43 protein-coding genes (2 of these 43 cut by a window edge) are annotated in these 57671 nt (G+C 59.2%); 18 read left to right on the plus strand and 25 right to left on the minus strand.

The window, feature by feature from the left end:
- The 5 genes in view from dnaQ to QTL94_RS12560 are tightly spaced (at most 30 nt apart) and all read right to left on the minus strand, a layout consistent with a single transcriptional unit that may run on beyond the window.
- A protein-coding gene (gene dnaQ, locus QTL94_RS12540; RefSeq protein ID WP_065690604.1) for a DNA polymerase III subunit epsilon crosses the window boundary here: on the minus strand, positions 1–188 show its 5' end (the start). 523 nt of this gene lie to the left of the window's left edge; the window shows 188 of its 711 coding nt (coding positions 1–188); its start codon is at positions 186–188; its stop codon lies off the left edge, out of view.
- Positions 181–792 carry a dephospho-CoA kinase gene (coaE, locus tag QTL94_RS12545; protein WP_289801813.1) on the minus strand — a complete coding sequence of 204 codons (612 nt, stop codon included), beginning with the start codon at positions 790–792 and terminating at the stop codon, positions 181–183. The genes dnaQ and coaE overlap by 8 nt, the downstream gene beginning before the upstream one ends.
- Complete coding sequence (locus QTL94_RS12550) at positions 792–1649, minus strand: shikimate dehydrogenase (RefSeq protein WP_289801814.1); 858 nt, start codon at positions 1647–1649, stop codon at positions 792–794. The genes coaE and QTL94_RS12550 overlap by 1 nt, the downstream gene beginning before the upstream one ends.
- Entirely contained in the window at positions 1642–2241 is a 600-nt protein-coding gene (locus QTL94_RS12555) for a Maf-like protein (protein ID WP_289801815.1), read from the minus strand. The genes QTL94_RS12550 and QTL94_RS12555 overlap by 8 nt, the downstream gene beginning before the upstream one ends.
- A 30-nt stretch (positions 2242–2271) precedes the next feature.
- Entirely contained in the window at positions 2272–3093 is an 822-nt protein-coding gene (locus QTL94_RS12560) for a pyruvate, water dikinase regulatory protein (protein ID WP_065690600.1), read from the minus strand.
- 403 nt (positions 3094–3496) lie between these two features.
- Between QTL94_RS12560 and hemE the strand changes: the two genes are divergently transcribed.
- The 8 genes from hemE (at position 3497) to QTL94_RS12600 (ending at position 12339) form a co-directional block, all read left to right on the plus strand.
- Positions 3497–4531, plus strand: coding sequence for a uroporphyrinogen decarboxylase (gene hemE / locus QTL94_RS12565; protein WP_289801818.1), 1035 nt, complete (start codon positions 3497–3499; stop codon positions 4529–4531).
- Positions 4532–4534: 3 nt separating this feature from the next.
- Entirely contained in the window at positions 4535–5071 is a 537-nt protein-coding gene (gene hemJ, locus QTL94_RS12570) for a protoporphyrinogen oxidase HemJ (RefSeq protein WP_289801820.1), read from the plus strand.
- A gap of 181 nt (positions 5072–5252) precedes the next feature.
- Positions 5253–6518, plus strand: a complete 1266-nt coding sequence (rho, locus tag QTL94_RS12575) for a transcription termination factor Rho (RefSeq protein ID WP_113521522.1) — start codon at positions 5253–5255, stop codon at positions 6516–6518.
- A 154-nt stretch (positions 6519–6672) separates the two neighbouring features.
- Positions 6673–7986, plus strand: coding sequence for a tRNA uridine-5-carboxymethylaminomethyl(34) synthesis GTPase MnmE (gene mnmE / locus QTL94_RS12580; RefSeq protein ID WP_289801823.1), 1314 nt, complete (start codon positions 6673–6675; stop codon positions 7984–7986).
- Positions 7987–8097: 111 nt separating this feature from the next.
- A complete protein-coding gene (gene mnmG, locus QTL94_RS12585) occupies positions 8098–9960 on the plus strand; it encodes a tRNA uridine-5-carboxymethylaminomethyl(34) synthesis enzyme MnmG (RefSeq protein WP_289801824.1) in 1863 nt (620 codons plus the stop codon).
- A 34-nt stretch (positions 9961–9994) separates the two neighbouring features.
- Positions 9995–10612: a 16S rRNA (guanine(527)-N(7))-methyltransferase RsmG gene (gene rsmG, locus QTL94_RS12590; protein ID WP_289801826.1), complete on the plus strand. Its 618-nt coding sequence runs from the start codon at positions 9995–9997 to the stop codon at positions 10610–10612.
- A 19-nt stretch (positions 10613–10631) separates the two neighbouring features.
- A complete protein-coding gene (locus QTL94_RS12595) occupies positions 10632–11426 on the plus strand; it encodes a ParA family protein (RefSeq protein ID WP_289801828.1) in 795 nt (264 codons plus the stop codon).
- 31 nt (positions 11427–11457) lie between these two features.
- A complete protein-coding gene (locus QTL94_RS12600) occupies positions 11458–12339 on the plus strand; it encodes a ParB/RepB/Spo0J family partition protein (RefSeq protein WP_065690593.1) in 882 nt (293 codons plus the stop codon).
- 5 nt (positions 12340–12344) lie between these two features.
- Here the strand turns inward: QTL94_RS12600 and holA are convergent, their stop codons facing one another.
- The 3 genes from holA to leuS are packed head-to-tail and all read right to left on the minus strand — an operon-like array spanning position 12345 to position 16532.
- On the minus strand, positions 12345–13379 hold the full coding sequence (gene holA / locus QTL94_RS12605) for a DNA polymerase III subunit delta (RefSeq protein WP_289801830.1): 1035 nt from the start codon (positions 13377–13379) through the stop codon (positions 12345–12347).
- An 11-nt stretch (positions 13380–13390) separates the two neighbouring features.
- On the minus strand, positions 13391–13912 hold the full coding sequence (lptE, locus tag QTL94_RS12610) for an LPS assembly lipoprotein LptE (protein WP_289801832.1): 522 nt from the start codon (positions 13910–13912) through the stop codon (positions 13391–13393).
- On the minus strand, positions 13902–16532 hold the full coding sequence (leuS, locus tag QTL94_RS12615) for a leucine--tRNA ligase (protein ID WP_289801834.1): 2631 nt from the start codon (positions 16530–16532) through the stop codon (positions 13902–13904). The genes lptE and leuS overlap by 11 nt, the downstream gene beginning before the upstream one ends.
- Positions 16533–16730: 198 nt before the next feature.
- Between leuS and QTL94_RS12620 the strand changes: the two genes are divergently transcribed.
- Both QTL94_RS12620 and QTL94_RS12625 read left to right on the plus strand, forming a co-directional pair.
- Positions 16731–17390 (plus strand): YggS family pyridoxal phosphate-dependent enzyme, encoded by a 660-nt coding sequence (locus QTL94_RS12620; protein ID WP_289802343.1) that lies wholly within the window; start codon positions 16731–16733, stop codon positions 17388–17390.
- 82 nt (positions 17391–17472) lie between these two features.
- A complete protein-coding gene (locus tag QTL94_RS12625) occupies positions 17473–19383 on the plus strand; it encodes an AMP-binding protein (RefSeq protein WP_289801836.1) in 1911 nt (636 codons plus the stop codon).
- Between the two features lie 47 nt (positions 19384–19430).
- Here QTL94_RS12625 and QTL94_RS12630 read toward each other — a convergent pair whose 3' ends face one another.
- Entirely contained in the window at positions 19431–20138 is a 708-nt protein-coding gene (locus QTL94_RS12630; RefSeq protein WP_289801838.1) for a DUF1013 domain-containing protein, read from the minus strand.
- A 230-nt stretch (positions 20139–20368) separates the two neighbouring features.
- On the opposite strand from QTL94_RS12630, the gene acs reads away from it, so the two are divergent.
- Positions 20369–22324, plus strand: a complete 1956-nt coding sequence (acs, locus tag QTL94_RS12635) for an acetate--CoA ligase (RefSeq protein WP_113521513.1) — start codon at positions 20369–20371, stop codon at positions 22322–22324.
- Between the two features lie 35 nt (positions 22325–22359).
- On the opposite strand, the gene QTL94_RS12640 is transcribed toward acs, so the two are convergent.
- Both QTL94_RS12640 and QTL94_RS12645 read right to left on the minus strand, forming a co-directional pair.
- Positions 22360–22809, minus strand: a complete 450-nt coding sequence (locus QTL94_RS12640) for a thermonuclease family protein (protein WP_289801840.1) — start codon at positions 22807–22809, stop codon at positions 22360–22362.
- Positions 22810–22857: 48 nt separating this feature from the next.
- Entirely contained in the window at positions 22858–23079 is a 222-nt protein-coding gene (locus tag QTL94_RS12645; RefSeq protein WP_065690585.1) for a DUF1674 domain-containing protein, read from the minus strand.
- Between the two features lie 118 nt (positions 23080–23197).
- On the opposite strand from QTL94_RS12645, the gene htpX reads away from it, so the two are divergent.
- The 4 genes from htpX to purH all read left to right on the plus strand — a co-directional run bounded on the left by htpX (position 23198) and on the right by purH (position 29037).
- Positions 23198–24160, plus strand: coding sequence for a zinc metalloprotease HtpX (gene htpX / locus QTL94_RS12650; RefSeq protein WP_289801843.1), 963 nt, complete (start codon positions 23198–23200; stop codon positions 24158–24160).
- Positions 24151–25548: an RsmB/NOP family class I SAM-dependent RNA methyltransferase gene (locus QTL94_RS12655; RefSeq protein ID WP_289801845.1), complete on the plus strand. Its 1398-nt coding sequence runs from the start codon at positions 24151–24153 to the stop codon at positions 25546–25548. The genes htpX and QTL94_RS12655 overlap by 10 nt, the downstream gene beginning before the upstream one ends.
- A 109-nt stretch (positions 25549–25657) precedes the next feature.
- Positions 25658–27328: a heparinase II/III family protein gene (locus tag QTL94_RS12660; RefSeq protein ID WP_289801847.1), complete on the plus strand. Its 1671-nt coding sequence runs from the start codon at positions 25658–25660 to the stop codon at positions 27326–27328.
- 95 nt (positions 27329–27423) lie between these two features.
- Positions 27424–29037 carry a bifunctional phosphoribosylaminoimidazolecarboxamide formyltransferase/IMP cyclohydrolase gene (purH, locus tag QTL94_RS12665; protein WP_289801848.1) on the plus strand — a complete coding sequence of 538 codons (1614 nt, stop codon included), beginning with the start codon at positions 27424–27426 and terminating at the stop codon, positions 29035–29037.
- Positions 29038–29056: 19 nt separating this feature from the next.
- Here the strand turns inward: purH and QTL94_RS12670 are convergent, their stop codons facing one another.
- Both QTL94_RS12670 and QTL94_RS12675 read right to left on the minus strand, forming a co-directional pair.
- The gene (locus QTL94_RS12670) at positions 29057–30445 is read right to left on the minus strand and encodes an MFS transporter (protein WP_289801850.1); all 1389 of its coding nucleotides are present in this window, start codon (positions 30443–30445) and stop codon (positions 29057–29059) included.
- Between the two features lie 28 nt (positions 30446–30473).
- Positions 30474–35249, minus strand: a complete 4776-nt coding sequence (locus tag QTL94_RS12675; RefSeq protein WP_289801852.1) for an NAD-glutamate dehydrogenase — start codon at positions 35247–35249, stop codon at positions 30474–30476.
- A gap of 258 nt (positions 35250–35507) precedes the next feature.
- Here QTL94_RS12675 and pdxY point away from each other — a divergent pair, with 258 nt between their 5' ends.
- Complete coding sequence (gene pdxY / locus QTL94_RS12680) at positions 35508–36383, plus strand: pyridoxal kinase PdxY (protein ID WP_065690580.1); 876 nt, start codon at positions 35508–35510, stop codon at positions 36381–36383.
- Positions 36384–36452: 69 nt separating this feature from the next.
- Complete coding sequence (locus QTL94_RS12685; protein WP_289801855.1) at positions 36453–37094, plus strand: carbonic anhydrase; 642 nt, start codon at positions 36453–36455, stop codon at positions 37092–37094.
- A gap of 58 nt (positions 37095–37152) precedes the next feature.
- Here the strand turns inward: QTL94_RS12685 and QTL94_RS12690 are convergent, their stop codons facing one another.
- The 12 genes from QTL94_RS12690 to QTL94_RS12745 form a co-directional block, all read right to left on the minus strand.
- Positions 37153–37974: a lytic murein transglycosylase gene (locus QTL94_RS12690; protein ID WP_289801858.1), complete on the minus strand. Its 822-nt coding sequence runs from the start codon at positions 37972–37974 to the stop codon at positions 37153–37155.
- Positions 37975–38149: 175 nt separating this feature from the next.
- Complete coding sequence (locus QTL94_RS12695) at positions 38150–39184, minus strand: aspartate-semialdehyde dehydrogenase (RefSeq protein ID WP_065690577.1); 1035 nt, start codon at positions 39182–39184, stop codon at positions 38150–38152.
- A 315-nt stretch (positions 39185–39499) separates the two neighbouring features.
- Positions 39500–40729 carry an OpgC family protein gene (locus QTL94_RS12700; protein ID WP_502944131.1) on the minus strand — a complete coding sequence of 410 codons (1230 nt, stop codon included), beginning with the start codon at positions 40727–40729 and terminating at the stop codon, positions 39500–39502.
- 98 nt (positions 40730–40827) lie between these two features.
- Positions 40828–49347: a glycoside hydrolase family 94 protein gene (locus tag QTL94_RS12705; RefSeq protein ID WP_289801861.1), complete on the minus strand. Its 8520-nt coding sequence runs from the start codon at positions 49345–49347 to the stop codon at positions 40828–40830.
- A 362-nt stretch (positions 49348–49709) separates the two neighbouring features.
- On the minus strand, positions 49710–49874 hold the full coding sequence (locus tag QTL94_RS12710) for a DUF1328 domain-containing protein (RefSeq protein ID WP_065690574.1): 165 nt from the start codon (positions 49872–49874) through the stop codon (positions 49710–49712).
- A gap of 403 nt (positions 49875–50277) precedes the next feature.
- Entirely contained in the window at positions 50278–50463 is a 186-nt protein-coding gene (locus tag QTL94_RS12715) for a hypothetical protein (RefSeq protein WP_065690573.1), read from the minus strand.
- A gap of 161 nt (positions 50464–50624) precedes the next feature.
- Positions 50625–51374 carry an ABC transporter ATP-binding protein gene (locus tag QTL94_RS12720; RefSeq protein WP_289801865.1) on the minus strand — a complete coding sequence of 250 codons (750 nt, stop codon included), beginning with the start codon at positions 51372–51374 and terminating at the stop codon, positions 50625–50627.
- Entirely contained in the window at positions 51371–52204 is an 834-nt protein-coding gene (locus tag QTL94_RS12725) for an ABC transporter ATP-binding protein (protein ID WP_289801867.1), read from the minus strand. The genes QTL94_RS12720 and QTL94_RS12725 overlap by 4 nt, the downstream gene beginning before the upstream one ends.
- A complete protein-coding gene (locus tag QTL94_RS12730; protein WP_065690570.1) occupies positions 52201–53133 on the minus strand; it encodes an ABC transporter permease in 933 nt (310 codons plus the stop codon). Before QTL94_RS12730 ends, QTL94_RS12725 begins: the two co-directional genes overlap by 4 nt.
- Positions 53130–54197 (minus strand): ABC transporter permease, encoded by a 1068-nt coding sequence (locus tag QTL94_RS12735; RefSeq protein WP_289801870.1) that lies wholly within the window; start codon positions 54195–54197, stop codon positions 53130–53132. Before QTL94_RS12735 ends, QTL94_RS12730 begins: the two co-directional genes overlap by 4 nt.
- 18 nt (positions 54198–54215) lie before the next feature.
- On the minus strand, positions 54216–55859 hold the full coding sequence (locus QTL94_RS12740) for an ABC transporter substrate-binding protein (protein ID WP_289801872.1): 1644 nt from the start codon (positions 55857–55859) through the stop codon (positions 54216–54218).
- Between the two features lie 45 nt (positions 55860–55904).
- Positions 55905–56963, minus strand: coding sequence for a dipeptidase (locus tag QTL94_RS12745; protein WP_289801874.1), 1059 nt, complete (start codon positions 56961–56963; stop codon positions 55905–55907).
- A 247-nt stretch (positions 56964–57210) separates the two neighbouring features.
- On the opposite strand from QTL94_RS12745, the gene QTL94_RS12750 reads away from it, so the two are divergent.
- Positions 57211–57671: the 5' portion of a DUF1993 domain-containing protein gene (locus QTL94_RS12750; RefSeq protein WP_289801876.1), read on the plus strand. Its footprint extends 49 nt past the window's final position; only the first 461 of its 510 coding nucleotides appear in the window; it begins with the start codon at positions 57211–57213; its stop codon lies beyond the right edge, outside the window.

Raw genomic sequence — 57671 nt, forward strand, 5'->3', positions numbered from 1 at the left:
AACTCATCGGTAATCCCGTGCACGGCCAATGCATCCGGATGAACCTTCTGGCTGCCGGGGTTCACGTAGATATGGATCGTTCTACCGGTTGGAAAATGATTGAGAAGTTCGATCCCGCCAATTTCGATGATGCGGTCGACACGGTTATCCAGGCCCGTGGTTTCCGTATCGAAAATGATCTCACGCATGCTCGAATTCCCCATTCGCCAATCGACGCTTTATATCGGACACAGTTTCAGCCACTCGCTCTCTCGCCGCCTCGATGCTGAAACTGGTATCGATCACGTAGTCCGCTCTCTTGCGCTTTTCCGCATCCGGCGTCTGGCGAGCAAGAATCGCATTGAATTTCTCTTCTGTCATGTTCGGCCGCGCAAGCACGCGCGACCGCTGAATCTGTGGATCGCAGGTAACCACTACAATCACATCAACTCTTTTTTCCGCTCCGGTCTCGAAAAGCAGCGGTATATCGAGCAGCACCATGACGCTGCCCTTCTCTCGCTCGCGTGCGATGAACTCTGATTCGCGCTTTCTGACGAGAGGGTGGACGATCTCTTCGAGGCGCTTGAAGCCACCCGGCGTAGCCGACAGTTGGCGTCCAAGTTCCTGGCGATCGACCACACCGTCCTTTACTGTTCCTGGAAAGGCTGCCTCCACCAACAGTGCCGCCTCCCCGGAATAGAGATCATGGACGACGGCATCGGCATCGTTCACCGGTAGGCCCAGCTCGGCGAAAAGTTTCGCCATGGTGGACTTTCCCATTCCAATCGAGCCGGTCAATCCAATCCGCAGCATCAGTGTCTTTCCATATCCGCGATGATCAGCGACCGAAGTTCCTCGGTCACGATCGGCCGTTGGCCGAACCACTTCTCGAAACCTGGAACAGCCTGGTGCAACAGCATGCCCAAGCCATCGACAATGGCGAAGCCTTGCTCTTCTGCCTGCTTGAGGAAAGGTGTCTTGAGCGGCACGTAAACGATATCTGTCACCACCGCGCCGGACAGCAATGGAGAGAAATCAATCTGCGGTGCGCTTTCACCGTCCATGCCGAGAGATGTCGTGTTGATGAACAGGCCGGCGCCTTTCATGACCTCGCCGAGGGCGGCGATCGGGTGAGCATAGACCTTCGGCCCAAAGCGATCGGCGAGTTCGGCCGCGCGGTCAACCGTGCGGTTGACGACATGGATCTCTGAAAAGCCCCTGTCTCTCACAGCCTGGATGACAGCGCGGCTTGCCCCGCCGGCGCCCAGGATGACGGCCGACGTCGCCTTGTCCCAGCCCGAATGGCGCTCATCGAGATTGGCTGTAAATCCTCGGCCGTCGGTGTTGGTCGCTTTGAGACGGCCATCTTCGATCCAAAGAGTATTCGAGGCCCCGAGCTCTTCCGAAAGCTCATCGGGCTCATCGGCCAGCTTGAACACCATTTCCTTGTGCGGGATTGTGACGTTACCGCCGGCAAAGCCAGACTCGCCATTTTTCAGAGCGCGCATAAAGGCGGGAAAATCTTCCGGCTTTACCTCGTGAGCCTGATAGCTGCCCTGAAGGCCAAGCGTTTTCAGCCAATGGCCATGGATCAGCGGCGACCGGGAATGTTTGGCGGGGTAGCCGGTGACAAACGCTCTCGGACCCAATGTTTCACGTGAATCATCCATCGATCGCACCCAGTTCACGCAGCTTCTCCAACAGGGGCATCATGGGAAGGCCCAATATCGTGAAATAGTCGCCTTCTATCTTCGTGAACAACTGCAGTCCCTCCCCCTCAAGCTGATAGGCCCCGACGCTTGCAAGCGCCCTGTCTCCGACGCGACAGAGATGACGTTGTATGAAGTCATCGCTGAACATGCGCATCGTCAATTCGGCGTGTGAGATGTGCTCCCATATGATATCGCCACCCAGGGCAAGTGCGATCGCGCTATTCAGCCGGTGCGTTGCTCCGCGCAGCGCCTTCAAGTGATCGGCCGCATCGTTCATGTTCCTGGGCTTGTGAAACGTCCGCTTTCCGAGCGACATCGTCTGATCCGACCCGAGGACCAATGCATCAGGGAAGCGACCGCTCACTTCTCGCGCTTTGGCTTTTGCAAGAACAAGGGCGACTGCATCAGGCGTCGCGCCGTCAGCCTCGAGCGGCGCTTCGACAGCGCGCTCATCGATTTCGGCCGGATGAACATCAAACGACACGCCGGCATTTTGCATGAGCATTCGCCGGAACGGACTGGAGGATGCAAGGATGAGTCTGACTGTCATAAAACCTCCGCGGCGATAGACGTTCAGCGCTTAACGCAGCTTTGGCCGAAGAGCAACGATCGCAGCCGCGGTCTCTTCGATCGAGCGTCGCGTCACGTCGATCAACGGCCAGTTATGTCGCGCGCACAGTGATCGCGCATATTTGAGTTCCTCGGATATGGCCGCGCGATCCGTGTAGTCGCCACGATCGAAGCCCGACGTAGTTCCGAGAACGCGATTTTCACGGACCTGCGAAATGCGGTCCGTGGTCGCGATCAGACAGACGATCAGCGGCTTGGTCGCCGAGAACAAGCTCTCAGGAAGAGGCACGCCGTAGACGATCGGAATGTTGGCCGTCTTAATGCCGCGGTTGGCGAGATAGATGCTGGTCGGCGTTTTCGACGTACGGCTGATGCCTATAATGACGACGTCGGCGTCATTATAGTCATCGGGCATCTGGCCGTCATCATGATCCATGGTGAAGTTAAGCGCTTCGATGCGCGCAAAATATCCCGCGTTCATGACATGCTGCGCGCCGACCCGGCGGCGCGAAGGCGCGCCGAGATAGATCTGGAATGCGTTGAGGACTGGTTCCAGCACATTGACGGAAGCCACACCCATTTCCGCGCATCGCTCATCAATCAGCGCAGCGAGCTCCCGATCGACGATCGTGTAGAGGACGATGCCCGGCTCACCGTCGATTGTCTGCAATACGGCCAGGAGCTGCTTTCGATTTCGGATCAGCGGATAGACATGTTCGACCGGCTGGGCGGACTTGAATTGCGCGGAAGCAGCGCGACCGGCGGAGATCAGAGTCTCTCCCGTTGAGTCAGAAATCAGGTGCAGATGGAAGAAGTTCGGCCGATTCTCCACGATATTTTCCGATGCCTGTTGAAAAGACTGGATAAGGGAGAGCTACGAGACCGGCCCGGGTCAAGGCAAGGGAAAACATGCCTAGTTTTCCACATTTCGGATTCTTGTGACGTGGCCCCGGCGGCACTTGTGGGTTTTGTGGAAAGTTTGCACACGGCACACAGATATGCAGTAGTTGTCCACAACCAGGTGCGTATTGCGGTAGCCTTCATCGCATTGAAATCTAAGACCGTTTCAGTGTTATCCCCAAAGTCGCGACAGAGCTTTCTTTCTTCGTGCGCGCAACTTCGGCGTGGCGCGACAAATCGTATCGTCCGTGGATGGATTTTAATCCTTGATAGTCACCGACTCTAAGAAATAGAAACCTCTTTAAATATCTTTAGATTTTATAGGGAAGAAGCGCTTGAGCGGAACGCGGCGGAAAATCTTACGAGTGCTTGAGGGTGAAACACTGAGCCCTCCCCCGATCTGGCTGATGCGGCAAGCAGGACGCTACCTCCCCGAATACAGGCAAGTGCGCGCAAAAGCCGGGAGCTTTCTCGATCTCTGTTATTCGCCGGAGCACGCAGTCGAAGTGACGCTTCAGCCGATACGGCGATACGGATTCGATGCAGCAATCCTTTTCTCCGATATTCTGGTGATCCCTGATGCCATGAGACGGAATGTTCGCTTCACCGAAGGACACGGACCGGAGATGGATCCGATTGATGTCGGCGGTATCGAGCGGCTGGATTTGACACCTGTGATGGAGCACCTTGCGCCCGTCATGGAGACGGTTCGGCGGCTGCGGCTCAAACTTCCTGACGAGACGACGTTGCTGGGCTTCTGTGGGGCGCCCTGGACGGTCGCGACCTATATGATCGCCGGGCACGGAACGCCGGATCAGGCGCCGGCGCGATTGTTTGCCTACAAGCACCCGAAAGCCTTCGAGCATCTTCTGGCGGTGCTGGCGGATATTTCTGCGGACTACTTGGTTGCGCAGATCGACGCTGGTGCAGACGCTGTGCAGATTTTCGATTCCTGGGCGGGTGTGCTGGGCGAGCGGGAATTTGCTGCCTACGCAGTCGCACCGGTTGCGCGGATGATCGCGTCGGTCAAGGCACGGCGACCGAAGGCACGCGTGATCGCCTTCGCGAAGGGCGCTGGCTATCTCCTGAACGATTACCGGCAGAAGACTGGGGCGGACGCGATCGGGCTCGACTGGTCGGTGCCGCTGGATTTCGCGGTCGAGCTGCAGAAGGATGGACCCGTGCAGGGTAACCTAGATCCAATGCGGGTCGTTGCCGGCGGGGCGGCTTTGTCGGAGGGTATCGACGACATTCTGCAGCGGCTCGGCAGCGGCCCGCTGATCTTCAATCTTGGCCACGGTATTACGCCTCAGGCGGATCCTGAAAACGTTCGCCTGCTCGTCGAGCGCGTTCGCGGCGGAGGACGCTGACAGATGGCGCGCCAGATCGATGAGCGGCCGGGCGCCTATGCCCGACGTCGCGCCTATTTCGCGATCGTTTTCTTCGTCTTAATCGCGGTCGGTCTATTCGCTTGGAATCCTGATGACCTCTACCTCTGGATCAAGGCGCTGCATGTGATTGCGGTGATCTCGTGGATGGCCGGGCTCTTCTACATGCCGCGCCTGTTCATCTACCATACCGATGCAGAGCCAGGCTCCATTCAGTCGGAGACGTTCAAGGTCATGGAGCGGAGATTGCTCAAGGTGATCATGAACCCAGCAATGATGTTGACCTGGATCTTCGGCCTATACCTTGCCTGGTCCGTTTATGGTTTTCAGGGTGGCTGGCTGCATGCCAAGCTTAGCTTGGTTGTGCTGTTGACTGGCGTGCATGTCTTCTTCAGCCGCGCAGCCAAGGCTTTTGAGCGTGACGAAAATCGACGTTCGGCGCGCTATTGGCGTTTCATGAACGAGGCGCCGACGCTGCTGATGATCGCGATCGTCATTCTCGTCGTGGTCAAGCCGTTCTGATCGGTTAAATTTCTTTCATTTTAAGCAGCCCCCTTGCGGCATTGCGCATGAGCCGCTATTTTCGCTTCACCTCATCCTTGTGGCATGTATGTAAAGTTCGATCGTCTGCGGACTCTTCGCAGGACCGGTTACTGTCCTCGCATCGCCTCTCCCCTCAGAAATATAGAGTATTGGTCACTTCATGGCTGAAATGAAGCTTCAGGAACTTAAGAGTAAATCCCCGACGGATCTGCTGGCTTTTGCCGAATCGCTCGAGGTCGAGAATGCCAGCACGATGCGCAAACAGGAGCTCATGTTTGCCATTCTGAAGGTTTTGGCCAGCCAGGATGTCGAGATCATCGGCGAGGGTGTCGTTGAGGTTCTTCAGGACGGATTTGGCTTCCTGCGTTCCGCGAATGCGAACTATCTGCCGGGTCCTGACGACATCTATATTTCTCCGTCGCAGATCCGCCGGTTCTCGCTGAAGACAGGGGATACGGTCGAAGGACCGATCCGCGGTCCGAAGGAAGGTGAGCGGTACTTCGCGCTGCTGAAGGTCAACACGATCAATTTCGACGATCCTGAGAAGATCCGACACAAGGTTCATTTCGACAATCTGACGCCGCTCTACCCGAACGAACGTTTCAAGATGGAACTCGACGTTCCCACGTCCAAGGATCTGTCACCGCGTGTGATTGATCTCGTCGCTCCGCTCGGTAAAGGCCAGCGTGGTCTGATCGTGGCGCCGCCACGCACCGGTAAGACCGTCCTGCTGCAGAACATTGCGCATTCGATCACGGCAAATCATCCAGAGTGCTACCTGATCGTGCTCTTGATCGACGAACGTCCTGAAGAAGTGACCGACATGCAGCGATCGGTTCGCGGCGAAGTCATTTCGTCTACCTTTGACGAGCCGGCAGTGCGCCACGTTCAGGTCGCCGAAATGGTGATCGAAAAGGCGAAGCGTCTTGTCGAGCATGGTCGCGACGTTGTCATCCTGCTCGATTCGATCACGCGTCTCGGTCGCGCCTACAACACAGTCGTTCCTTCCTCCGGCAAGGTGTTGACCGGTGGTGTTGACGCCAATGCGCTGCAGCGCCCCAAGCGCTTCTTCGGTGCGGCACGTAACATCGAAGAAGGTGGATCGCTGACGATTATCGCGACGGCGCTGATCGATACCGGCAGCCGAATGGACGAAGTTATTTTTGAAGAGTTCAAGGGTACCGGTAACTCGGAAATCGTCCTGGATCGTAAGGTTGCAGACAAGCGCATCTTCCCGGCGATGGATATTCTGAAGTCTGGCACTCGTAAGGAAGACCTGCTTGTTCCACGCCAGGATCTGCAGAAGATCTTCGTGCTGCGCCGCATCCTTGCACCGATGGGTACGACAGATGCGATCGAGTTCCTTATCGACAAGCTAAAGCAGACGAAGAACAATCCAGATTTCTTCGACTCGATGAACACTTAATCTTTAGCCGGATTCACCCACAAAGGCCGACCACGCGAGTGGTCGGCTTTATCGTTTCTAGGAGGGTCGTTGCCGCAACTAGCCAAGTCGGCCAGGGGCTGGCTGAGTGAAGTTCCGGTATTCGATTCGGCTTCGAACCGGATGGACAAAGACGATGATCAGATCCACTGAAACCATTTATGCACTCTCCAGCGGTTCGGTGCCGGCCGGGGTCGCCGTTATGCGCGTGAGCGGTCGCGAGGTCGCTACGGTGCTGACCAGCTTGGCGGGACATGTCCCCACACCGCGACAGGCAACATTGCGAACGATTCGGACTCGTAACGGAATCAAACTCGACAATGCGCTGATCCTCTTCTTTCCCGGTCCCAAATCATTCACAGGCGAAGACGTCGCAGAAATTCATCTGCACGGTGGCCGCGCTGTCGTCGAGGCATTGCATCGGGAGCTCGATACATTCGAGGCTGTTCGCCAGGCCGAGGCCGGTGAGTTCTCCCGACGGGCGTTTGAGAACGGCAAGTTGGACCTAGTCGAGATCGAAGGCCTGGCCGATCTTATAGCGGCAGAGACCGAGATGCAGCGCCGCTTGGCGATGGAGCATAGTTCCGGCGGGCTCTCAGCGCTCTACAATTCGTGGGCGGACCGACTGACGCGGGCGCGCGCTCTTATCGAGGCGGAACTTGATTTTCCCGACGAAGATGACGTTCCTGGCTCCGTCTCAGACAGCGTCTGGTTAGATATGGAGCGATTGTCGCGCGAGATCGCGGTTCATCTCCAGGAAGCGGCAACTGGCGAGATTATTCGGGATGGCTTCAGAGTTGTCATTGCAGGCGAACCTAACGCGGGGAAGTCGAGCTTGATGAATGCGCTGGTGCGCAGAGATGTCGCCATCGTTACCGATATTGCGGGCACGACCCGCGATGTGCTGCAAACTGATCTCAATATCGACGGGTATCTGGTGAAACTATACGATACCGCCGGCTTGCGCGAGACGGTTGAAATTGTCGAGCGGGAAGGTATCAGGCGCGCCGAGGCAGTCATAAGCCAGGCCGATCTCGTACTCTATCTCGAGGACCAATCCCTCCCCTCCTCTGTCCAGACGCCGCCTGCAGATGCACTCGTTATTGGGACGAAGTCAGACCTCCCGGCGAGCAGCGACCGACAGTATGACCTGTCGGTCTCGGTCAAGCAGGGTCTAGGGTTGGATGAGCTCAGACTTGCGATCGGCCGACGGCTGAACGAGAAAGTTCATCCGAACTCGATGGCAATCCCCAGCCGCACGCGACATGTCGATTCGCTTTCGCAATGCTTGAACGCCGTTGACGCAGCGCTGCAGTCACCGTCGCGCGGGCTCGACCTGAGAGCAGAGGATCTGCGTATCGCAAGCGAGGCGCTCGGGCGCGTTACAGGCCGCGTGGATGTGGAGAATCTTCTCGATGTGATTTTCGGCGAATTCTGCATCGGCAAATGATTCACGTGAAACATCAAGGTGCCTACATCGGCAATGCGGTTTCACGTGAAACACCCTTGACTCACGCACCAACTTCGCCCATCACCGGGACACCTCAGGAGCCTTAAAAAAATGGATACCTCTCGGTTTGATGTCATCGTTATCGGTGGCGGACACGCGGGATGCGAAGCTGCAGCCGCGGCGGCGCGTCTGGGCGCCAGAACTGCGCTGGTCACACACAGAAGAGACACCATCGGTGTTATGTCTTGCAACCCGGCGATCGGTGGTCTCGGCAAGGGTCATCTTGTGCGTGAGATTGATGCACTGGATGGTCTGATGGGCCGCGTCGCAGACGCTGCAGGTATCCAGTTCCGAATGCTGAACCGCAAGAAGGGACCGGCGGTGCGTGGTCCACGGACGCAAGCAGACCGGAAGCTCTATCGGCAGGCGATGCTGGCAGAGATTGAGGCAATAGAGAATCTCACCGTTATCGAGGGCGACGCCTTTGATCTGTCGATCAAGGACGGGCGTGTAGAAGCGGTTATTATGAAAGATAGCCGGATTCTCTACTGCGGATCGGTTGTCCTCACGACAGGAACGTTCCTGCGTGGTCTTATTCATATTGGGGATAAGAAGATACCGGCGGGTCGCGTTGGCGAGGAACCGTCGGTTGGGCTCTCGCAAACACTTCTGCGGTTTGATCTCCGGCTCGGCAGACTGAAGACGGGCACGCCTGCTCGCCTGAATGGCAAGACAATCGATTGGGCCAGTGTCGGTCGGCAGGGTCCGGATGAGGATCCGGTTCCTTTCTCTTTCATGACGACACACATTGCGAATGCGCAGATCGATTGTGGCGTGACGCGGACCACCGACGCGACGCACCGCATCATTGTCGAGAATTTGAAGCGTTCTGCAATGTATTCCGGTCAGATAGAGGGTGTCGGACCTCGCTATTGTCCCTCGATTGAGGACAAGCTGGTCAAATTCGGTGAACGTGATGGCCATCAGGTATTCCTGGAGCCAGAAGGCCTGGATGACGATACGGTTTATCCAAACGGTATTTCGACTTCACTGCCAGCAGAGATCCAGGATGCGTTTATCCATACAATCCCCGGCTTGGAACACGTTGAGATTCTTCAGCCAGGCTATGCGATCGAATACGATCACGTTGATCCGCGCGAGTTGAAGCCATCGCTTGAGGTCAAGAAGGTGTCCGGCCTGTTCCTGGCGGGTCAGATCAACGGGACAACTGGCTATGAGGAGGCCGCGGCACAGGGGCTGGTCGCGGGCCTTAATGCAGCGCGGCTGTCCGGTGGACAGGACGCGGTGCGGTTCAGTCGAACGGATTCCTACATTGGTGTCATGGTCGACGACCTAACCTCCAGGGGGGTCGCGGAACCTTATCGGATGTTTACCTCGCGGGCAGAATATAGGCTCTCTCTGCGGGCTGATAATGCAGACGTGAGATTGACGCCATTTGCCATCGGTCTCGGGGGTATCTCCGCTGAGCGCAAGCGCATGTTTGAAGCTTATAAGACGGACCTCGACGCTGGACGTGCACTTTTGTCCTCCTTGAACGTGACCCCAAATGAAGCGCGGGGCGCTGGTCTGAAGTTGAACATGGATGGGCAGCGACGGACCGGTTATGAGCTGTTGTCCTATCCTGATTTCTCCCTTGATGTGTTGAAACGGCTATGGCCGCAGCTGTCAGCGATTGATGGTCGAGTTGGCGAAGCGCTCGAGATCGAGGCGAATTATGCGGTCTATATGGCGCGCCAGTCGTCGGATATTGAGCATGTCAAGCGCGATGAAGACCGCGTGATTCCCGACGATTTTGACTTCGGTTGCCTGTCAGGGCTTTCGAACGAGTTAAAGCAAAAGTTACGATTGTCGAAGCCCTACAACATTGCGCAAGCGATGAAAGTGGATGGTATGACGCCGGCAGCCATTTCGCTTCTTCTCGTGCAGCTGCGACGGCTTACCGCCGCAGCTTAAGCGTTCGGATAATACACTATATGAGAGTCCACCGATGGAGTTAAACGGCCGGCGTGTTTCACGTGAAACAGAACAACGCCTGAAGGATTTCGTATCCCTATTTCAAAAGTGGGCCAAGTCGATCAACTTGACGGCACCATCGACGCTTGAGGACGCATGGCGACGTCATGTCGCGGACAGTGCTCAGATCTTCCAGCTCCAGGATCAGCCCAAGACATGGATTGATCTCGGCAGCGGCGGCGGTTTTCCGGGGGTGATCACCGCTATCTTCCTGGCAGAAATTGGTGATGGTTGGGTGCATCTCATCGAGAGCAATCACAAGAAGGCGGCGTTTCTGCGTACGGCGTTGAGGGAGATGGGCGCGCGCGGGTCAGTTCATCCGATCCGCATTGAAGACGCACCAGCGGCCGTTCCGGATTGCGATTTCATTTCAGCACGCGCTCTGGCTGACCTGGATCAGTTATTTGCCTACGTCAATCCCTGGGCGGCCAAGAATGAAGAACTGCGAGCGTATCTCCATAAAGGCCGGGATTACCGGGCAGAGATTGCGAAAGCACATGGTCGCTGGACATTCGATCTGGTAGAACATGGAAGCGCCGTCGAGCAAGACTCGGTGATATTGGAAATATCCAACCTTCGGCGTTTGGTTTAACGGGATCGGGCAATACAGCATGGTTGGCGCACGGAATCGGATTATTACCATCGCAAATCAGAAGGGCGGCGTCGGCAAGACGACGACGGCCATTAATTTGGCGACGGCACTGGCGGCCATTGGTGAACGCGTCCTGATCGTTGATCTTGATCCGCAAGGTAATGCAAGCACCGGCCTCGGTATCGACCGAAAGAACCGCAAGTTGTCATCCTACGATCTCCTTCTGGGTGATCATGGCGTGCTTGACGTCGTTCAGGAGACGGCGGTTCCCAATCTGTATATCGTGCCGTCGACCATGGACCTGCTGGGCATCGAGATGGAGATCGCTCAGCAAAGTGATCGCGTTTTCAAGCTGAAGAAAGCGTTGGCGATGGAGGAGGCTTATAGCTTCTCCTATATCCTCGTGGATTGCCCCCCTTCCTTCAATCTGTTGACAATGAACGCTATGGCGGCCGCCCATTCCGTTTTGGTTCCGCTGCAGTGCGAGTTTTTCGCGCTTGAAGGCTTGAGCCAGCTTCTGGAGACGGTCGATCAGGTGCGGCGGACGGTGAATCCGCAACTGGATATCCAGGGTATCGTGCTGACGATGTTTGATTCCCGAAACAATCTTGCTCAGCAGGTTGTGAGCGATGTGCGGACGCATCTTGGCGAGAAAGTCTACCATACGTTGATTCCACGCAATGTTCGCGTGTCCGAGGCGCCCTCCTACGGTAAGCCGGCGATCCTCTACGATCTGAAGTGCGCGGGAAGTCAAGCATATCTCCAATTGGCGTCCGAAGTGATTCAGCGCGAGCGTCAGCGGCTTGCGGCTTAACACCTAACTGAAATTAGTGGCGAGTTAGACGATGAACGATGATGTCTCGAAGAGAAGACTTGGACGCGGTCTTGCCGCATTGATCGGCGAGATGGATCAACCAGTCGCGGTAGACTCAGAGAAGTCCCCTGTCAGCGCGGACAGATTGATTCCGATCGAGTTCATCAGCCGCAATCCCAGAAACCCGCGGCGCTTCTTCGATGACAGCGAATTACACGATCTGGCGAGTTCCATTCGACAGCACGGCATAGTTCAGCCGGTCGTGGTGCGAACGCTCTCGCCCAACCAGTATGAAATCATAGCCGGCGAACGACGTTGGCGCGCGGCTCAGTTGGCCGGGCTCGTTGAAGTTCCCGTCGTCGTCCGCGATGTGGACGACAAGACGGCGCTCGAGATCGCTATCGTGGAAAACGTTCAGCGCTCCGACCTTAATCCGCTTGAAGAAGCGCTGGGTTACGAACAGCTGATCGCCGAATACGGCTATACGCAGAACGATCTTGGCGAGATTATCGGCAAGAGCCGTAGTCACGTCGCGAACTCCCTGCGACTGTTGAAACTGCCCGAACCAGTTCGCGACCTCCTCGCGGCTGGAAGCCTTTCCGCCGGTCATGCGCGTGCGCTCGTGCCGACGTCGGACCCCTCCACCCTTGCTAGGGCCATCGTTGCCAAGGGGATGTCCGTGCGCGACGCGGAGCGGCTGGCACAGAATGATATCAAAGCTCAGTCCGAGCCGCGCACTGCCGCACAGCGCGACCAAAAGGATTCCGATACGCTCGCCCTCGAGCGGACGCTCTCCGATACGCTTGGGCTTGATGTTACCATCAACCACAAGGCAAGCGGTGGACAGATCCGGATCTCTTACAAGTCTCTGGAGCAACTCGAAGAGATTTGCCGCCTGCTGGAACGCCGCTGACGCTGCTACCGGCGCGCGGACTGCAGCGTCGTTGACAGCAGCGTATGGAGGGCAATGGTGTCCTCCAGCGAGGCGCGTTTACGCGTTTGAAGGACCGCCGATTGTAGTCGGTTGGTTTCGCGTGCCATGGCCTCCGGCGACCATGTCCGGAGGGCCTGTTCTACGATTGGCTTGCGCCGAAAGTGCAGATGCCTGCCGAGCGTCTGCAGCGCCTGGGTCGACGAGATCCGTTTTTCATCCATCTCCGCCCTGATCGCGTCCATCAGCTGGAACTGCTTCAGGCATGATTGGATGACCAGGAAGATCGCCGTTTTCGATGAGATGATCTTCTGCATGGCATGAAGGAAGTTGGCTGCGTTGCCGCTCAACACCGCGTCGACGGCATCATCGACCGAGATGGCGCTCGCATCGCCAATGATCTCTGTGACGTGGTGCTCTTCGATGCTCCCCTGCCCTCGGCAGTAGAGCGCCAGCTTCTTAAGCTCGTTGCGGGAGGCAATGCGGTCACCACCGATCAATTCCAGCAGCGCCTGGCGGGCGTCGGGGGTGATGCGAAGGTCCGCAGCGGAAAGCTCTGAATCGATCAAGGCGTTCAGTGCGCGGGTGTCGTCCGCGTAGCAAGGAATCGCGATAACGTTGCGGGATGATTCCGCCGCCTTTCGCAGAAGCGAGCCCTTCTTCAGGTCGCCAGCTTCGATGATGACAAACGTCCCTGCCGGTAGGGATTCCGCGAGAAACTGTAGCGCGTCGACGAGATATTTCTCGTTTGCAGCGCCCCGGACCCAGAGAAGCTTGTCGCCACCAAACAGGCCGATCGCGCCGGCCTCATCGACTAGGCGTCCGTGATCGCGCTGCAAATCAGTGATATCGAGCTTGATAAGGGAAAAGGGATCTTTCAGCGCGACGCCGGTTCTCTCGGCAAGGATCGAAGCCCGCTCCGAAACAAGCCCCCGATCCGGACCGTAGACTACAAAGAGCTTGTAGCTACGGGCGGATTTCTCCGCAAATCCCTCGAACTCATGCGATTTGATCTCGGCCAATCGCCCGCTCCTCAGCGGCCAAGGGCCGCCGCAAGATCAGCCGCGACGAACTCGGCAGCCTCACGAGCTGCCCTGTCCTCGGCATCGCGGATTGCGCGGGCCTTGGCGAATTCCTGGCGTGGGAAGTCCACGAGCGCCGTGGCGTAGCGATTTCCGGCCTTGATCACATGGCCATCCTTCGTCGCCTTCAGCGTATAGTCTACGCTAACCGTCGCGCGACCGGCGCGCGATGTATCGGACGACTCGACAAGAAGCGTATTGATGACGTCCGAGTGAACATTGATCTCAACCTCGTATTGCGGGTTATCTGGCTCTCCGGCGCCTCTGGACGCCAGGAAAATCAGACGGTTCCGCACTTCCTGCTCGACGCGGCTGGTTGCTTCGGAGAAGCCGACGGACGATAGCTTTTCCGTCACGCCAGAGCTTTCGGAATACAGCGGACGTACCTGGCAGGATGCAACGAGGATCGTGGACGCAAGCACCGTGGCAATACTGGCGCAGCGCACCAGCTTCTGAGCGAGATTAAACGACAATGTTCACAATCCTTTGCGGAACCACGATGATTTTCTTCGGCGCCTGCCCGTTCAGCGCCCTCTTCACATCATCCAAAGCAAGCGCGCTTTCGCTGACTGTATTCTGATCTGCGTCGCGGGAAATTGTCAATTCGGCGCGCTTCTTCCCGTTGATCTGCACGGGCAGAACCACTTCATTTTCGGCCACAAGCGCATCGTCATAGCTCGGCCAAGATGTCTGTGCGAGCAAGCTGCTGTTGCCAAGCGTGGCCCAGCATTCTTCCGCCAAGTGTGGAGTCATAGGCGCCACGAGTTGAATCAGAATCTCCGCAGCTTCTCGCACAGCGGCCCGATAAGTTTCGTTGCCTTCGCCACCAGCGACCCTCGTCAATGGCGCTGCGAGAGCGTTGACGAGTTCGTAGATGCGCGCGACTGCCTTGTTGAACCACAGCTTGTCGTAATCATTCTGAACGGCCTTCAAGGTCCGGTGAGCCAGTTGCGAAATAGCAACCGCATCACCATCCTTAGCCGGAGTCGCAGCGACGTCTCGAAGGTTCGCAGCCGCTTCCGAAATCAGGCGCCAAAGCCGCTGCGTAAAGCGATGCGCACCCTCGACACCGGCCTCCGACCAGATCACGTCGCGCTCGGGCGGCGAGTCCGACAAGACGAAGAATCGCGCCGTATCCGCACCGTAGGACGCGATGATATCGTCGGGATCAACCACGTTCTTCTTCGACTTCGACATCTTCTCGATGGAGCCGATCGCGATCTCGTCGCCATTGGACAGGAGATACGCGCGCCGCGCGCCGTCCAGTTCCTCGATACGGATATCGGCCGGGGAAACCCATTCACGGCTCATGCCCGAGCCACGGCTGTAGGTTTCGTGGACGACCATTCCTTGCGTAAAGAGGCCCTTGAAGGGCTCCTTGACGTCGACGTGACCGGTCTCCCGCATCGCGCGGGTGAAGAAGCGCGAATAGAGCAAGTGCAGGATGGCGTGTTCAATGCCGCCGATATACTGGTCGACCGGCAGCCAGTGGTTGGCTGCAGATGGATCCGTCGGCTTGGTCTCCCACGGCGCGGTGAAACGCGTGAAATACCAGCTCGAATCAACGAAGGTATCCATCGTGTCCGTTTCCCGTCGCGCATCCTTGCCGCAGTGCGGGCAAGCGACGTGGCGCCATGTCGGGTGCCTATCGAGCGGATTGCCCGGCTGGTCAAAGGTCACGTCATCGGGAAGCTTGACCGGCAGGTCCTTCTTCGGAACCGGTACCACGCCGCAATCGTCGCAATGGATCACCGGAATCGGGCAACCCCAGTAGCGCTGACGGGAAATACCCCAGTCGCGCAGGCGGAAATTGACCTTGCGTTCGCCTTGCGGCGCGTTCCCGAGCGATGCCGCGGCGAGACGTTCAGCAACGGCATTGAATGCGTCGTCGGTGCTCATGCCATCGAGGAAACGCGAGTTGATCATTACGCCGTCGCCATCATAGGCAACATCGCCTACGCTGAAGCTGGCCGCATCGCCATCCCGCGGCATGACGACTGGAACAACCGGAAGATCGTACTTGCGCGCGAAATCCAGGTCGCGCTGGTCCCCGGAAGGGCAGCCGAAAATGGCGCCGGTTCCGTAGTCCATGAGAACGAAATTGGCGACGTAAACGGGCAGTTCCCATGATGGGTCGAGCGGGTGGCGGACGCGTATGCCCGTGTCCATACCCTTCTTCTCCGCTGTTTCGAGCGCGGCAAGCGATGTGCCGGCGCGGCGGCATTCTTCGCAGAAGGCATCGATAGCCGGATTCTTTACCGTCGCTTCCTTTGCGAGCGGATGATCTGCAGAGATCGCCAGGAAGGATGCGCCGAACAGCGTATCGGGTCGGGTCGTATAGACCGTAACCTCGGTTTGACCAGCGGGTGCCGTTTCGCCGACGATCTCCCAACGGATCGTCATGCCTTCCGACCGGCCGATCCAGTTCTTCTGCATCAACCGAACTTTCTCGGGCCATTGGTCCAACGTGTCCAATGCGTCCAAGAGGTCCTGGCTGAAATCGGTGATCTTGAAGAACCACTGGGTAAGTTCGCGTTGCTCGACTAGGGCGCCCGAGCGCCAGCCGCGACCGTCGATCACCTGCTCGTTTGCAAGAACGGTATTGTCGACAGGATCCCAGTTCACCTTCGATTGCTTGCGATAGACCAGCCCCTTCTCGAGGAAGTCGACGAAGAGGTGCTGCTGGTGCTGGTAATAGGCGACATCGCAGGTCGCGAATTCGCGGCTCCAGTCGAGGGAAAGGCCCATGGCCTTCAGCTGTGCCTTCATCGATGCGATATTCTGGTATGTCCAGGACGCGGGATGAACCCCGCGCTCCATGGCGGCATTTTCAGCCGGCATGCCAAATGCGTCCCACCCCATCGGATGCAGCACGTTGTATCCGCGCGCCCGTTTGTAGCGCGCAACGACATCGCCCATGGCATAGTTGCGGACGTGCCCCATGTGAATGCGACCGGATGGATACGGGAACATCTCCAGCACGTAGTATTTCTCGCGCGGATCGCTGTTGTCGGTCTCGAAAACCTTCTTCTCGTTCCACTTTTGCTGCCAGCGGGGCTCGGCATCGCGCGGGTTGTAACGTTCGGTAGCCATCGTATTCGTATTTCCGGAAAATCAAGGGAAGATGGTCCTGACCTTCACCATGAAACCACGGTAGCGTCAAGTTTTGCGGCCGCTTTAAGCGCGCGATCACGGCCGCCGAGCGATATTTCGAGAGGTCGGCCCTTGGCAACCACGGGCGGGGCGTTTAGTGCATAACCATTCTTCCCGATGATCTGCCGAGGCGCAATGATGGAACTTCACGAGCGATTGGACGATGTACGCGCGCGGATCGCCAAGGCTGAGCGGGACGCTGGCAGAGCAGCAGGCTCCGTTGGACTCGTAGCTGTTTCCAAGACATTTGATGCAGACGCGATTCGACCCGCAATCCTTGCCGGACAGCGCGTCTTCGGTGAAAACCGGGTTCAGGAAAGCCAGGGAAAATGGGCCGAACTGAAGGCTGAAACGCCGGGCATCGAGCTGCATCTCATCGGACCGCTGCAGTCGAACAAGGCGGCAGAAGCCGTCGCGCTGTTCGATGTCATCGAAACGGTCGATCGCGAAAAGATCGCTCGCGCGCTTGCTGAAGAAATAAAGCGCCAGGGGAAGACCCCTCGCCTCTATATTCAGGTGAACACCGGTCTAGAGCCTCAGAAGGCTGGCGTTGCACCTGACGATACCCCCTCCTTCGTCGGCGTGTGCCGCAACGAGCTTGGCCTGGAGATCGAGGGGTTGATGTGCATCCCTCCCGCTGATGAAAATCCAGGCCCGCATTTCGCTCTCCTTGCCAAGCTTGCGAAGCAATGCGGTGTCGAAAAGCTATCGATGGGAATGTCCAGCGACTATGAGATCGCGGTGGCTTTCGGTGCGACCAGCGTCCGCGTCGGCTCCGCTATTTTCGGCGCGCGCTGACCCGCTGCTTTCGTCGGGCTTTCTCTCTCCCGGTCTCTTCCCTAGATTGACGGCTTAAGGCGCATATCCTGGGGAGGAGAAAATGCGGCGTAGCTATCGGCAAACCTATTCGGAGTGGAGGCAGGACCCAGTAAGCTTTTGGGGCAAGGCCTCGGACGGTATCGACTGGTTCAAGCAACCTGAACGGATCTTCGACGCTGGCAGCGGGCCTTACGGGACCTGGTTCGCCGGCGGCGAAACCAATACCTGCTACAATTGCCTGGATCGTCATGTCTTGGCAGGACGGGGCAGTGAAACGGCGCTCATCTATGACAGCCCTGTCTCCGGTGCAAAACAGGCCTTCAGCTATGACGATGTGCTCGCCCATGTGAAATCCATAGCCGCTACACTGAGCCAGTTTGGGGTTACGAAGGGCGATCGTGTTGTCCTCTACATGCCGATGGTGCCGGAGGCGGTGTTCTCGATGCTTGCCTGCGCGCGTATCGGGGCAATTCACTCCGTCGTGTCCGGTGGTTTCGCGGCCAGCGAGCTCGCGGCACGGCTGGATGATTCGGAGGCGAAACTAATCATCACCGCAAGCTGTGGCCTGGAGCCTGGCAGGGTCGTTGCCTATAAGCCACTTGTCGACAGCGCCATTACAATTGCCAGATCCAAGCCAGATCATTGCCTCGTTCTTCAGCGTCCGCAGCTTCTCGCTGATCTTGTTCCGGGTCGCGACCATGACTTTGAAGTGGTCGTTGCTGGCAATCGCGGAGCGGATATCGCGTGTGTCTCCGTCAAAGCGACGGATCCACTTTATATCCTTTACACGTCAGGGACGACTGGCCACCCCAAGGGCGTGGTGCGCGACAATGGCGGTCATATGGTCGCTCTCAACTGGTCGATGATGAACATCTACGGAATGAAGCCGGGCGAAGTGTTCTGGACGGCGTCAGACATCGGTTGGGTCGTGGGGCACTCCTACATCGTGTATGCCCCATTGCTCGTCGGCGTTACGACGATTCTCTTCGAAGGGAAACCTGTGGGGACGCCCGATGCCGGTACGTTCTGGCGTATCGTGTCGGAATATAATGTTCGGGTGCTTTTCACGGCGCCAACTGCGTTTCGAGCGATCCGGCGCGAAGATGGCGACGGTGCTTATATAGGGGCGCACCCGATGCCCGGTTTTCGCGCACTTTTCCTTGCCGGCGAACGCGCCGATCCGGAGACGTTGAAATGGGCCGAACAGATGCTCTCCGTGCCCGTCATTGATCATTGGTGGCAGACGGAGACAGGCTGGCCGATCGCCGCCAATCCGCTGGGGCTTGAGGCATTGCCGGTCAAACACGGGTCTCCATCCGTGCCGATGCCCGGATATGACGTACAGGTTCTCGATGATGGCGGGCACGGTGTTGCGCCGGGGATCCTGGGCAACGTCGTGGTGAAGCTTCCGCTTCCGCCCGGCTGTCTGCCGACGCTTTGGAAAGCCGACGAGCGGTTCCGGAGCGCGTATCTCGACGAGTTCCCCGGCTACTACAAAACGGCAGACGCAGGCTATGTCGACGAAGATGGCTATCTCTTCATCATGTCGCGCACGGACGACATCATCAACTGTGCCGGCCATCGGCTTTCAACCGGCGCCATGGAGGAAGTCTGCGCGCGGCACCCGGATGTTGCCGAATGCGCTGTCGTCGGCGTCGCCGACCCGGTCAAAGGGCAGATCCCATGCGGCTTCCTGGTCCTGAAGCGGCATGTTTCACGGGAAACATCTGTCGTCGAAACGGAAGTGGTGAAACTAATCCGCGATGAAATCGGACCCGTCGCTTGCTTCAAAACTGCCATTGCCGTCGACCGTCTTCCCAAGACCCGGTCGGGCAAAATATTGCGCGGGACGATCCAGAAGATCGCTGACGGCGTTCCGTGGAAAATGCCGGCGACGATCGACGATCCCGTCGTGCTTGAGGAAATCGCTGCGGCATTGCGCAAAAAAGGCCTCGGCGGTCTGCCTATGTGACAATAAAAAGCCCCGCAGAAGCGGGGCTTGGTGTGACTATCGGTCGATCAGTACTGATCGTCTTTATCTTCGTCTTTGGGCGAGGACTTCAGAGACTTGAGCTTTGCGAAGACGGCGTCGGCATCGATTTCCTTTTCCTTCTCCTCCTCGCGATCGTAGCTCGGGGTCAGGCGTTCGGTCTCATGCGCCGACTGCAGGGTTGCGCCAAGCTCTGCGGCTGTCGGGAGCGGACGGCCCTTTGCGGCCTTCTCGACTTCCATGTCAAGGTCGATCTGGCTGCAGAGGCCGAGCGTAACCGGGTCCATCGGCGCAAGGTTAGCCGAATTCCAGTGCGTGCGCTCACGGATCTGCTCGATGGTCGACTTGGTGGTTCCGACAAGCCTGGAGATCTGGGCGTCCTTGAGTTCCGGATGATTGCGAACCAGCCAGAGGATGGCGTTCGGGCGGTCCTGACGCTTCGAAACCGGCGTGTAACGCGGGCCGCGACGCTTCGATTCCGGGACGCGAACCTTCGGCTCGGAGAGCTTGAGCTTGTGGGCAGGGTTCTTTTCGCCGCGGGCGATTTCGTCGCGCGACAGCTGGCCGGTCGAGATCGGATCGAGGCCCTTGATGCCCTGCGCCGCTTCACCGTCGGCAATCGCCTTCACTTCAAGCGGATGCAGTTTGCAGAGCTGAGCGATCTGGTCGAAAGACAGAGCAGTGTTGTCGACGAGCCAGATTGCCGTCGCCTTCGGCATGAGCAGTTGTTGAGCCATGGATATAGTCCTTCTGTCGTCCGCGCCGGTGTCGCGGTCCGTGGATTGTCACCACTATGTCCGGGAAATATGGCGCTATATAACCGTAGTGGCGCATAATTGCAATTGACCGTGAATGAAATGACCTTTGTCTAATTGCGAGGCCATAGCGAACTGCTATGAATGCCGTCAATTGAAATGCGGCTGCGTCGTTTTTTCAGTCCGCTGACGTCCGGGTGAGGAGGAGTTTCATGTCGGAGAAGATCTACCCAGTTCAAAAACTGGTAAAGAACCATGCGCTTATCGACAAGGCGAAGTACGAGAAGTGGTACGAGGAAAGTGTCGAGAACCCGGACAAGTTCTGGGGCAAGCATGGCAAACGGATCGACTGGTTCAAACCCTACACAAAGGTCAAGAATACCTCCTTTACCGGCAAGGTCTCGATCAAATGGTTCGAGGACGGGCAGACCAACGTCTCATACAACTGCATCGATCGTCATCTGAAGACCAACGGGAATCAGGTTGCGATCATCTTCGAGGGCGACAACCCCTACGTCGACAAGAAGATCACATACAACGAGCTCTACGAGCACGTCTGCCGAATGGCGAATGTTCTGAAGAAGCACGGCGTCAAGAAGGGTGATCGCGTAACCATCTATATGCCGATGATCCCCGAGGCGGCCTATGCGATGCTCGCTTGCGCCCGCATCGGTGCGGTTCATTCGGTCGTGTTCGGCGGGTTTTCACCTGAGGCGCTCGCCGGCCGCATCGTTGACTGCGAATCCACCTTCGTCATCACCTGCGACGAAGGCGTGCGCGGTGGCAAGCCCGTGCCGCTCAAGGACAACACGGATACCGCGATCCATATCGCCGCACGGCAGCATGTTATCGTGGAGAAGGTCCTGGTGGTGCGCCGCACCGGCGGCAAGACCGGCTGGGCACCGGGCCGCGACCTCTGGTATCACCAGGAAATCGCCACGGTGAAGCCGGAATGCCCACCGGTGAAGATGAAAGCCGAAGATCCGCTGTTCATCCTCTACACCTCGGGTTCGACGGGAAAGCCGAAGGGGGTTCTCCATACGACAGCGGGCTATCTCGTCTATGCGGCGATGACCCATGAGTATGTCTTCGATTACCATCCCGGCGACATCTACTGGTGCACGGCCGATGTGGGCTGGGTTACCGGACACTCCTATATCGTCTACGGGCCTCTTGCGAACTGCGCGACGACGCTGATGTTCGAAGGCGTGCCGAACTTCCCGGATCAGGGTCGATTCTGGGAGGTCATCGACAAGCACAAGGTCAACATCTTCTACACCGCACCCACCGCGATTCGCTCGCTGATGGGCGCCGGCGATGATTTCGTCACGCGTTCATCGCGGTCGAGCCTACGTCTTTTGGGAACGGTCGGCGAGCCGATCAATCCGGAGGCATGGGAGTGGTATTACAATGTCGTTGGCGACAAGCGTTGCCCTGTCATCGATACCTGGTGGCAGACGGAGACCGGTGGCCACATGATCACGCCATTGCCTGGCGCAACCGATCTGAAACCAGGATCGGCCACCATGCCGTTCTTCGGCGTCAAGCCGCAGCTGGTCGACAATGAAGGCAAGGTGCTCGAAGGGGCTGCCGACGGCAATCTCTGCATTACCGACAGCTGGCCGGGCCAGATGCGGACGGTCTACGGCGATCATGAGCGCTTCATCCAGACCTACTTCTCCACCTACAAGGGGAAGTATTTTACCGGCGACGGCTGCCGGCGGGACGAAGACGGCTATTACTGGATCACCGGTCGAGTCGATGACGTGCTTAACGTGTCCGGCCATCGGTTGGGTACCGCCGAAGTCGAATCGGCGCTTGTTTCGCACCAATTGGTGTCCGAGGCAGCTGTTGTCGGATATCCGCATGCGATCAAAGGTCAGGGCATCTACTGCTACGTGACCTTGATGGCTGGGAACGAAGGTTCCGACGAGCTGCGCCAGCAACTTGTGAAGCACGTTCGTTCGGAAATCGGCCCGATTGCCGCGCCGGACAAGATTCAGTTCGCTCCAGGGCTGCCGAAAACGCGGTCCGGAAAAATCATGCGCCGCATCCTGCGCAAGATTGCGGAAGACGATTTCGGCTCGCTCGGCGACATCTCAACGCTCGCTGATCCTGCTGTCGTCGATGATCTCATCGCGAACAGGCAGAACAAGGCAACAGCCTGAGTCAAAAAAGAGCTGATCCGATCTTCGGGGCGGCTTTACTCCGCGTCACGGCAAGGCGTTTCCGCCTTCCGCCCACCGTCGTAGGCCCTGACGATGCCTTCATCGAGCAAGTCTCGAGCCGGATTGCTGCCGTCCTCTAGGGTGACGTCCGCCAGGATACGTCCGAAATACTTGTCACCGGAGATCTGCGTCAGGCTTATCCGAGGGGACGCGCCCGCTAGTTCCTCAAGGGCGTGACGCGCATCGACGCCTGCGCGCCTGACACTTGCGCACTTGGAATGCATCTCAGGTGCGTCGATTCCGCGTATGCGCACATAGACTTCGATCTTCTGTTGCGGCCATGGCCGCGCTTCCACCAGCAACGTATCGCCGTCGATAACACGGAGAATTTCAGCCGCAACGGGCCCGTCGATCTCGTCGCGTGCAATGGCGGCGGCCGGCATGACGATCAGCACTGCGAGAAAAAACGAAAATGACTTTGCCATATCAGGAATAAATTCCGTTATTGTGGCAAAGTCAATAGGAATATTTACTTAGAAATCGATGGCTCGGCCGTTGATTTCCCAATCCCCGAAGCGAGCAGGGTCAGCGCCGCCTCGCCCACCGATTTCCGTCGGCAGATCCGCGGGTTTCTCATTCCTGCGGCGTTCCTCTGCCTCGGCGAGCGCGCGCTTGGCGGCGGGCGACAGCATCTTGCGTGGTGGTTCCGAGCCTTCGGCCGGAATTTCCCTGTTGTCGTTGTCCGCTGCTTGCATCCCGCGCTTCCGCCTGAAAATATTGAAAATGGCTACCGAGTAACCAAATCATAGTGCGCCGACCGCGCGATTGAAACCCTTTCGTGTTTCTGGAACTCGGCTGGAGATGGAGAATCCGATGAATCTTGTCCGCACCGCCATGTTGCTGGCCTTCATGACCGCGCTGTTCATGGTCGTCGGCTTTATGATCGGCGGTCGCAGCGGGATGATGATCGCGTTCGTTATGGCGGCCGGAATGAATTTCTTTTCCTACTGGAATTCCGACCGGATGGTGCTCTCGGCTTATCACGCCAAGGAGATCGACGAGCGCAATGCGCCGGAATTTTTTGCGATCATTCGAGACCTATCGCGGAATGCCGGCCTTCCGATGCCGAAGGTCTATCTCTACGACAGCCCGCAGCCCAATGCCTTCGCGACAGGTCGAAATCCCGAGAATGCGGCGGTCGCGGCCTCAACCGGCCTGCTAAGCGTCCTTTCACCCGAGGAAGTCGCGGCTGTGATGGCGCACGAACTCGCCCACGTGCAGAACCGCGATACCTTGACCATGACGATCACGGCAACGCTTGCCGGCGCGATCTCGATGCTGGGCAATTTCGCCTTCTTCTTCGGCGGGAACAGAGAGAACAACAACAATCCTCTGGGCTTTATCGGCGTGCTGTTGGCAATGATCGTGGCGCCGCTCGCGGCCATGATGGTGCAGATGGCGATCAGCCGGACGCGTGAATATGCTGCCGACAGGCGCGGCGCGGAGATTTGCGGCAATCCGCTGTGGCTTGCATCGGCGCTCGGCAAGATTGCGCGCGGCGCTGCCCAGGTGCCCAACTACGACGCGGAGCGCAATCCGGCGACGGCACACATGTTCATCATCAATCCCCTGACTGGCGCGGGGATGGACAATCTGTTCTCGACGCATCCAAACACTGAGAACCGTATCGCCGCGCTTCAGGAAATGGCGCGCAGCCCCACGAACGGCTCGACGTCGGGACTTCAGGCTGGTAGTTCCATGCGCAAATCGCGCTCGGTTCCCAATACGGGCGCCAGCCGCGGTGGTTCCCAACCGCCAAAAGGTCCGTGGTCTTGAATCCAGACGACAAGAAGAAGCCTATCCGGAAACACAAGAAGCCAGTCGCTTCGAGACCTGCCAGTGGTCCAGCGAAACCCGGGCTGCAGGTTCGCGCCGCGGCTGCAAAGATCCTGGGTGCAGTGGTTGACCGGAAGCTTCCTCTGGATGGCGCGCTCGACAATGAGCACGGAAACCCAGCCTACAAGGCGCTGAACGACGCCGATCGCGCACTCGTTCGCGCCATTCTGAATACGACGCTTCGGCATCTGCCGCGCATCGAAGCGGCGCTTTCGTCTCTTCTCGACACGCCCTTGCCCGAAGGCGCTCGCGCCCTGCAGCACATCCTTTGGGTGGCCGCGGCGCAGATTTTGTACCTTGACGTGCCCGATCATGCGGCCGTCGATCTTGCCGTTGAGCAGGCGAGCAACGATCCGAGAAGCAAGCGTTTTGCCAAGCTTGTGAACGCCATTCTTCGCCGCCTTGGCCGTGAAAAACAGGAAATACTGGCACGCGTCAGAGATGTGTCGCCAATGCCGGATTGGTTCCTGAAGAGGCTGGAAGCGGCCTATGGCCGGGACGTGGCAGTGGCCATTGCGGAGTCCCAGCTCGAGCCGGCGGCGATTGATCTCAGCGTGAAGTCCGATGCAGCCGGTTGGGCGGAAAAGCTCAACGGTCACGTTCTGCCGACAGGCGGCGTGCGTCTCGCGGCTTTTGAAGGCAATATACCAACGCTGGAAGGCTTTGCTGAGGGGCAATGGTGGGTGCAGGACGCCGCCGCCAGCATCCCCGCGCAGCTTTTCGGTGATCTGACCGGCAAGCGGGTGGCCGACCTTTGTGCCGCCCCGGGCGGCAAGACGGCTCAGCTGATCGTTGCCGGCGGGACTGTTGTTGCCATCGAGCAATCCGAAAATCGGATCAAACGGCTTCGCTCCAACCTGGATCGGCTGAAGCTCGAAGCGGAAACGATTGCCTGCGATCTGACGCAGTACGAGCCGGACCAGCTGTTCGATGCCATCCTTCTCGACGCGCCGTGCTCCTCGACCGGGACCACACGTCGTCATCCTGATGTCCTATGGACCAAGGGTCCGGAGGATATTGCCAAGCTCGCTGCCTTGCAGGAACGACTTCTGCGACACGCTGTGACGCTTCTGAAGGTCGGTGGCACGATCGTCTTTTCGAATTGCTCGCTCGATCCAAGCGAAGGCGAAGAGGTCGTTGCACGTATACTCGCCGACACACCGTCGATCGAACGAGTCGCCATCGAAGCAAGCCGCTGGCCGGGGCTGGACGCAGCTATCAGCGCCATAGGCGAATTCCGCACTACACCCGACATGTTGCGTGTTCCCACAGGCTTTGCATCCGGTCTTGACGGCTTCTATGCCGCTGTGCTTCGCCGTGTTGCTTGATCGAAAAGCAACTGGCATAGTTGAACCTCAATCACAATTTCATAGACGGCCTGCGCCGTTTCCGGACTTGTTCATCCATTCTTAACGACGCGGGTCAATTACGATAGGCATGTTGTCTGGACGGTTTTCGAGTCTTTACGTTGGAGAGGCTTGGCGGCGCATGCGTTGCCGCGCCGCGCTTTTGCGCTTGCGCCTGTTTCGGCACGGATCCTATGCGCCAGATCGCCTGATCGTGGCGCCCACTGACCTGCGTGCGATTGATCCGCATGTTGCCGAAGAGATCCTGAGTGGCCGCTTTCCGCTTGCCGGGCGCCTGCTTGAGACCGGCGGCAAGTCGCCCTTCACTTTCAGCCTGCCGTCGCGCTCGTTTGCATTGCGCCTTCACAGCTTTGGTTGGCTCCGGCACATGCGGACCAAGAAGAGCGACCTTCATTCGAATGTGGCACGCGCCATCGTCGGCAGTTGGCTTTCCATTCACGGCGGGCGTATTGAAGGCATTGCCTGGGAAATTGATGTTACGGCGCAGCGCGTCATAGCGTGGCTCTCGCATTCGCCGGTCGTCCTGTACAATGCGGACCGAGGCTTCTATCGGCGCTTCATGCGGTCGCTTGCGTTCCAGATCCGGTTCTTGCGACGCATGGCGCAATATGCCCCTCCCGGGGAGGTCCGGTTCCGATTGCGCATCGCGCTTGCCATGGCGTCGATCGCCATGCCGGCGCGAGCGAGTGTGCTGCGAAAGGCGGCGGACGCCCTAGACCTGGAGTTCGATAGCCAGATTCTTCCCGATGGGGGTCATATCTCGCGCAATCCGCGAGCGGGGCTGGAGCTCCTTCTCGATCTTCTCCCGCTTCGCCAAACCTATGTGAATCTTGGACACGACCTGCCGCAGAAGCTGATATCGGGTATAGACCGAATGTATCCGGCCCTTCGCTTCTTCCGACATCAGGACGGCGACCTTGCCCTCTTCAACGGTGCAACGTCCACACAGGCGAACGAGCTCGTTTCGTTGCTGCGCTACGATGAGACAGCCGGCGAGCCATTCAAGGCGATGCCCCACTCGCGCTATCAGCGCCTATCGGCGGGGCGTACTGCGGTAATTGCGGATACCGGCGCGCCGCCGCCGGGCAGGCAATCTCAAACCGCGCATGCCGGCAGTCTTTCGTTCGAAATGTCGTCGGGCCGCCATCGCTTCATCGTCAATTCAGGTTCGCCGAAGTTTGCCGCGCGGCGATACATCCAGATCGCGCGGACAACCGCCGCCCACACCACAGTGACACTCAACGACACGTCATCCAGTCGCTTTGCTCCATCGGAGTTCGTTGCGAATGTGATTGTCGATGGTGTGCAGAACGTCAACGTCGACCGTGCGGTTGCCGACGACGGCCGCGATGTCATCAAGGCCAGCCACGACGGTTACCTGAAGATGTTCGGCGTGCTGCATGAGCGCGAGCTCACGCTCAACGCAACAGGCTCGATCCTGACGGGGTGCGATCGGCTTATCATGCCGGAGGAGCGCAAGCGCGATGAGCCGTTGCGCGCGACCGCACGCTTCCACGTTCATCCTTCGATCAACCTGAACAGGATGGATCGGGAGTCGGTGTTGATGACGGCGCCCGACGGAGAAGCTTGGCTGTTCTCCACGCCAGGCAATGAAGCCCTGATTTCGGACGATGTGTTCTTTGCCGACGCCTCCGGCGTCTGTGGTTCCGATCAGATCGAAATCAGCTTTTCCTACCCGGAAAAGCCGGAAATACGCTGGTTTTTATCCCGCAGAAGCTAGTGGCTGTTTGCGTGGAAGCAAAGCTGTGGTAACGCGGCGCCATAATCCGTGCACCCTTGCCGGATGTCTCCTGAAGACCCGAACGGAGAAGCCTCATGGCCGTTGTTTCCAAAAAAATCCCCGCCCCTGACAAAGTCAAAGTCAACACCGCCTTGCTGTCCGTGTCGGACAAGACCGGCATCATCGAGCTTGCACGCGCGCTTGCCACACAGGGTGTCCGGCTGCTTTCGACTGGCGGCACGCACAAGGCTATTGCCGCTGCTGGCCTCGACGTGACAGATGTTTCCGAGATCACGGAGTTTCCGGAGATCATGGACGGACGTGTGAAGACGTTGCATCCGCGCGTTCATGGCGGCCTTCTTGCCATTCGCGACGATGCCGAACACCAGGAAGCGATGAAGACCCACGGTATCGAGGGAATCGATCTCATCGTGGTCAATCTCTATCCCTTCGAGGATGTTCGGGCCGCGGGAGGCGACTACCCGACGGCGGTCGAGAACATTGACATCGGCGGCCCCGCCATGATCCGTGCCTCGGCAAAGAACCATGCCTATGTTGCGATCCTGACCGATCCCGCTGACTATGCTGAACTGCTGGAACAGCTGTCGTCCGATGGACAGACCGCTTATGCCTTTCGCCAGCGCATGGCAGCAAAGGCGTTTGCTCGCACCGCGGCTTATGATGCGATGATCTCCAACTGGTTTGCCGACGCATTGTCGATCGAAACGCCGCGCCACCGCGTGATTGGCGGCGTACTGAAGGAAGAGATGCGCTACGGGGAAAACCCGCATCAGAAGGCAGCCTTCTACGTCACCGGCGAGCGTCGCCCCGGTGTTTCGACGGCTACGCTCATTCAGGGCAAGCAGCTCTCCTACAACAACATCAACGATACCGATGCGGCGTACGAGCTGGTCGCGGAATTTCTGCCGGAGAAATCTGCCGCGTGCGCGATCATCAAGCATGCCAATCCTTGCGGCGTCGCAACCGGAGGCAGCCTGCTCGAGGCCTATCAGCGCGCTCTTGCCTGTGACTCGGTCTCCGCCTTCGGTGGGATCATCGCCCTTAACCGGACGCTGGATGCAGCGACGGCAGAAGAAATCATCAAGCTCTTCACCGAAGTCATCATTGCGCCCGATGCGACTGACGAAGCCAAGGCAATCGTCGCCCGCAAGGCGAACCTCCGCCTGCTCGCGGCCGGCGGTCTTCCTGATCCCCGCGCGGCCGGGCTGACGGCGAAAACCGTTTCGGGTGGCCTTTTGGTACAAAGCCGGGACAACGGCATGGTCGAGGATCTGGATCTGAAGGTCGTGACAAATCGCGCGCCGTCTGCCCAGGAGCTCGAAGACATGAAGTTTGCCTTCAAGGTCGCCAAGCACGTCAAGTCGAACGCGGTGGTCTACGCGAAGAATGGTCAGACCGCGGGCATTGGCGCCGGCCAGATGAGCCGTGTGGATTCGGCCCGCATCGCCGGACTCAAGGCAGAGGAAGCCGCCAAGGCACTCGGCCTGGCTGTGCCGCTGACGCATGGTTCGGCCGTTGCTTCCGAAGCGTTCCTGCCATTCGCTGACGGCCTGTTGTCGATGATCGCGGCGGGCGCAACGTCGGTGATTCAGCCTGGTGGCTCCATGCGCGATCAGGAAGTCATCGACGCGGCCAACGAGCACAATGTCGCAATGGTCTTCACCGGCATGCGCCATTTCCGCCACTGAGCGGACGTAAGAGTTTCTGCTACGCCCTGTCCGCTGGATAGGGCGTACGGATCAGGATGATCAGGCCGCCGGCAAGAAACAGCACGAGTGTTGCCATGCCGAAGCGGGACGAGTCGGTCATATAAGTGACGATCGAGAAGATCAGGGTTGCCATGAAGCTCGTCGCGCGACCCGACAGCGCGTAAATTCCAAAATAACGCCCGGCCTCATCGAGGCTGACGCTTCGCGCGAGATAGGATCGCGACGAGGCCTGGACCGGCCCAAACGCTAGGCCGATCAGAAGTCCGTAGCCGATATAGGCCTTTTCCGCGGCGGTCCCGAAAAGACTACCGGTATCGGCGGTCGGCAGCGCAACCAAGCCGAAGAGGGTAAAGCCAGGTCCGGTCGAAACAATCCCGGCGGTCGCAATCAGCAGCATGGTCAAGCTGACGATCACCGTCGTCTTCGAGCCCATGCGCGCATCCAGGCGACCAGCGATCAGGCAGCCGAAAATTGCGACCACGTTGAGAATGATGCCGTAAATGCCGATCTCGATCGTTGCCCAGCCAAACATGCCGGCTGCGAATGCTCCCCCCAGGATCAGAAGTCCGTTGACGCCGTCCTGGTAGATCATGCGGGCGATGAGGAAACGGAAGATCCCGCGTCGCTGCTTGAGTTCGCCAAGAGTATTCCTCACCTCCCCCAGGCCGGAACGCACGGCCGCCACGAAGGGAAGACCGCGCTTTGCATCAGGGGTGAAGAAGAACATTGGCAGGATGAAGATGAGGTACCAGACCCCTGAGATCGGTCCGGTAATGCGGGCGTCCTCGCCGGTGTGCGGATCGAGGCCGAAGAGCGGATCGATCCCGAGGATTGTCTTGCCGCTTTCGGGGCTGCCGGCAAGCAAGGCTACCACGGCGATCAGCACGATCATTCCGCCCAGATAGCCCAAGCCCCAAGCCGTGTTTGATAGCTTTCCAACGTCAGTCCTGTCGACAAGTCGCGGCATCATCGAATCGTTGAAGACGATCGAAAACTCTGCGGCAATCGACGCCAGGATCATGAAGATCATGGGGTAAATGACAGGCGACCCCGGCGCGGCACACCAGAGGCCGAAGAGGCTTGCAATCTTGACGACGGCAAAGGCGCCAATCCAGGGCTTTCGCGCTCCTGATTGGTCTGCGATCGAGCCTAGAATGGGAGACAGGACAGCGATGATGATCGACGAAATCGTCGCTGTGTTACTCCACAACGTCTGGGCGGAAACGGGGTCCTCGGTCAGCCGCGACACAAAATAGGGGCCGAAGATGAAAGTCGTAACAACTGTGAAGAACGGCTGCGCCGCCCAGTCGAAGAGCATCCAACCCCAGATGCCCCTTTTCGACGCCTTGGCAGGCCGCGTCCCGGTCCAGTCGATGCGATTCACCAATCAGCTCCCATTTTGGAAGCGGACTTTCTCACCTCGTCCCGTCTCGCGCAAGATCGGTCAGCAAACCGGCTGCGACGGTGATGCGTGCGAGATTGGGATCTCCGCCTTCGCTCAAGCTCGACAGCTCTTCGGCAATGCGGTTGATCCTGATCCGGTCGCCCGCATGCCAAGCCTGGACCGGAAGCTTTTCCTTGCCATGGTTGGAAAGCACCGCGGTGACGATGTCGCGTCTCGCGCTGGCGATCTGATCTAGGCTCCGTGCAAGCGCCAGGCTCTCATAGTGATCTGAGGTCACGATGCGGGCACCGGCGGCAAGCAACCGTCCGATCCGGAAGGTTCTCGTTACCGCGAAGTAGCTCTCGGCGGCGCGAACCAGCGTTTCGCCGGTGCGTTCGGCGATCTGCATGATCTCTGGCACCAGGGCAAAACCAAGCAGATGCGCGATCTCGGACGCCAAGCCTTCCGGCAGTCCTGCCTCGCGATACTCGCTTTGACGCGCATCGAGCTCCGGCACGACCTGACCGGCAAAAACGGGCTTGAGCTTCTTGAAGGCAGCCTGCAGTCGCTCAACGGTTTCGCCAATATTGCCCCGTGCCATCTGGGTCTTCAGCAGTAGCCGGGTAAGGACAGTGAAGATGTGGCTGATCTCTTCATGGATGCGATTTTGCATCTGCCCTGAGATCTTGCCGTCCAGAGCGTCCGTCTCGGCCCACAGTCGCCCGAGATCGAAACCGTCGCGAGCAATGATGGCCGCGCGTACCACCTCAGCTGCGGAGGTTGCCGTCGCATCCATCATGCTGACGGCAAAGCCCGGACCGCCGCGGTTGATCGCTTCGTTGGCCAGTACCGTTGCGATGATCTCACGCTTCAGGCGATGTTCCGTGATATCGGTCGCATTGGTTTTTTGCATCTTCGCCGGGAAGTAGCGAGACAGCGTTGCCGCGAAATAGGGATCGTCAGGCAGGTCGCTGGCCGCAAGGGCGTCGAAAAGCACGATCTTGGCATAGGAGAGGAGGACTCCGATCTCCGGCCGCGTCAGCGGCTTGCCGCCGGCGTAGCGCTCGGCCAGGGTCGTGTCGTCAGGAAGTGTCTCGACCTTGCGGTTGAGCTGTTTTGCGGCCTCCAGCACGGTCATAAAGCGGGCAAGTTCCAACCCGTTGGCAACACCCTTGCGTTCAGTCAGCGAGATCGCCAGCGACTGAAGATAATTGTTGCGCAGCACGAGTGCCGCTACTTCCTCAGTCATCGACGACAGAAGCTGGTCGCGCTTTGCGCGCGTCAGGCGTCCGTCATGCATGGCGGCGGCCAACGCGATCTTGATGTTTACCTCGACGTCGGAGGTGTTCACGCCGGCCGAGTTGTCGATTGCATCCGAATTGCAGCGGCCGCCCTTGAGGCTGTAGGCGATGCGACCCTTCTGCGTGACCCCGAGATTGGCCCCTTCCCCGATGACCCTGGCACGAACCTCGTCGGCACTGACACGGATCGGATCGTTCGCGCGATCGCCGACATCAGCGTCCGTCTCGGAAGCTGCCTTCACATACGTACCGATGCCGCCGAACCACAACAGGTCGACCTGGCTCTTAAGGATCGCCGTAATGATCTCGAACGGCGTGGCGACCGTCTTGTCGATGCCGGTCGCCGCTGCGGCCTCTGGCGTCAGCGTCACCGATTTCACCGAACGGGAGATGATCATTGCGCCTGGGGAGAGGATGCTCTTGTCGAAATCCTGCCAGCTTGAGCGAGCGAGATTGAACAGGCGACGACGCTCTTCCAGCGTCTTTGCCATGTCCGGATCCGGATCGATGAAGATGTCGCGATGGTCGAAAGCAGCCACAAGCCGGATCTTCGGCGACAGCAGCATGCCGTTGCCGAATACATCGCCCGACATATCGCCGACACCGGCAACGCTGAACGGCGTCGTCTGGATATCGATATCCATTTCCCGGAAATGACGCTTGACGGTTTCCCAGGCGCCGCGAGCGGTAATGCCCATCTTCTTGTGGTCGTACCCGGCCGAACCGCCAGAGGCGAAGGCATCGTCGAGCCAGAAGCTGGCTTCCTGGGCGAGTGCATTGGCCGTGTCCGAGAATGTCGCCGTGCCTTTATCCGCCGCAACGACGAAATAGGGGTCGTCGCCATCGAGCCGCACGGTATCCTTTGGTGCTAGGATCTCCATGCCGGAAATATTGTCGGTGATCGACAAGAGCGTGCGAATGTAGGTTTTGTAGGCCTCACGTCCGGAATTGAAAATCTCGTCGCGGTTGCCGCCAACGGGAAGCTTCTTGGGGTAGAAACCACCCTTGGCACCGACCGGTACGATGACCGCGTTCTTGACCTGCTGGGCCTTGACCAGACCGAGCACTTCCGTCCGATAGTCTTCGGCGCGGTCCGACCAGCGAAGGCCCCCACGGGCGATCTTGCCGAACCGCAGATGAACGCCTTCCACCTCGACGCCGTAGACGAATATCTCACGGAACGGTCGCGGCTCGGGAAGGCTATCCACGGCAAAGGGATCGAGTTTGAAGGCGAGCATCGCCTTCGCGGTGCCGTCCTCGTTGCGCTGGAAGTAGTTCGTCCGCAGCGTGGCGTCGACGACGTTGACGTAACGGCGCAAAATACGGTCGTCATCGAGGCTCGGGACCTCCGCCAGCGCCGTCTCGATTTTTCCGTGCAGTTCGGCTGCCTTCTTAATCCTGGCCTTTTCAGCAATTCGCGGGTCCAGCGTATCGTGGAACAACCGGAAGATCAGCGTGGCGATAGCTGGATACTTATCGAGCGTTGTCGCGATGTAGTCCTGCGAATAGGCAATGCCCGCCTGGCGCAGATATCGTGCATAGGCGCGAAGGACGCTGGTCTCCCGGGCCGACAGGCCGGCGGAGACGATAAGCCGGTTGAAGTTGTCGTTGTCGATAATGCCGCTGAAAGCCGACAGAAAGGCTTCTTCAAGCGCCGGACCCTGGCGCGCGAGATCCACATCAAGGCCGCCGCGGGCTTCAAGCTCCATATCGTGCAGGACGACTAGGTGTTCGGAGCCATCGTTCAGCGTCACGTCGATGTCGAAGGTTCCTTCGCTGATCACGTTGAAACCGAGATTTTCGAGCAAGGGTACGCGCCGGGACAGCGCAAGCTGGCCGCCGGCGTGGAAGATCTTCAAGCACAGCAGATCCACATCGTCCTTGCGTCGCGTGTAGAATCCGATCCGGATCTGTTCGCCTGTGGCGCAACCGGCGATGTCTTCCAGGTCGCTGAAGGTTTCCTCCGGCGGAAAGAGATCCTGGAAAGCGTGGCTGACCTGGATCCTTGGCGCCTTGGGGCCGGCCAAGGCTTCGAAGCGGTCGTCCCAGCGTGCGGTGATGACGCGGATCGCTTCTTCGAGGCGCGCTTGCGGCACGCGTGGCGTCTTGCCGCCGGAGCGTCCGATGATGAAGTGTACGCGGGCGACACCGCCCTCCGGGAAGGCGGGGTAGTAGGCGGACACGCGACCATCGTAGATCGTCTTCAGATACGTTCCGATCTTCTCGCGCACGATGGAGTCATATTCTTCGCGCGGGACGTAGACGATCACGGAAACGAAGCGATCGAAGTGGTCGATACGTGGCAGGGCGCGGACACGGGGCCGGTCGGCCAGATCGTTGATCTGTTCTGCGAAGGTTGCCAGCAGCGTCGTGTCGATCTGGAAAAGATCGTCGCGCGGGTAGGATTCCAGCGTATTGTCGAGCATGCGACCCGAATGGCTCATCGGATCGAAGCCGAAATGTTCTTTCACCTTTTCGATTTTCGACCGTAGCAGCGGAATATCGCTGGCCAATGAGGTGTAGGCCGTCGACGTAAACAGGCCGACGATGCGCAGCTCGCCGGTGACGTTGCCATCCGCGTCGAAGCGTTTGACGCCGACATAGTCCATATAGGCTCGCCGGTGGACGATTGATTTCACGTTCGCCTTGGTGACGATGAGGAAGTCCGGGCCATCCAGGAATGCCAGAATTTCGGGCGTCGTGGTCACGGCATCCTTGCCGGTACGCAGCACCAGCACGTCGGGATTGGAAAGAATGCCCAGACCCGTTCCCTTGTCGCGCTCGACTTTGGCGCTCGACCCCTTACCCGAGTAAAGATATTCGCGCATGCCGAGGAACGTAAAATTCGCATCACGCAACCAGGTCAGAAAGGCGATCGCCTCGTCTCGTTCGGCCTTCCTGCGTCCGGCTGGATAAGAGGACAGCTCGTCGATCACGGTGCCAAGCCGCGCAATCATCGGTTTCCAATCGGACACCGTCAGCCTCACCTGCTCGACAACAGCTCCGATGCGCTTGATCAGATCGCTCGCCTGCGCAGCCGTGAGCGGAGAGATATGCAGCTGGATATGGCTGACGCGATTGGCCGGTTCGCTTGGCGCGTCGGCCACATAGAGCTCTGGAGCTCCTCCGTCCTTCATGACCAGAATCGGGTGCACGGCCATGAAGAGATCGCGATAGCTACTCGTGACCTCGCCCATCACCGATTCATAGAGGAAGGGCATGTTGTGGTCGGTGACCGAGAGGATCGATACCGGGGTTCCGTTTGGCGCTACGTCAGCGACGGTCTCAATGCTGATGCGAGGAGTCTTGCGGCTCCATGCAGCAAGTTCACGAGCGCAATGAACCGCCGAAAGTGCCAGCATCTCCGGCGTATAGGCCTCGAGGTCGTCGTTGCTCGCCCGACCGAAGAGAATTTCTGGATCGATGTGACTCTCGCCTATGGCAGCGGCGATCTTGCTCGCGCTTTCGAGCTGTTTTTCCCGCTTAGGATTGTTTCGAGCAGCCATTCCAGATGTTCCCTCATGTGTTGGATTTTCGGCAGGTTAGCAGAAGATTGGACGGAAAAATCTCTAAAAGAAGGCGGAAACGGACAGCTTTCGTGCGTTTTTTCCCTCGAAGACGCCTGATTCTTAAAAAAATGCGGAACTTTTTCATTTTGCGATTGCGCCGGTTCGGAGACATCGCATGTCCGGATGAAGGACGGTTGACAGTTGCTCGTCAAAAAGGAGATCTACGGAAACGAATAGAATTCGGATCGGAAGAAGATGTCCCAGAATACAGCGGGAACTGTGATCGTGATCTCGAGCCATGTGGTACGCGGCTCAGTCGGAAACCGTGCGGCCGTATTCGCGCTGGAAACGCTCGGCCATCAGGTTTGGGCGCTGCCGACCATCGTTCTGCCATGGCATCCCGGCCACGGGCGATCTACGCGGCTAACCTTCGCCGAGGCCGATTTCGATGCCGCGATCGACGATCTCATCCGCGCACCCTGGATTGGCGAGGTCCGAGCGGTTCTTACGGGGTATTTTGGCAACGCTGCGCAGGCGCGTTCGGTCGCACGGCTCGTCGCCGCGCTGCGGGAACGAGATCCGGATCTCTTCTATGTTTGCGATCCCGTGATGGGAGACCTGGGCGGCCTCTATGTACCGGAGGCGACCGCCGAGGCCATCCGGGACCATCTTATTCCGCTGGCCTCGCTTGCGACACCCAACAGGTATGAGCTGGCCTGGCTCGCTGGCGCTCCGCTTGAGGACAATACCGCGATCATCGATGCCGCGCTGTCGCTTGGACCTTCGCGTATGCTCGTTACTTCCGCGGTACCGATGATGGCCGGCGGTACCGGAAATCTCTATCTTTCGGGACGGCATGCCCTGCTTGCCGAGCATCGCCTTGTCGAAAAGCCGCCGAACGGTCTCGGCGACCTGCTTGCCGCCCTGTTCCTCTCCCGGCTCCTGTCGGGAATGGAGGATGAGAAGGCGCTCCAGCTAGCAACGGCAAGCGTCTACGAGGTTCTCGCGCGCGCCGTTAAACGTGGTAGCGATGAACTGACGCTTGCAAGCGACGCGTCCAGCCTGGCAACGCCGATGGCCATGGTGCAGATGCGGCGGCTGCTGCATCCGGCGCAGAGACGAAAGAGCTAGCTTTCTTCGTGGCGGTGATTTTGCACTGCTATGGTTGATCTTGTCCGGTTCCCGCTGTAATCGAATGACATGCAGCGTTTTCCAAACACCCTTCTGGACGGCTATCGCAACTTCATGAGCGGGCGTTATGCCGATGCTCGTGACCGCTATAAGACGCTCGCCGAGAACGGCCAGAGCCCAAGCACCCTCGTCGTAGCCTGTTCAGACTCGCGCGCTGCGCCGGAGCTGATATTCGATGCGGGCCCCGGCGAGCTGTTCGTTGTTCGCAATGTCGCCAACATGGTGCCGCCCTACGAACCGGACGGCCATTTCCATGCCACCTCGGCCGCATTGGAATTCGCCGTTCAGGTGCTGAAGGTTTCCGACATCGTCGTGATGGGACACGGCCGTTGCGGTGGTATTCGCGCAGCGCTCGATCCCAACGCCGAACCGCTGTCACCCGGCGACTTTATCGGTCGTTGGATGTCGCTTGTACGGCCGGCCGCCGAGCAGATCCAGAGTAACGACATCATGACGCCAGGCGAGCGACAGACAGCGCTTGAGAGAATTTCGATCCGAAACTCGATCGATAATTTGAGAACGTTTCCGAACATCAAGGCGCTGGAAGAAGCCGGCCAGATCCAACTTCATGGTTCCTGGTTCGATATTTCGACCGGTGAGCTCTGGGTGATGGATGCGGAGACGCGCGACTTCGTTCGCCCCGAAATCTAAGCACAAATAAAAAGCACCGAAGTTGCCTCCGGCGCTTTGCTGAACAGGTGTGTCCTGCTTAATTGGCGTCGATCTGCTGGCCGATGTAGGCAATTGCCTGCTGGTAGACCGTGGCGGCGTTCCAGCCGGCAATGGCGGCAAAGTTCGGCTCTCCCGGCTGATAACCGGCACCGGCCTGCCAGCCGTGGCCCTTCAGGAAGTTTGCCGTGGAAGCGAGCGCATCCGCGCGCGAGCCGACCATGTCAACGCGACCATCACCATCCCCATCGACACCAAAATTGACGACGTTGCGAGGCAGGAACTGAGTCTGGCCGATTTCGCCGTGAGCGGCGCCGCGTGCCTGCGGATTGAGATAGCCTTCCGAGACCAGCTGAAGCGCTGCGTAGAGCTGATCGGTGAAATAATCGGAGCGGCGGCAGTCGTAAGCGAGGGTCGAAACAGCAGACATCGTGTGCTGGTTGCCCATGTAGCTGCCGAAGCCTGTCTCCATGCCCCAGATCGCGATCAGCGGGCCTGCCGGCACGCCGTACTTCCGCTCGATGGATGCAAACAGGGCAGCGTTGGCACGCTTCATGCCCTTGCCGCGGGAAATGATGGCTGCGCCGCCGCGCTTCTGCATGAAGGCATCAAACGACAGCTTGAAGCTCTTTTGGCCACGGTCGGCCGCGATCGTCGGGCGATTGTAAGCGACATTCGCGAAGGCTCGGTCGAGTACGGCGCGGTTTACGCCGCTGGCAGCCGCTTCCTGCTTGAAGGCGCTGACCCAGGCGTCGAAGCCAGCACCGGTGTTACCGCACTGTGCTCCTTGAGCTGCCGCTGGAACTGCGTGAAGAATGGCGGCAGCCGCGGCTGCAGCCAGCAAGAACTTTGTCATGCGCATGGAGATTTACCCCGATCCCGATCAACTTAACCTGCAACCGGGCTAAAACCCTGTTCTCGGCGATATTGTGACGCTTACGCTTTTGACAAGCGCGGGAGGCCAAAATTGGCATCCCGCACCTAGAATAAGCTGTCGCTTTAAAAGCGGGCTTAGCGCATCGTGGTTAAAAAATGGTTCAGGCAGCCTGCTTGCGAGGCTTCAAGAGACCACGATTGACGAGCAGTTCCGCGATCTGGATCGCGTTCAGTGCAGCACCCTTGCGAAGGTTGTCGGAAACAACCCAGATGTTGAGGCCGTTCTCGACCGTTGCATCTTCGCGGATGCGCGAGATGTAGGTCGCATCTTCGCCGGCAGACTCGTACGGCGTGATGTAACCACCGTTCTCGTGCTTGTCGATGACCTGGCAACCCGGTGCTTCGCGCAAGATGTCGCGCGCCTGATCGGCAGTGATCTCGCTCTCGAACTCGATGTTGACCGATTCTGAATGACCAATGAAAACAGGCACGCGCACAGCCGTGCAGGTCACCTTGATCTTCGGATCAAGCATCTTCTTGGTTTCTGCGAGAACCTTCCATTCCTCCTTCGTGTAGCCGTCTTCCATGAAGACGTCGATGTGAGGGATGACGTTGAAGGCGATGCGCTTGGTGAACTTCTTGTTTTCGATCGGGTCGGCGACGAAAACGGCGCGCGTCTGGTTGAAAAGCTCGTCCATGCCGTCCTTGCCGGCGCCGGAAACGGACTGGTAGGTCGATACGACGACGCGCTTGATCTTGGCGAAGTCATGCAGCGGCTTCAGCGCCACGACGAGCTGGGCGGTCGAGCAATTCGGGTTGGCAATGATATTGCGCTTTGTGAACTGTTCGATGGCGTCCGGGTTCACTTCCGGAACGATCAGCGGCACATCGGCGTCGTAACGCCATGCGGAAGAGTTGTCGATGACAACGCAACCCTGCGCACCGATCTTCGGAGACCACTTCTTCGAAACCTCGCCACCGGCCGACATCAGGCAGATATCGGTGTCGGAAAAGTCGTAGTTTTCGAGGTTCGCGACCTTGAGCGTCTTGTCGCCGAAGGAGACTTCGGTGCCCTGTGAACGCGAGGAGGCGAGCGCTACGACTTCATCGGCGGGAAAACCACGTTCGGAAAGGATGTTGAGCATTTCCCGGCCCACATTTCCGGTCGCTCCCGCAACTGCAACTTTAAAACCCATTTCTCAAGCTCTCTTTCTCTTCTCTCCTCTTGTCCGGTGAGGGGAAAGGCGCGAAACAATCGCGGCTTTCTGTCCCCAGCCGGGCCGGGGAGAGAGCGGCAGGCCAGAGACGTCAGACGGTTTTCGTCGTCGTTTTGGCCTTGGTTTTGGAAGAAACCGGAACGGCAATATCCACCCCGGCACTCCGTGCCCGGTCATTGCGTGCAGCAATGGCTTGTTCTTGGCGAACCATGGATATTCCCTTTTCCATCGCTGCTCATAAAAGGTTTTCCACAGGAGTCAAGGTTTTTGCTCCGTCGCGTCGGCTTGGCGAGGCTACCGTTTGTGCTCCATGCCGCGCATCCGGTCCGCGCGAACGGGGATCGGTTGCATAGGGCCATGGGCCAGTCGTGGCGGACCGTCGCGGCCGAGCTTGCGCTTACGCTCGAGATGATAGGCATAGGCAAACTGAACGACGACGCCGAGAACGACGAAGATCGGGCCGACAACCTGATCGCGGTTGTTGATGTAGAGCAGCACCTGGCCAGCCATCGCCAGTATCGTCCCAGCAACGAAGATGTTGAGGGAGTGGCGACCGAGGACGACCAGCGCGTTATCCTCGGAGCGGCGCAGTATCCGCGACATCACGGGGATGTTCAGCACCAGATAGGTGAGCGCCAGCACATGCAGAAGCCGCGGCAGCGATAGGAAGGTCTTGTCGAAGCCAGTCAGGACAGGCGGCAATCCGAGGGCCGCGAGCGCATTGCCGAAGCTCCAAAGCTGCCCGACAACCCAGACGAACGACAGAAGCACGTAACCGGCCGCGAGCGTCATGAGGAGCGGGTGGCTCGGTAGCGTGCCGCCCCGGCGCACATGCATCATCCCGACGATGCCGATCGTGAACAGGAACTGCCAGGAGAGCGGATTGAGGAACCAGTAGCCCTCGATCAACAGATTGTGAGGGGCAATCTGGTAGATGCCGGCAAGCAGCCACACGGAGCCCGACACGGCCAAGGCAAGAAGCGGGCTCTTCGCGTTCAGCAGCAGGATGATCGGCACCATCAGCATCAGGGAGCCGTACATGGGCAATATGTTGTTGTAGCCAATCTGGTGTCCGAGCAGCAGCAGCGAGGGGATGCCGGCTTTCAGATTGGTGAGAATTGCGAGGATATTGATCTCGCAGAGAAGCCCCGGCCTATGAAAGACCCAAGCGCCAACAATGAACATGGCAAGAGTCATGAACGTCGTGATCATATGGGCGAGGTAAAGGGTAAAGGCGCGTTTCGTTGCCTTCTTTGCGGTTTCTAGCCAGGCGCCAGGCTGAAAACGCGAACCATAGGCCAAACCGACCGCGATTCCCGAAATGAGGACGAATGCCTCGGCAGCGTCCGAGAAGCCGAAGTTCTTCGTGGTGAGATTCTCGAAAATCTGGCCGGGAACGTGATTGATGAAAATCGTGATCAGAGCCAACCCGCGCAAAACATCCAGGCGGGTATCGCGTTTGGACCGCATGGCAGTCGCAAAACTGCGACCTGCGCCGAAGGTTCTCTCGGGCGTTGTTACCATTGACCTCTCCTGCTTCCGTATTGCAAACGCGGTTGCGGCCAAAAGGTTTCCCCTTTGGCCGCAACGAATCGCCGGATCATAAGCGTCAGCTGGTGCTGTTATCCGACCGGATATCCCTCATCGGGATCAGGGACTTCGCGTCCGTTGATGGCGACATCGTAGCCCCTCTGATGGGACGATTTTGAGACCGAAATGAGGTATTTGCTACCGGCATGTTCAATCTCTGCAGAGAAGCCGTCCCAGGCGCCTGGAAGTGCCGGGCGAACATGAAGCCGCCCATTCTTCAGCCGGATACCGAGAAGGCCTTCCACCGCTGCGCGGTAGAGCCAGCCGGCCGACCCGGTGTACCAGGTCCAGCCGCCACGGCCGGTCAGGGCACCTTCGCCGTACACGTCCGCGGCGATGATGTAGGGCTCGACGCGGTAGCGTTCGGCTGCCTCCAGGTCGCGTGCGTGGCTGATCGGGTTCAGCAGTTCGAAGCAGCGTAGCGCGTCGTCGCCGCGGTTGAGTTCGGCAAGCGCCATCACCACCCAGGTTGCCGCGTGGGTATACTGGCCGCCGTTCTCGCGAACGCCCGGAGGATAGGCCTTGATGTAGCCGGGATCCTTTGCCGAATTGGCGAAGGGCGGCGTAAACAGGCGAATGATCCGCGCCTCGTTGTCGACCAGCTTGTCGAGCACCGATTCCATCGCCTTGGCTGAATGAGCGGGGTCACCCTCGCCCGATAGCACACTCCAGGACTGCGCGATCGAATCGATCTGGCACTCGAGGCTTTCCTTCGAACCGAGCAGGCTGCCGTCGTCAAAGGTTCCGCGACGATAGTAGGAGCCGTCCCAGGCGGCGGTTTCGAGCGCTGTCTTGAGCTCCCCGAGGTGCTGGGTCCAGCGGTCCAGGCGGGCGGTGTCGCCGCGTTCTTCAGCATAGGCGCTGAAGGAGCGCAGTGCACCGGCGAGGAACCAGCCGAGCCAGACGCTCGTGCCCTTGCCGCCAATGCCGACGCGGTTCATTCCGTCATTCCAGTCACCGCCCAGGAAGAGTGGCAGACCGTTGCTTCCTTCGCGGGCGATCGCCAGGTCGAGTGCGATGGCGGCATGTTCGTAGACGCTGACCGTGTCTTCCGAGACTTCCGGCTTGTAGAACGAGTCGTGCTGGCCCTCGAGCAAGGCAGGACCTTCGATGAAGGCGAGCTGCTCGTCGAGGACGCTCTTGTCGCCCGTCACCGTGCAGTAGTGATGCACGGCGTAGGCAAGCCAGACGACGTCGTCCGAAATCAGCGTGCGCACGCCGGCGCCCGTTCCCGGCAGCCACCAATGCTGCACGTCGCCCTCGCGGAACTGGCGGGACGCGGCGTTCAGGATCTGCTTGCGGGCAATCGACGGCTCGTGCAGCACGAAAGCCAGCGTATCCTGGAGCTGGTCACGGAAGCCGAAGGCGCCGCTTGCCTGGTAGAACGCCGTGCGTGCCATGATGCGGCAGCCAAGGCTCTGGTACGGCAGCCAAGTGTTGATCAGGTTGTTCATGCTCTGATCCGGCGTCGAAATCTGAAGCTTGCCGGTAAAGTCTTGCCAGAAGGCGCGGTTTGCTTCGACCACGTCGTCGAACTGGGTTGCACGAATATCCGTGATCAGCGCTCTCGCTTCTTCGCGTGTCTTCGTGTCGCCCAGGAACAGCACGACATCGCGTTCTTCGCCGGCCGCGATCTCGATATCGATCGCCAGTGCCGCTGCGGGATCGCCATCGAGCTCGGTCGCGCCCGAAAGTGCCGCAGCAGCCTGCAGGGCCTTCGGCGAGTGGATCGTACCGGTCTTGCCGATGAACTCGCGGCGGCTCGCCGTGAAGCTCGACAGTTTTTCGCTTGCGGCGAAGAACGCGACGCGGCCTGAATAATCGATGCTGTAGTTGTTGCCGGCAAACAGAGCGCCCGTTTCCGCATCATGCTCGGAGAGAATGAACGGCGCGGTTTTCTGCGTATTGTTGCCGAGAACCCATTCGACGTAGCCGTAGAGCCGCAGCTTGCGGGCGGTCGAACCGGTGTTGCGCAGACGCAGGCGCTGGAGTTTCACCGGTCGTTCGCGATCGACCGTCTGCGTGAGTTCCAGGCTAATGTCGTTCTGGTGGCTGGAGAACACCGAATAGCCAAGCCCGTGGCGCGCTTCGAACCGGATGTCCGGGCGGCGCGATAGCGACGCGTACGGCGTCATCACGGCACCACTGTCGCGATCGACAACGTAGATGGCCTCGCCGGGACGGTTGATCACGGCGTCGTTCGACCAAGGCGTCAGCTGATAGTCACGCGAGTTGGTGCTCCACGTGAAACCAGCACCTTCCGCGGACACGTGGAAACCGAACTTCTCGTTCGAGATCACGTTGATCCAGGGCTGAGGCGTGAAATGACCGCCCGGAAGACGCACGACGTACTCGCGGCCATCGTTGGAGAACCCGCCGAAGCCGTTCCAGAAGCTGAGATCGCCCTCGTCCTCAATCACCACCATGGGTATGGCGGGCGGTACGGCCGGCGTGGCTCGCTTGCTGTGGGCCTTTGCGCGGTCGGCACGCTCCAGCTCCTGCTGCTCTTCCTTGGACGGTGCAAGCAGCGCCGCAGCACGGTTGATCTGATCGATGATCTTGCCGTTCTTTGCATGGAAGGTCACCCGCGACGCCGAAATCAGCGCGTGGTAGGTCGCCTCCTCCATCAGGTCCTTGCGGACCGTGAAGATATGCTGGCGCAGCCCGTCGGCTTGGCCGAGACGGCGAACATTCTCTGCCAGCTGATCGACGGCGTGCTGCATGTCCTGGGCGTACGAGGACGCGCGCTCGTTCATGATGACGAGATCAGCCGTCACGCCGCGTGAACGCAGATATTCCTGGGCCAGCAGCGCCTCGCGGGCGATGTCGAGGTCCATGTCGTCGTTGATGCGCAGCGTGAAGATCGGGAAGTCACCCGAAATGGCCAACGGCCAGAGGGATGACTGGGACTGCATGCCGGCTTCGACCGCTGCTGCATCCGCGCGCAGATGCATGTCGGGGTAAACCAGATGGCGGCCGAGATGCTGGAAGGCGGCGGCCTGCTGCGAGGTCACGCCGACGTGGCGCATCTGCACCTGGGTGCGGGTCCATGCCTGGACGAGTTCGTGGTTGAACGCATCGGCATGGCGATACCGGCTGACGGCCTGATCGACCTCGTGTCGGCTGGGTGCAGCAATCGTCCAGAAGATGACGCTGACCTTCTTGCCGGCCGGGACACGCACCGTGCGGCGAAGCGAAAGAACCGGATCGAGGGTAAAGCCGTCTGTGCCCGAGAGCGTCGCGCCCGGGTCAAAGGCTGCGGCGTTTGCAAGACTTCGGCCGCGACCGAGGAACTTGCGACGGTCGGTTTCGAACTCCGTGTGACGGGTTGCGCCGGCGTTGTCCACGATGAGATGGGCGACAGCCATGTTCGGCTCGTTCGGATCACGCTTGTTGCGTTCGGCGCGAATGACGTCGCCGCGCTTGCCGATTTCCGTCTTGACGAACATCCGGGCAAAAGCGGGATGCGCGTTGTCGGCGTCGTCGGTGGCGAGCACCGGCTCCAGGTACGAGGTCACTTCGATGAAGCGATCTTCGAGGCCAGTGTTAAGCAGCGTCAGACGACGTCCTTCGGCGTCGTGCTCCGTCGCAACAATGCACTCAACTTCGCTGGTCAACTCACCGACCGTTTTGGTGAACTCGGCCTTTTCGTCCGCGAACTCCACCTTGACCTGCTCGCCTTCGATGCTCTTCGGCTCGCTGGTTGCCGACCACCATTCGTTGGTCGCGGTGTCGCGCAGGAAGATGAAGGTTCCCCACCGGTCTTCGGTCGGGTCTGCCTTCCAGCGCGAAACGGACTGGCCGTTCCAGCGAGAATAGCCGGCGCCGGTCGCGGTGAGCATGAGCGAATAATGACCGTTCGAGAGGAACACGAGTTCGCGTTCGCGCGCCGCCGGATCGTAGATCTTGCGCAGCTCCGGCCGCAGCAGATCGTCCTGAATGCTTGCCGGCGTATCGGACTCGTGTTTGCCGCTCATGACCGGGATATCGCGCGGCGCCTTTTCCTGCAGCAGCAGTTCGGCCGCTTCGATGACAGGATCGGAGTGGAAGAGCTCGCGCAGGTGACCGTTGAAGGCGACGTTGGCGACAGCCGCGATCGACATGCCGTGGTGGTGGGCATAGTAGTTGTACACCACCGCGCAGGTCTTTCCTTCCGGTACGCGCGTCGGCGTGAAGTCGACGGCGTCATGGAAGCCGTACTTGCCGAGAGCACCGAGCTTGCGCAGACGCTCGAGGTTTTCGATCGCTGCCGGCGGATTGTATTGGCTGGCGAGGATCGATGCGTAAGGCGCGATGACAGCGTTGTGGCCAAGGCCGCGCTTCAGGCCGAGCGAAGGTACGCCGAAGTTGGTGTACTGGTAGTTCAGGTTGTGGTCGCGGGCGTTGAAGGCCGCTTCGGAGATGCCCCACGGGATGCCCAGCTTGCGGGCGTAGTTCATCTGCTCGACGACCACGAGATTGTTGGTCTGGTTCAGAATGCCACCGCCGCGCTCCTGCATGACCAGAGGAGGCATGAGGTATTCGAACATGGAGCCCGACCAGGACACCAGCGCGCCGCGCGAGCCAACCGGAACCACCTGGCGGCCGAGGCGATACCAATGCTCCGTCGGCAGATCGCCCTTGGCGATGCCAAAGAGGCTGGTCAGGCGGCATTCGGATGCCAGAAGGTCGTAGCAGGCCTGATCGAGCTCACCGCTTTCCACGCGGTAGCCGATCGACAGCAACCGGCGCTCCGGGCGGAAGAGGAAGCCGAAGTCCATCGAGAAGGCGAGGTCGCGTGCCTTGTCGCGAAGTGCGATGAGGCGCGGACGCAGCGCGTCGATATTCGCGAGATCGAAGGTGCTGTCGGAGATATGAGCTTCGCAGACCTTGACCAGCGATTCAGCCCAACGGGTAACCTCGGCGCTCAATGCCGATTTTACTTCGTGGTCGAGATTCGCCGCAAGCTTCTGGATGTCGCGTGCCAGAACCGAAAGGTTGATGATGCGGATGGAGGCGAACTCGTGCTCGCGCTTGACGGCGGCCAGTGCGTTCTGGAAGCCGATAATGCGTTCTTCCAGGCGGCGGCGAAGCGGGCGGACCGTCTTGCGATCGTCCGGCAGCTCGGCGAGCACCTCTGCGAGGATGCCGGCCGTATCGCCAACACCGTCGAGATTGCCTTGCATGTGTGCCGAGGGCGCTTCCGCCCAGTTTCGGCAGGCGGACGAGATCGCAATCAGATGACCAGCGAGGTTGCCGCTGTCGACCGCCGAAACGTAGCGCGGGCCGAGTGTCTGCAGCGTGTCCGTGTGGTACCAGTTGAACAGGTGGCCGCGGAACTTCTCCATCCTGTCGATCGTCGCAATCGTCTGCTCGAGACGCTCGATCGTTTCTTCGAAGGAGAACCATCCGAAATGGCGACCGGATACGACAGAGAGGAGATAGACGCCAATATTGGTTGGCGACGTACGGGTCGCGACGATGACGTGAGGCGTTTCCTGCACGTTATCCGGCGGCAGGAAGTTCTGTTCGGCCGTGGTGAAGGTTTCGAAGTAGCGCCACGTGCGGCGCGCGATCTTGCGAAGCTCGTTCGAAACCGAGTCGGCAACTTCCAGACGGTCTTCCGTTTCGGCGGACTGGCTCACGTAATAGGCCACCACGGGTGACAGGATCCAGAGGACGGCAAAGGGAATGCCGACCAGGAAGGCCTTGTCGCCGGAGAGATAGGCAAAGGCGAGCGCCAGCACGGCCAGAACGGGCGCGTGCCACATTGCCTTGTAGTAGGAGAGGATCGTTCCCTGTCTGCCGGCCTGAACGCTGGCTGCGGTGCGCCACTGCAGCATCAGCTTATGGCTGAAGAACAGGCGATAAAGGGAGCGACCGATCGCATCGGCCATCATGCAGGCGGAGTCGGCGATGAAGACGATCCGCAGAGCGACCTGGGCGTTGGCGGCGCGAATGTCCGACCAGACCGTGTAGAGATGGGCGCGCGCAACGATATCGCTTGTGCGCGGGATGATGCCATTGATGAGCGAAAGGGTCGGAGCGACAAACAGGCAGAAGATCAGAAGAATCTGCCAGATCAGGGCGCCGAGCGGGTCCATGAAGTACCAGCCGAGCACGGATGCGAAGAACCAGGCGATCGGCGTCAGCGAGCGACGCAGATTGTCGAACATCTTCCAGCGGCCGAGGGCCGTGACGCCATATTTCGGATTGAACATATACGGCAGCAGCTGCCAGTCACCGCGCGCCCAGCGATGCTGACGCGAGGTTTCGACTTCGTATCGGGTCGGGAAGTCCTCGACCAGTTCGAGATCCGTCACCAGCGCGCAGCGCGCCATGGAACCTTCGAGAAGGTCATGGCTGAGGACAGAGTTCTCTTCGATGCGGCCTTTCAGCGATGCTTCGAAGGCATCGACATGATAGAGGCCCTTGCCGGTAAAGGTCCCCTCGCCCGCAAGGTCCTGATAGACGTCGGACACCGTGAAGACGTAAGGGTCGAGGCCGCGGTTGATGGAGAATACGCGCTGGAATACCGAGGCATCCTTGCCCGTTGTCAGCGATGGCGTGACGCGCGGCTGCAGGACGCCGTAGCCGCTTTCGACGCGTCCGGTCTCGGGATTGATCACCGGGCGATTGATCGGATGGTAGAGCTTGCCGACGAGCTTGGTGACGGCATCGCGCATCAGGCGTGTGTCCGCATCGAGCGTCATGACGTACTGGACGTTCTCGGGCACGATGTTTGCGCCCGGAAGGTAGGTCGTGTCGCGGTCGCCACGCAGCAGCAGGTTCAGTTCGTGAAGCTTGCCGCGCTTGCGTTCCCAGCCCATCCATGCACCTTCCGACGGATTGTACAGGCGGCGGCGGTGCAGCAGATAGAAGCGGGTCTTGCCGTCATAGGCGTAGCGTGCCGACAGATTGGCAACTTCGCGCCGCGCATAGTCCAACACTTCCAGGTCGGCTGCGGTTTCCTCAACCTGGCTGTCGGGCCAGTCGCTGAGGAGCGCGAAATAGATCTCGCCCCGCGGGTTGGCGAGGTAGTGGACTTCGAGGTTGCGGACGAGTTCATCCACGCTATCGCGGTTGGAGATGAGGCACGGTACGACCAGCAGCGTGCGAGCGTCTTCCGGAATGCCTTCCTTGAATTCATAGCCAACGAGGCGAGCGGGCGTCACGAAGAATGACAGCACCGTATTGAAGAGGCCTGTTGCGCCTTCAGATGCCGGCAACGAGAACATGATCAGCAGAAGAACGATTTCCGCCGGTCCCATACCCGCATTCGCCATGAAGCGGCCAACGATCACCATCGCGAGAATGGTGAGCAGCAGGACCGGAACGGCGATCGACAGCCAGTTGAACTTGCGTACGGTTCGGACGAAGTGCTGCGTGATCGTCGGACGGTAGTTCGACCGCGCCTCCAGTTTCGGTCGGTGCATACCGGTCAGGAAGCCGCCGACATTGGGCTCGTGTGGTTGCTCTTCACCGGAGGTCTTGGCTTCTTCCGTCATGTCGAGCGCGAGCTGTGCGATCTCCATTTCCGTCATCGTCGAGCGCTTGGCCAGCTTCTCGATCTGCTTGCGGTACTTGTTGCGCGAGCCGGAATCGAGATCGCCGTAGTCGGAGTGATCCCACAACAACTTGTCGACATGGCTGACTTGCTCGACCCATACCGACCATTCGGTGTCGTCGATCTCGCGCAGGCTGCGGATGATGTTGCCCATGGTAACGTTGCCGGAGGACAGACGGCTGTGTTCAGCCATCGTGGTCTCTTCTGTGTCACGTCCAAGGCTTCCAAGCCGTTCGTCCAGCCACGCGATTGCGACGCTTGACGCCTGCGAACCATCACGCATGCGATAGAGGAACTGCGTCGAGAAGGTGTTGTCCTCGGCAAGCGGCTCCAGCGTCTTGAGATATTCGGCGGCCTTGGTAGGGTCGGTCAGCCGCACAAGTTCATCCGCAGCCTCGTTGGCGCGGCGGCGCATCCGCCGACTGCGCTCGACGCGAATTGAAATCCGACGAAGATTTTCGACCAGAACGTAGCGTACCAGCGACGGGAGAGCCCAGAGCTCGCCAATCCGCAGTGTCTCCGTTGCCTGGAAACCGTCTACCAGTGCGGTCAGGCTCTCCTGGGAGATGGTGCTGTGGGTGTGGGCGACATAGAGCCAGGCCAGTGCGAGCGTGCGCGGGATCTGGGTGCCGTTCAGGCTGATTGTCGGCAATTCGCGATAGAAGCGCTTCGGAAAGTCGCGGCGAACTTCCTGGATTGCTTCCTCGACGATGTAGTGGTTGTCCAGCAGCCATTCGGCGGCAGGCGTGATCGTCTCACCGGATTCCACATCGGCCGCGGTTGTGCGGTAGACGCGCAGAATCTCTTTTTCGTTTTCCTTGTGCCGCGCGAAAAAGTCGAATGGCGCAAAGGCTGGCAGCGAACTCACGCCGTCCGTCGCTATGGACGCGCCCATCGCCTTAATGTCTTCGATGGAAAGATAGGTCGATCGGATCGAGTCGTTGTGATCGATCTGCTTCGATTCAGACTCGCGGGACGGAGTCGCAGGCGTGGCGGATATGGACATGGTTCGGTTCTGGATCCAAACGAAGTTGTGGTAATTGTTTCGCCTTTTGCACTGCCAAGTATGACTGCCGCATGAACGACGCTGAGCTATGTCAGCGGGGGACAGCAACAAAGCCAACGGCAATCAACAGACGATGCGAATCGATTTAGACGCGGACTGTCGAGCAGATGGGGAGAGAATCTGGTTAATGGCGTGTTCTCCCCCACAGAGCCAATCCGGAAAGTTGGACACTATTGCAATAATTCAAGTCAAGAGCTTTCGCTGAGGCTGTCTCTCGAGCATCAAATTGATGAAGTGGGGGTCTGCTGGACATGAAAAATCCGGCGCCTTTCGGACGCCGGATCTGTCTGATTTTGTTGTGATCAGGCTCTGCGCATCAAGCGAGCGATCAGCGAAACGACAAACAGAATCAGGAACAGGAAGAAAAGTACCTGGGCTATCGAGGCTGATGCGCCTGCAATACCGCCGAATCCGAGGACACCAGCGATAAGCGCTACAACAAGAAACACCAGTGCGTAGTAAAGCATTGCGTTCTCCTTGGTCATTGATGACAGGATAACGGCGACCGGTGTTTTTGGTTCCACCTTGGGAAAGAGGATGTTTTTAAAGTAGAAAAGCGGGTTCCAACGGCGCGCAGCCGGCTTAGCCGATCAATCCGCAAACGACAGCCGCCACGAAAACGAATGCCGCTGCAATGAGCGTCGTGTGTAAGACGCGTTGAATTCGGCCGCCAGCTGTCGCCGGCTTCTTCGACCGCACGGAACCATATTGGTTCACATGAGTATGCGAAATACCCAAGTCTGCCATGTGTCGCCTCCGTGTTCTCCAAGCTTCTACGTGGAGCTTATTTTCTTATATTGTCTATCTAGTTGGTAGAGATAAAATTCCACCACCCGCATTGCGATGAGAAAATCGTTTCGTGCCAGCGTTCTAGCAGAGCGTTCTCCAGGCCCAGATCAGCGAGCGTTCAACGACGTTGTCTTGATGGGCGATGTTCGATGTGTCGAGCAGGCGCCGATCGCGTTCGGCGGGGATCGATGCCGCGCTTTTCGCGTCCTTGTCGGCCTTGGCCGGAGGCGCGAGGTATCCCATGGTCATACCACCGAGAAAGAACATGCCGCATCTCCATGATCACGAAAATTAACGCTCGTTAACGGGATCATGACAGAAGTAAGGCAGCTGTCAATAGTCTAGTCGAATGGTCGTGTTTTAACGGGGCGTTATCCCTAACGCCCCGCGGTCGTCCAAGAAATTCAATGACTTGAAAATACTGGCTTTCAGGCCTTCACGAAGCCCTTGCTCGCGAGCATCAAATTTTTCGTGTAATCTTCGTGAACCGCGGCCTGCGCCAACTCCGTTGCCGTCAGTCGCTCAACGACCGCGCCATTGCGCATGACGGCAAGCCGCTCGCACATGTGCGTGATGACGCCGAGGTCGTGGCTGACCATGACGAACGTCAGCTTCCGGTCGCGACGGACCTGTTCCAAGAGGTTCAGAACCTCTGCCTGCACGGAGGCATCGAGCGCCGATGTCGGTTCGTCCAGCAACAGAATGGACGGCTCGACAATGAGCGCACGGGCAATGGCGACACGCTGCCGCTGACCACCGGAGAGTTGATGCGGATAGCGAAAACGAAAGCCGTTGCCGAGCCCGACTTCGTCCAAGGCACGCGCGATGCGGGTTTCGCTGTCGCCGATACTATGGATCGCCAAAGGTTCGAGGAGGAGCCGATCGATGGTCTGCCGCGGGTGCAGCGAGCCATAGGGATCCTGAAAGACCATCTGCACTTGCCGATAGAAGGCCTTGCTGCGTTGCGCGCCGACCAATTGTTCGCCGTGTATCCTGATCGCCCCGCTTCTCACTGGTGCCAGGCCGGCCACCGCACGCAGCAGAGTCGACTTTCCTGATCCGGATTCTCCCACGAGCCCGAAGGATTCACCGGGCTTAATATCGACGCTGACATTCTTCAGCGCGTGGAAGTGGTCGTAAACGACGCTCAATGCCTCGACGGAGAGTGCTTCGCTCATGCGGCCCACTCCGGTTTACGGTCCAGCACCGGCAGCGGATGCCTGTTCTCACCAATCTGCGGCATGCAATTCAAGAGACCTTGGGTATAGGGGTGCTGGGCGTTGCGCAATTCGGACGCCTTGAGTTCCTCAACGACCTTGCCGGCATACATCACGATGACGCGGTCGCAGAAGGAAGAGACGAGGCGCAGATCGTGAGACACGAAAATCAGGCCCATGCCGCGTTCCGCCACCAGCCGGTCCATGATCCTGAGCACGTCGAGCTGGACGGTGACATCGAGCGCTGATGTCGGTTCGTCGGCAATCAGCAGTTCCGGATCGGCGATCAGCATCATGGCGATCATCGCGCGCTGCCCCATGCCACCCGAGACCTCGTGCGGATAGAGATCGAAAACGCGTTGCGGATCGCGGATCTGCACCGCTTCCAGCATCGCCAGCGCGCGATCACGCGCCTCGCCCTTGCCGACCTTCTCGTGCGTCCGGAGCGTTTCACAGATCTGCCTGCCGATGCTCATGACCGGATCCAACGAATACTTTGGATCCTGCAGGACCATGGCAATGCGTTTGCCGCGGAGAAGGCGACGCTGCTTCGCCGGTGCGGACAAGAGGTCGATGCCATTGAAATCCAGCGTATCGGCGGTCACGATGCCATGCGGCGGCGTGAGGCCCATGATCGCGCGCCCGGTCTGGGATTTTCCTGAGCCGGATTCGCCGACGATGCCGAGCCGCTCCTTGCCGAGCGTGAAGGATACCCCGCGCACGGCTTCGATGACGCCGGTACGGGTGGGATAGCTGACCTTGAGGTTCTTGACTGTAAGAAGCGTGGTCATCGTCCGCTCTCCTTCGGGTCAAGCGCATCACGCAATCCGTCACCCAGCAGGTTGAAGCCAAGGCTGACGATCAGGATCGCTATACCGGGCATAGCCGCCACCCACCACTGGTCGAGGATGAAACGGCGTCCTGACGCAATCATCGCGCCCCATTCGGGGAGCGGAGGCTGGGCGCCGAGGCCAAGAAAGCCGAGGCCGGCGGCCGTGAGGATGATACCCGCCATGTCGAGCGTTACGCGAACGATCAACGAGGAAATGCAAAGCGGCATGACGTGGCGAACCACGATCCGAAGAGGAGAGGCCCCCATCAACTTGACCGCCGAGATATAGTCGGAGCGGCGCACGGTCAGGGTTTCGGCGCGTGCGATACGCGCGTAAGGCGGCCAAGAGGTGATTGCGATCGCGATGATGGCGTTCTGGATGCCGGGTCCCAGCGCAGCCACGAAAGCAAGCGCAAGCACCAGCTTCGGGAACGCCAGAAAGATGTCGGTGATGCGCATCAGCACGGCGTCGACCCAGCCGCCGGCGTAGCCGGATACCGTGCCGACGATCAGTCCGATGGGTGCTGATATGATGGCTACAAGAACCACGACCAGCAGGGTCAAGCGCGAGCCGTAAATCAGTCGCGAGAAGATGTCGCGTCCCTGGTCGTCTGTTCCAAGCAGATAGCCGGCAGTGCCAGGCGGGAGCAGGCGGGCGTTCTTCAGGTCTCCGACGACGGGCGAATGGGTGGCGATCAGATCGGCGAAAGCCGCGACGAGGAGCAGGGCGACGATAATCAGCAGCCCGACAACGGCCAGTCGATTGGCGGTGAACTGCCGCCACGTGACATAGGCGCGTCCAAGGCGTGCCTGCGTGCGCGATTGCGGGCGGTCGGAAAGCAACCACTCGCGGCGGCTCAATGGCGCTGTTTGGTTTGGAACCGTCATCGGTTTCGCGTCCTTGGGTCAAGCGTCCGATAGAGAAGGTCAGACAATAGATTGATGCCGATGAAAACCGTGCCGATGACAATCGTGCCACCGAGGACTGCGTTCATGTCCGCGTTCTGGAGCGAATTGGTGATGTAGAGACCAATGCCCGGCCAGGAGAAGACCGTTTCCGTCAGGACCGATCCTTCGAGCAGACCGGCATAGGAAAGGGCAATGACGGTGACCAGCGGCACGGCGGCGTTGCGGAGCGCATGGCCCCAGATAACCCGGGTCTCGGACAGCCCCTTGGCGCGCGCGGCAACCACGTATTCCTGGCTCAGTTCGTTGAGCATGAAGCTGCGGGTCATGCGGCTGATGTATGCGAGCGAGAAGTAGCCGAGCAGCGATGCCGGCAGGATGATGTGGCGGAAGACGTCGTAGAAGACATCCCACTGGCCCTGCATGGCGCTGTCGATCAGATAGAAGCCGGTAATCGGTGTAAATGTGTATTCGAACACGATATCGATACGGCCCGGGAAAGCGACCCAGCGCAGCTGCGCGTAGAAGATGACGAGCGAGATCAATGCGAGCCAGAAAATCGGCACCGAATAGCCGACCAGACCGATCACGCGCACGATCTGGTCGATGAAACTACCGCGCTTCACAGCCGCCAGCACGCCAAGAGGCACGCCGATGACGGAGCCGATGATCGTGCCGAGCGTCGCGAGCTCGACCGTGGCCGGAAAGGCGCGGCGAATGTCGACCATCACGGGGTTGGTCGTGAGCACCGAGGTGCCGAAATCTCCCGAAAGGATGCTCTTCAGGTAGATGTAGAACTGCTGATAGAGCGGCAGGTCGAATCCGAGCTCGTGGCGCACACGCTCGACAACATGCGACGGTGCGCGATCGCCCAGGATCGCCAGAACCGGATCGATCGGGACAACCCGGCCGATGAAGAACGTTACGGCCAAGAGGCCGAGATAAGTGGTTACGGCGGCGATGAGGAATCGCCCGACCGCCTTTGCAAATGGAAGAGCACGGCCCTGTTTGGGCCGCGCCTCCGTCGTTGTTTCGACGATGCTCAATGGATCAATCCTGCCGGATCATTCCTTGCCGATCGGACCGACATAGTTCGTGTCGAAGCTCGGGCCCAGCTTGAAGTCCTTGACGCTCTTCCGATAGCCGGCCACTTCCGTCTGCTGGAAGATGATCACGAACGGGCTGTTCGCCAGGAACTTCTTCTGGATGTCTTCGTACATGGCAGCACGCTTGGCGCTGTCACGCTCGAGAAGAGCTGCCTTCGTTTCCTTGTCGAGTTCCGGTGCTTCCCAGGTGTTGCGCCAGGCAAGCGTCTTCACCGTGCCCGCATCCGAATTGTCGGGGTTGGTGGTGAAGGTATCGGCGTTCGAGTTCGGGTCGAAATAGTCGGAGCCCCACTGACCGATGTACATGTCGTGTGTACGCGCGCGATACTTGGTCAGGGTCTGCTTGCCGTCGCCGGGGATGATTTCCATCTTGATGCCGGCCTGGGCGAGCGACTGCTGCATGGATTCCGCGATGCCGGTTACCGGCTGCGTGTTGCGAACATCCATGGTCACGGAGAAGCCGTCCTTCAGGCCGGCCTTCGCCAGGAGTTCCTTCGCCTTGGCGACGTCGAACTTGTACGGGTTCTCGTTGAGCGCGCCAAGCTGGCCGGTCGGCAGGAAGGTCTGGTGGATCTCGCCGATACCCTTGATAAGCGTCGAGCCGATTGCGTCGTAGTCGACCAGATACTTGAAGGCTTCCTGGACTTCAGGCTTCTTCAGGTTCTCGTTCTTCGAGTTGAGGCTGACGTAGTAGACGGTGCCCTTCGGCGCGCTTGCGGAGGCAAGGTCCGGGTTCTTGGCGAGCGCTTCGAGATCGCCCGGCTCGAGATTGCGGGCGATGTCGATATCACCGGCTTCCAGGGCGAGGCGCTGAGCCGAGCTTTCCTTCATGAAGCGGTAGATGACGCGGTTGAGCTTGGCCTTGTCACCATAGAAGTTGTCGTTACGCTCGAGAACGACCACTTCGTTCGCACGCCATTCGCGCAGCTTGTAGGCGCCCGAACCGGCATAACCGGTCTTCAGCCAGTCGTTGCCGAAGTCGTTGTCGTACTTGTATTCAGCGGTTGGCGTAACCGGCTTGACGTGGTCGAGGACAAGCTTCTTGTCGACGACCGAGGCCACAGTCGCGGTCAGGCAGTTCAGGACGAAGCTTGGTGCGTAAGGCTTGTCGACGGTAAAGACGAAGGTGTTCTCGTCCGTTGCCTTGGCCTTTTCCGTTACGTTGTCGCCGGTGATGCCGAACTGCGTGATGATGAAGGCCGGGCTCTTGTCGAGCTTGACAGCGCGCTCGAAGGACCAGGCAACGTCTTCCGCGGTGATCGGATTGCCGGAGGCGAACTTGAGGCCGGACTTCAGCTTGAACGTATAGGTCAGGCCGTCGTCGGATACCGTCCAGCTGTCGGCGAGATCGCCCTTGATCTTCGAGGTGTCGCTCATGTCGAGGCGAACGAGCAGGCTATAGGTGTTGCTCGTGACTTCGGCGGTCGAGAGTTCGAACGCTTCGCCCGGATCCATGGTGATGATGTCGTCGATCGCGAAGCCTTCGACGAGCGTATCCTTCGGCGTTTCAGCGAAGGCAACTGGTGCAGCAGCCATCAGGATGGCGAGCGCTGCGCTTGCGGAAAGCGCGCGGAAAGATCGGTTCATTTTATTCAGCATCATAATTTTGTTCCCCTGTTTTTCAATTTAAATACAAAGATATCAGTCCTAGGCGCCCTCTTCTCCCCACGCCGAAGCCAGAATTCGAAGCCAGTTTTCGCTGGCGATTTTTTCTAGATCGCTGCCAGAATATCCCGCGCGCTGGAGGGCTGCAATCAGCCTTTGGTTGCCGGCTGCGTCGCCGATTTCGTCGGGAATCGTCGCCCCGTCGAAGTCCGATCCGAGAGCCACGCAATCGATGCCGACGCGCTCGACGAGATAGTCGATGTGGCGGATCATGTCGCTCAGCGGCGTATCGCCATCGGAGCGGCCATCGCTGCGAAGCATTGCCGTTGCATAGTTGATCCCAACCAGGCCGCGGCTTTCCTTGATCGCGTCGAGCTGCTTGTCCGTCAGGTTGCGGGCGACCGGCGTCAGCGCGTGGGCGTTGGAATGGCTGGCGACAAGCGGTCGGTCCGTTGTCTTTGCCACATCCCAGAAGCCCTTTTCAGTTATGTGGGCGAGGTCGAGCATGATGCCGAGACGATTGCACTCGCGCACCAGCGCAAAGCCCGCATCCGTCAGGCCGGGAGCCGTATCCGGCGACATCGGAAATGCGAAAGGAACGCCGTGCCCGAAGATGTTGTGGCGGCTCCACACGGGACCGAGCGACCGCAGACCGGCGGCATGGAAGACCTCGAGCGCGGCGAGATCGGCGCCGATCGCTTCGCAGCCTTCCATGTGCATGACGGCGGCAAATACGCCGTCCGCAATCGACCTCCTGATATCCTTGACCGTGCGGCAGAGGCGCCAGGCGCCGGCGCGGTCGAGGCGCAGCGCGATCGCGGCCATTTCGTTAGCGATCCTGAGCGACGGCAGCGGATCGAGCGGCGCGGCGAGCGGCGTTACATAGTGGCCGTTCTTGTCGGGATCCGCAAAGACGAGGTCGCCCGATGGCACGTAAATGGCGCAAAGCCCGCCAACGAGCCCGCCTTCCCTTGCACGAGGTGCATCGATGTGGCCCGAATCCGTTCCGTTTGAAAACTCAGCGACTGGATCGCCGCCCTCTCGTTCATGTGTCCAAAGCCGGAGAAGAACGTCGTTGTGTCCGTCGAATACGAATTGCATTTGTGTTCCTGTGTGCCCGGGCGGGCGATACCAAGCGGGCAGAATAGAAAAGATGGCGGAATACGCCACCCCCCTTCTCGAAAAATTTTTCATCGGAAAGAGGGTAATCGGGGTGGTCAAACCGCTTTCGGAGGCGTGGCGCGAAGTAAAGAGATCCGATCGCGGGCGCCCGGTGAAAATGTCGTATAGGCAGCCTATATGTCAGCGCGGCAGCGGCAATCGATCGACTGCCTTTATGGAGAGACAGATGCCCATTTCGATGTATCGCTTGACCGTACCATTGTTTCAGCGGGGCCTGGACACCCTCGATGCCTATCTCGACAAGGCAGAGAAATTCGCCGGCGAAAAAGGCACGGATCCTTCCGATCTGGTCGCCGTTCGCCTCGCGCCAGATATGCTGCCGTTCTCGGGTCAATACCAGCGTGCCACCGACAGCGCGAAATTTGCGATCGCGCGCCTGACCGGAACGGACGCGCCGAAGTTAGATGATAATGAAACGACGATCGCAGCGTTGCGTGAGCGGGTGGCGAAGACTCGTGCCTATCTGGCGACCGTTGCCCCGGATGCGCTCGAGGGAACCGAGACGCATGAGGTCGTCATCTCGCCCGGCGGCAACAAGACCACGTTCCGCGGAGACGAATATCTCGCGACATTCGCGCTGCCGAACTTCTATTTCCACATTTCGATGGCGCACGCGATCCTGCGAAA

The organism is Rhizobium sp. S96, from assembly GCF_030382195.1.
Lineage (GTDB): Bacteria > Pseudomonadota > Alphaproteobacteria > Rhizobiales > Rhizobiaceae > Rhizobium.

Bases quoted from the DNA above. Each gene is read 5' to 3' on its own strand.
- coaE (WP_289801813.1), bottom strand. From the start codon at position 792: ATGCTGCGGATTGGATTGACCGGCTCGATTGGAATGGGAAAGTCCACC.
- QTL94_RS12550 (WP_289801814.1), bottom strand. From the start codon at position 1,649: ATGGATGATTCACGTGAAACATTGGGTCCGAGAGCGTTTGTCACCGGC.
- QTL94_RS12555 (WP_289801815.1), bottom strand. From the start codon at position 2,241: ATGACAGTCAGACTCATCCTTGCATCCTCCAGTCCGTTCCGGCGAATG.
- hemJ (WP_289801820.1), top strand. From the start codon at position 4,535: ATGGCGCGCCAGATCGATGAGCGGCCGGGCGCCTATGCCCGACGTCGC.
- rho (WP_113521522.1), top strand. From the start codon at position 5,253: ATGGCTGAAATGAAGCTTCAGGAACTTAAGAGTAAATCCCCGACGGAT.
- mnmE (WP_289801823.1), top strand. From the start codon at position 6,673: ATGATCAGATCCACTGAAACCATTTATGCACTCTCCAGCGGTTCGGTG.
- mnmG (WP_289801824.1), top strand. From the start codon at position 8,098: ATGGATACCTCTCGGTTTGATGTCATCGTTATCGGTGGCGGACACGCG.
- rsmG (WP_289801826.1), top strand. From the start codon at position 9,995: ATGGAGTTAAACGGCCGGCGTGTTTCACGTGAAACAGAACAACGCCTG.
- QTL94_RS12595 (WP_289801828.1), top strand. From the start codon at position 10,632: ATGGTTGGCGCACGGAATCGGATTATTACCATCGCAAATCAGAAGGGC.
- QTL94_RS12600 (WP_065690593.1), top strand. From the start codon at position 11,458: ATGAACGATGATGTCTCGAAGAGAAGACTTGGACGCGGTCTTGCCGCA.
- leuS (WP_289801834.1), bottom strand. From the start codon at position 16,532: ATGGCTACCGAACGTTACAACCCGCGCGATGCCGAGCCCCGCTGGCAG.
- QTL94_RS12620 (WP_289802343.1), top strand. From the start codon at position 16,731: ATGGAACTTCACGAGCGATTGGACGATGTACGCGCGCGGATCGCCAAG.
- QTL94_RS12625 (WP_289801836.1), top strand. From the start codon at position 17,473: ATGCGGCGTAGCTATCGGCAAACCTATTCGGAGTGGAGGCAGGACCCA.
- QTL94_RS12630 (WP_289801838.1), bottom strand. From the start codon at position 20,138: ATGGCTCAACAACTGCTCATGCCGAAGGCGACGGCAATCTGGCTCGTC.
- acs (WP_113521513.1), top strand. From the start codon at position 20,369: ATGTCGGAGAAGATCTACCCAGTTCAAAAACTGGTAAAGAACCATGCG.
- QTL94_RS12640 (WP_289801840.1), bottom strand. From the start codon at position 22,809: ATGGCAAAGTCATTTTCGTTTTTTCTCGCAGTGCTGATCGTCATGCCG.
- QTL94_RS12645 (WP_065690585.1), bottom strand. From the start codon at position 23,079: ATGCAAGCAGCGGACAACGACAACAGGGAAATTCCGGCCGAAGGCTCG.
- htpX (WP_289801843.1), top strand. From the start codon at position 23,198: ATGAATCTTGTCCGCACCGCCATGTTGCTGGCCTTCATGACCGCGCTG.
- QTL94_RS12660 (WP_289801847.1), top strand. From the start codon at position 25,658: ATGTTGTCTGGACGGTTTTCGAGTCTTTACGTTGGAGAGGCTTGGCGG.
- purH (WP_289801848.1), top strand. From the start codon at position 27,424: ATGGCCGTTGTTTCCAAAAAAATCCCCGCCCCTGACAAAGTCAAAGTC.
- QTL94_RS12675 (WP_289801852.1), bottom strand. From the start codon at position 35,249: ATGGCTGCTCGAAACAATCCTAAGCGGGAAAAACAGCTCGAAAGCGCG.
- pdxY (WP_065690580.1), top strand. From the start codon at position 35,508: ATGTCCCAGAATACAGCGGGAACTGTGATCGTGATCTCGAGCCATGTG.
- QTL94_RS12685 (WP_289801855.1), top strand. From the start codon at position 36,453: ATGCAGCGTTTTCCAAACACCCTTCTGGACGGCTATCGCAACTTCATG.
- QTL94_RS12690 (WP_289801858.1), bottom strand. From the start codon at position 37,974: ATGCGCATGACAAAGTTCTTGCTGGCTGCAGCCGCGGCTGCCGCCATT.
- QTL94_RS12695 (WP_065690577.1), bottom strand. From the start codon at position 39,184: ATGGGTTTTAAAGTTGCAGTTGCGGGAGCGACCGGAAATGTGGGCCGG.
- QTL94_RS12700 (WP_502944131.1), bottom strand. From the start codon at position 40,729: ATGGTAACAACGCCCGAGAGAACCTTCGGCGCAGGTCGCAGTTTTGCG.
- QTL94_RS12705 (WP_289801861.1), bottom strand. From the start codon at position 49,347: ATGTCCATATCCGCCACGCCTGCGACTCCGTCCCGCGAGTCTGAATCG.
- QTL94_RS12710 (WP_065690574.1), bottom strand. From the start codon at position 49,874: ATGCTTTACTACGCACTGGTGTTTCTTGTTGTAGCGCTTATCGCTGGT.
- QTL94_RS12715 (WP_065690573.1), bottom strand. From the start codon at position 50,463: ATGTTCTTTCTCGGTGGTATGACCATGGGATACCTCGCGCCTCCGGCC.
- QTL94_RS12720 (WP_289801865.1), bottom strand. From the start codon at position 51,374: ATGAGCGAAGCACTCTCCGTCGAGGCATTGAGCGTCGTTTACGACCAC.
- QTL94_RS12725 (WP_289801867.1), bottom strand. From the start codon at position 52,204: ATGACCACGCTTCTTACAGTCAAGAACCTCAAGGTCAGCTATCCCACC.
- QTL94_RS12730 (WP_065690570.1), bottom strand. From the start codon at position 53,133: ATGACGGTTCCAAACCAAACAGCGCCATTGAGCCGCCGCGAGTGGTTG.
- QTL94_RS12740 (WP_289801872.1), bottom strand. From the start codon at position 55,859: ATGATGCTGAATAAAATGAACCGATCTTTCCGCGCGCTTTCCGCAAGC.
- QTL94_RS12745 (WP_289801874.1), bottom strand. From the start codon at position 56,963: ATGCAATTCGTATTCGACGGACACAACGACGTTCTTCTCCGGCTTTGG.